Origin of the sequence: Arthrobacter sp. zg-Y179 (genome assembly GCF_020907345.1) — a bacterium.
Classification (GTDB): Bacteria; Actinomycetota; Actinomycetes; order Actinomycetales; family Micrococcaceae; genus Arthrobacter_B; species Arthrobacter_B jinronghuae.
In genome coordinates this window covers 338,010-395,304 of the sequence record NZ_JAJJOB010000008.1, presented here as the reverse complement: position 1 = coordinate 395,304, position 57,295 = coordinate 338,010, and the positions used below count along the sequence as shown (strand labels likewise).

Sequence of the window (57,295 nt, the reverse complement as noted above, 5' to 3'; positions counted from 1 at the left end):
CCCGGGCTTCTCTTCACCCTGCTCTACACCGTTGGGGCGGAGCTGAAGCTCTCGCTGGGTGCGGCCGTAGCCGCTGCAGCCGTGTTTTCAGTGGCCAACCTTCTCCAGCGGCGCCCGTTGATGCAGTCCCTCACGGGAGTGGCAGGCGTCGCCATCTGCGCCTTCGTGGCACTGCGCAGCGGTGACGGCGCCACGTACTTCGTCCCCGGGTTCTACCTGAACGGCGCCTACATCCTGGCGTTCCTGATCTCCATCGCCGTCAAATGGCCGGTGGCCGGGCTGTTGTTCGGGATGATCCGCGGCGAAAACCTGGACTGGCGCACCACACCGGTCCGGTTGAAGGCCTACACCTGGGCCAGCTGGATCATCGTGGCAGTCTTCGCCCTCCGGCTGGCCGTCCAGCTGCCCCTGTTCCTGGCGGACAATGTTGCCGCGCTGGGCACCATGCGCCTGGCTATGGGCGTGCCGCTTTATGCGCTGGGACTCTGGCTGGCATGGGTGGTTTCCCGGCCCTCGGCCGTCGTGCCCCCTGAAGCCTCGAGCGGGCCCGGCTCTGCTGCGGGCGACTCAGCTGCAGGGGGCTCCGCATCCTCCGACCCGGCGTCCAGGGATTCCTGACGGGCGTGTGCGGCTGCCGCAGCCGCGGCGGGGGACAGGACTGCCCGCAGTTCGTCTTCGGCCGCAATCGTGGTGATGAAGAACAGCTCGTCACCCGGCTCCACGACGTCGTCGTTGCTCGGCGTGATGGGTGCGTCGTCGCGCAGGATCGCAACCACGGTGGCATCCAGCGGCCAGTCGATTGATCCCAGGGTCCGGCCCGTGAGGTGCGAATCGGCGGGAACGGTGAACTCCACCATGGAGGACACCCCGGTCTGCAGGCTGAGCAGCCGGACCAGGTCGCCGATTTCCACGGCTTCTTCGACCAGGGCGGTCATGAGGCGGGGCGTGTTCACTGCCACGTCGACACCCCAGGAATCATCGAACATCCAGTCGTTCTTCGGGTTGTTCACGCGGCCCACGGTCCGCGCCACGCCGAATTCGCTCTTGGCCAGCAGCGAGACCACAAGGTTGACCTTGTCATCGCCGGTGGCGGAAACGACGACGTCGGCTTCCTCCAGCAGGGCATCCTTCAGCGTGGTCAACTCGCAGGCATCGCCGATCAGCCACCGGGCTCCGCGCAGGCCGCTGCGGCCCACACACTCAGGCTTCTCATCGATCAGCAGCACATCATGGCCGTGGGAGAGCAGCTCCTTGGCGATGGACGAGCCCACACTCCCGGCGCCGGCAATCACAACTTTCACAGGGACTCCTTGGCTGGTTCCTTGGACAGGATCTTGCTGATTTCCGCGGTCCGGTCGACTGACATCATGGCGTGCAGGACATCACCCTCCTGGTAACTGCTGTCCTGGCGCGGCAGGATCCCTTCCCCGAACCGGGTGACATAGGCAATCCGGACACCCGCGGCGGTCTCGATGCTGACCAGCGACCGGCCCAGCCAGCCCTCATGCAGGGACAGCTCACCCAGGATCAGCCGGCCGGAGGACTCCCGGAAGTCGCCGTTGATGCTCTGCTCGGGCAGGATCCTGCGCAGCACCTGGTCGGCGCTCCACCGAACGGCCGCGACCGTGGGGATGCCGAGGCGCTGGTAGATCTCCGCGCGTCCCGGATCATAGATGCGCGCGACGACGTGCCCTACATGGAAGGTCTCACGCGCCACGCGGGTGGCCAGGATGTTCGAGTTGTCGCCGCTGGAAACGGCGGCGAATGCATAGGCCTCTTCGATGCCCGCAGCTTTGAGCGTCTCGCGGTCAAAGCCGACGCCGGTGACCTTGCGTCCGGTGAAGGTCTGCCGCAGCCGGCGGAACGCCCGCTCGTCCTGGTCGATGATGGCGACCGAATGACCGGCATTGTCCAGGGTATGGGCGAGGCTGACGCCTACGCGCCCGCACCCCATGATCACGTAATGGGCCAACTGCCCTACCTCGGTTTCGGTTTATGGCGAACTGCCCGCCGCAGAAGGCTGCCGCGCAGCTGTCCGCGCAATAAAATCAATCAACGCCAGCTTAGTCCCGACGGCGGCCCAAATAGCACCGCGCTCGTCTCCCGTGATGAGATGGACTTTTAGGCTCCATGAAGGAAGTACAGCAACCCCATGTCTATTGAACTCACCATCGGCGCCCCGGCCCACGGCGGCCACTTCGTTGCCCGGCATGAAGGGCGGGTCGTTTTTGTCCGGCACGGCCTTCCGGGGGAGCGGGTCCGGGTCAGGCTCACGGAATCCGGCGAGGACGCCAAATTCTGGCGGGCCGACGTCGTCGAGGTCCTCGAGGCGGCAGAGGGACGCCGGGAGCATTTCTGGAAGGAAGCAGACGCCCTGCGCGCAGCGGCTCGGGGAAAGCTGCCCGTGGGCGGCGCGGAGTTCGGCCACATTGACCTGCCGGTCCAGCGCCGGCTGAAGGCCGAGGTCTTCGCCGAGCAGCTGCGCCGGCTCGGCGGCACCGACCTGGTCCCGGAAGTCGAACCCGCACTCGAGGAAAGCGCGGACGGCCTGGGCTGGCGTACCCGGGTCAGTTTCTCGGTGGCGCCCAGCGGCCGGCTGGCCATGCATGCGCACCGCTCAGATGAGCTCATTCCGGTCGAGGCCATGCCCCTGGCTTCCGAGTCCATCAACGCACTGCGGCTGTGGGAGACGGATTTCACGGGCATTGACCGCGTGGAGGTAGCCGCCCCGGCTGCCGGCGGACAGCCCCTGATCCTCCTGATCCCGGCGGCGGGAACCCACCCGCGGATCCCCGCGCGGATTGCCGGCAACCTGCCCGACGGCGTGTCCGTGGCCGCCTGGAATCCGGAGAGCCACGAACTCACCCGGCTGAAGGGACGTACCTGGGTGCAGGAAACGGTGCTGGGCCACGACTACCGGGTCACCGGGGCAGGGTTCTGGCAGATCCACCGTTCCGCGCCGCAGACGCTGGCGGCGGCCGTGCTTGAAGGCCTCCAGGTGCAGTCCGGGGAATCCGTGGCCGACCTCTATGCCGGTGCCGGACTGTTCACCGCTCCGCTGGCGGAGGCTGCCGGGGAATCCGGCCGGGTGCTCTCGGTGGAAGGATCCCCGGGTGCCAGCCGTGACGCCCGAAAGAACCTCTTCGCCGCACCCCAGGTGCAGATCAGCCAGGGCCGGGTGGACAAGATGCTCCACGATGCGGGGGACCTCGACGTCGTACTCCTGGACCCGCCGCGTGTCGGAGCCGGTAAAGCGGTGGTGCAGCAGATCGACGCCGCCGCGCCCCGGGTGGTCGGCTACGTGTCCTGCGACCCGGCGTCGTTCTCCCGGGACCTGGGCTATTTCCGGGCCGCCGGCTGGGAAATGGACAGCCTGCGGGTGTTTGACCTGTACCCGCACACCCACCACATGGAGTCCTTCGCCGTCCTGCGCAAGCGCTAGCGGTTCCGTCGCCGGCGCCGGAAAAGCCGCCGGCGACGCCGGTCACGACGCGTCGTGGCCCATATCTCCTCCGGGCGCCCCTGTAAAGGCTAGGATGGGAGGCAGTTGTCCAGTACTGCGCCTTTTATGGGGGAGTTCTCCGGAAGTTTCAGCTTTCGGGGAAGTCGTTGCCCAGGCAGGGGGCCTGTGTCGGCAGGAAATGAACCACCGGTTTCCGTGCCGCCCCCTTTGCCCGACTTTTTAGGGAAACCTAACTGGCGGGCAGTTGTGACCTGGACAAAGATAACAAGGTGGCGAGAGGAGTCCTGTTATGACTAATGTGGACAGCTTCGGATCCAAGGGCGTCTTAGACGTCAAAGGTTCCGAGTATGAAATTTTCCGGCTGAATTCCGTCGAAGGCGCCCAGAGCCTTCCGTTCAGCCTCAAGGTCCTGCTGGAGAACCTGCTCCGCACCGAAGACGGTGCAAACATCACGGCAGACCATGTACGTGCCCTGGCGCAGTGGGACGCAGACGCAGAGCCCAGCACCGAAATCCAGTTCACCCCTGCCCGGGTGATCATGCAGGACTTCACCGGCGTACCCTGCATCGTTGACCTGGCTACCATGCGCGAGGCAGTTGCCGACCTCGGCGGCGACCCCAAGCGCGTGAACCCGCTGGCACCTGCCGAAATGGTCATTGACCACTCCGTGCAGATCGATGCCTTCGGCAACTCCGGCGCCCTCGAGCGCAACATGGAGATCGAATACCAGCGCAACGGCGAGCGGTACCAGTTCCTCCGCTGGGGCCAGACGGCGTTCGATGACTTCAAGGTCGTTCCCCCGGGAATGGGCATTGTGCACCAGGTCAACATCGAATACCTGGCACGCACTGTCATGACCCGCGAAGTTGACGGCGTCCTGCGTGCCTACCCGGACACCTGTGTCGGCACCGACTCCCACACCACCATGGTCAACGGCCTGGGCGTGCTCGGCTGGGGCGTTGGCGGCATCGAGGCCGAAGCAGCAATGCTCGGCCAGCCCGTCTCCATGCTGATCCCGCGCGTCGTCGGCTTCAAGCTGACCGGCGAGATCCCCGCCGGCGCAACGGCCACCGACGTCGTCCTGACGATCACCGAAATGCTGCGCAAGCACGGTGTGGTCGGCAAGTTCGTAGAGTTCTACGGCGAAGGTGTAGGCGCTGTTCCGCTCGCCAACCGCGCCACCATCGGCAACATGAGCCCCGAATTCGGTTCCACTGCGGCGATCTTCCCGATCGACGACGTGACGCTGGAATACCTGCGCCTCACCGGCCGGTCCGAGGAGAACGTAGCCCTCGTTGAGGCCTACGCCAAGGAACAGGGCCTCTGGCACGACCCGTCCAAGGAAATCAAGTACTCCGAGTACCTGGAACTGGACCTGTCCACCGTGGTTTCCTCCATCGCCGGCCCGAAGCGTCCGCAGGACCGCGTGGAACTGACCAACGCCAAGACGCAGTTCCGCAACGACCTCAAGAACTACGTCCACGAGACCGTAGAGGCCGAGAACGGCACCGTCGACGAGACGCTGGAAGAGACCTTCCCGGCTTCCGACGCACCCTCGTTCAACGCCAACGCCACGACGGTTGAAGACCATGACCACGATCTGGTTGCCAAGGCGGACGCTCCCGCCGAGCGTGCCACCAACTCCGTGCCGGTCACCATGGCCGACGGCCGCAGCTTCGAGCTGGACCACGGTGCAGTAACGATCGCTTCGATCACCTCCTGCACCAACACGTCCAACCCCTCCGTGATGATGGCCGCCGCCGTGCTGGCCCGCAATGCGGTGGACAAGGGCCTGGCGTCCAAGCCGTGGGTCAAGACCTCCGTGGCCCCGGGCTCGAAGGTTGTCACGGACTACTACGAGAAGTCCGGCCTGATCCCTTACCTCGAGAAGCTCGGCTTCTTCGTGGTCGGTTACGGCTGCGCCACCTGCATCGGCAACTCCGGTCCCCTCGAAGAGGAAATCTCCGAGGCGATCAACGAAGCCGACCTGGCGGTCACCGCAGTGCTTTCGGGCAACCGCAACTTCGAAGGCCGCATCAACCCGGACGTAAAGATGAACTACCTGGCCTCTCCGCCGCTGGTAGTCGCCTACGCCCTGGCCGGCACCATGGACTTCGACTTCGAGAATGACCCGCTGGGCCAGGACGAAGCCGGCAACGACATTTACCTGAAGGACATCTGGCCGAACCCGGTCGAGGTCCAGCAGATCATCGATGCCTCCATCGACCAGAAGATGTTCAGCGACAGCTACAACACCATCTTCGAAGGCGACGAGCGCTGGAAGTCCCTGCCCACTCCCGAAGGCGCAACCTTCGAATGGGATGCGGAGTCCACGTACGTCCGGAAGCCCCCGTACTTCGAGGGCATGAAGGCAGAGCCGGAGCCCGTCTCCGACATCGAGGGCGCCCGCGTCCTGCTGAAGCTGGGCGATTCGGTCACCACCGACCACATCTCCCCGGCCGGTTCCTTCAAGTCCGACACCCCGGCAGGCAAGTACCTGCTGGAGCACGGTGTGGCCCGCAAGGACTTCAACTCCTACGGCTCGCGCCGTGGCAACCACGAAGTCATGATCCGCGGCACCTTCGCCAACATCCGCATCAAGAACCAGCTGCTCGACGGCGTTGAAGGCGGTTTCACCCGCGACTTCAGCCAGGCCGACGCACCGCAGGCTGCCGTTTACGATGCCGCGATGAACTACCAGGCCGCCGGCACCCCGCTGGTTGTCCTGGCCGGCAAGGAATACGGCTCCGGTTCCTCACGTGACTGGGCTGCCAAGGGCACCGCACTGCTGGGCGTCAAGGCAGTTGTTGCCGAGAGCTACGAGCGTATCCACCGCTCCAACCTCATCGGCATGGGCGTCCTTCCGCTGCAGTACCCGGCCGGCGTCAATGCCGAGTCCCTGGGCCTGACCGGTACGGAAACCTTCTCGGTTGTAGGCGTCACCGAACTGAACAACGGGACCACGCCCAAGACCGTAAAGGTCACGGCCACCCCCGAAAACGGCGAAACCATCACGTTCGACGCGGTCCTCCGCATCGATACTCCGGGTGAAGCCGACTACTACCGCAACGGCGGCATCCTGCAGTACGTACTGCGCCAGATCTCCGCTAAGTAGCAGTAAACGCACCACGTTCAGGGCCCCGTTTCCCCGATCCGTCCAGAGGGCGGAGAAGGGGAAACGGGGCCCTGAAGCGTTGGATAGGAACCGCGGAGCGCACGCCGCGCGTTAGAGTTAATCCATTGCGACGGCGTGCAGTGCCGCCGATACGACTCAAGGGAGGCACCCCTGTTGGGACTTCTGGAAACAATCCGGGATCCTCGGGACCTCAGCAGGCTTTCGCTGACACAGCTGAAGCGGCTTGCTGAAGAAATCCGTTCATTCCTGATCACGAACGTCGCGCAAACCGGCGGGCACCTCGGCCCGAACCTGGGCGTGGTGGAACTGACCATGGGCATCCACCGGGTCTTTGACTCCCCGCGGGACAGCATTGTCTTCGACACCGGGCACCAGTCCTACGTGCACAAGATCCTCACCGGCCGCCAGGACTTCGCCACGCTGCGCCAGCAGGGCGGCATGTCCGGCTATCCCTCGCGTGCCGAGTCGGTCCACGACATCGTGGAAAGCTCCCACGCCTCCTCCTCGCTCTCCTGGGCGGACGGCATCTCCCGCGCCCGGCAGCTCAGCGGCGAAGGCGACCGCTACACAGTGGTCATGGTGGGCGACGGCGCCCTGACCGGCGGCATGGCCTGGGAAGCCCTGAACAACATTGCCGCGGACCAGCGCCGCCGTGTAGTGATTGTGGTCAACGACAACGGCCGCTCCTACGCCCCGACCATCGGCGGCCTTGCCGACTACCTGGCGTCCCTGCGGCCCACCATTGACGCGGTGCGCACGCACCACGCCTATGAGAACACCCTCGGCTGGTGGCGCGACCGCCTGCAGGAGGGCGGTCCTGCAGGTCGGTTCGCCTACCGCAGCCTGCACGCCGCGAAGAAGGGCATCAAGGACTGGTGGACCCCGCAGGGCCTCTTCGAGGACCTCGGTATGAAGTACGTGGGACCCATTGACGGCCACGACCTTGACGCCGTCGAACGCGCCCTGCAGAAGGCCAAGAACTACGCCGGTCCGGTCATTGTGCACGCCATGACCGAGAAGGGGCGCGGCTACGCCCCGGCCCGCGCCCACGAGGCGGACCAGTTCCACGCGGTCGGGATCATCGACCCGGAAACCGGTGCCCCCGTGGAACCGGGCGGCAAGGAATCCTGGACCTCCGTATTCGCCACGGAGATCGCCGATATTGCCGACGAACGCACCGATATTGTCGGGATCACCGGTGCCATGCTTATCCCGGTGGGCCTGCACCGGTTTGCCGAGCGGCATCCGGACCGGGTGTTCGACGTCGGCATCGCCGAGCAGCACGCCCTCACCTCCGCCGCGGGCATGGCCTTCGGCGGCCTGCACCCGGTGGTGGCGCTGTACGCCACCTTCCTGAACCGTGCCTTCGACCAGCTGCTGATGGATGTTGCCCTGCACAAGGCCGGCGTGACCATCGTCCTGGACCGGGCCGGCGTCACCGGGCCGGACGGCGCCAGCCACCACGGCATGTGGGACATGTCCATGCTGCAGATTGTCCCCGGGCTGCACCTCGCTGCCCCGCGCGACGCCACCCGCCTGAAGGAGGAGCTGCGCGAAGCCGTTGCCATCTCCGATGCCCCCAGCGTGGTGCGCTTCTCCAAGGGCACCGTGGGAAGCGACATCGACGCCGTGGAGCGGACCTCCGACGGCGTGGACATCCTGGCCCGGCGCCCCACCGGGGACAGCTCCAATGACGTCCTGATCGTCAGCGTGGGCGCCATGGCGGACACGGCCCTCGACGTCGCCGACCGGCTCGGCGCGCAGGGCATCAGTTCCACCGTCGTGGATCCGCGCTGGGTGCTGCCCGTGCCGCGGTCCATCATCCGCATCGCCGCCGACCACCGGATTGTCATTGTGATCGAAGACGGCGTCCGGGCCGGCGGGGTGGGCTCGCGGATCCGGCAGGAAATGCGGGCCGCAGGCGTGGACACCGCGTTGAACGAGGTCGGACTGCCGGCCGAGTTCCTGGACCACGGCAGCCGCAGCGAGGTGCTGGAGCGGGTCGGTCTGACCGCCCGGCAGATTGCCAACGACGTCGTCGCCCAGGTCCTCGGCACGAAGGTGCCGTTTGCCCGGCCGCTGCCGGGCTCCGACATGCCGACGGGGCAGGTACCGAAAATCCAGTAGCCGCGCAGGGTCCGGGCGGCCGGACGACTCTGAAGGGGTGTAAGCCATGGCGGATAATGTTCCTGCCCTCGCCGTTACAGGAGCCACCGGCGCCCTGGGCGGTGCGGTTGCCCGAATGCTCGCCGAGGCCGGGGTCCGGCAGCGGCTGCTCGCGCGGCGCACCGCCCGGCTGCCTGACCTGCCGGACACCCCCGTCTTCGCGGCGTCCTACCTGGACCGTCCGCAGGCGGTGAGTGCCCTGCGCGGCGTGCACACCCTGTTCATGGTGTCGGCCGCTGAGAGCCCGCACCGGGTCGAGGACCACTGCACGTTTGTGGATGCGGCCGTCGATGCCGGTGTGCAGCACATTGTCTACACGTCCTTCATGGGTGCGGCGCCCGACGCCGTCTTCACGCTGGCCCGTGACCATGCCGCCACGGAGGAGTACATCGCGTCCCGGCAGGGCCTGGAGCACACGTTCCTGCGCGACTGCCTGTACCAGGACGCGCTTCCGACCTTTGTCCAGCCCGACGGCGTCATCCGCGGTCCGGCGGGGGAGGGGCGTTTCGCCCCGGTGGCGCGGAGGGACGTTGCCCGCACCGCCGTGAAGATCCTGCTGTCGCCGGAGCAGCACCGGAACCGCGCCTACACCCTGACCGGCCCCGTAGAGCTGACCATGGAAGAGGTTGCCGGCATCCTGGCCCGGGTGACCGGAACCCCCGTGAGCTACCAGGCGGAAACCTACGACGAGGCCATGGCCTCATGGATGAAGAGCGGTGCCGCCCGATGGCAGGCAGAAGCGTGGGCCAGCAGCTACCTGGCCATTGCTGCGGGCCAGCTGGCACCGGCCAGCCCGGACATTGAACGGCTCACCGGTATCGCCCCGCTGGGGTTCGAAGATTACCTGCAGCAAACCCGTAACTGATCGCCGTCCGGGCGTGCACGACGGCGCAGGTAGGGGATAGGGTCGAATGTATGGAACACCACATGCCGTCGGACATTCCCCGCTTTCTTGCTGAGTGCACGGTGGGCGACATGGATGATGAAGCAACACCAGTAGCGGACCTGTACGGTATGTACATTATTTGGAGCGAGCAGCAGGGGACCGAGCCGCTGGCCGTGCAGGCGTTCTCCGCAGCCGTCCGTGACGAGGGTATCGAAGCCGAGCGCCGGCGCAGCGAGCAGGTCTATACCGGACTGCTTCCCACCGGAGCCATTCCCATCCAGTACATCCTGGAAACGGACAAGGCGCCGGGCCCCAACAACAGCCTGGACACGTTCCTGGGCTAGCGCATTCTGCTGCCGGTCCGGGAGTTTGCTGCCGGTTTGGGAAAAGCCTCCGCTGCGCAGCGGCAGGAATTTCCCAAACCGGCAGGGTTTTTCCCAAACCGCAGGGATTCGAGGGATTTCCCGTCAGCTTGCCGGCGGTGTGGGTTCCAACTGGAGCAGGAATCCCTGCATATCGTCCGAATCCCTACGGCTTGTCCGGATCCCCGCGCCGCGCGGAGCCGGGATCCGGACAAACCGCAGGGTTTTCCCAAACCGCAGCGATTCGAGGGGCTAGCCGTGACTTCATGGAAGCGGCGGACGCACAAGGAGAGCGGTTCACGGGAGTACCGTAGCTTGCATGACTTCTTACAACAGACTCGGAAATTCCGGCCTGACCGTCTCCACGGTCGGACTGGGCTGCAACAACCTGAGCCGCCCGGGGACGCCCACCGAATCGCAGGAGGGCACCGACGCCGTCGTCAACGCCGCCGTCGACGCCGGCATCACCCTGTTCGACGTTGCGGATGCCTACGGGCGTACCCCGGGGCTCAGCGAGGAAATGCTGGGCAAAGCGCTGGGCAACCGCCGCGACGACGTAGTGGTGGCCACCAAATTCGGTATGGACATGAAGGGCGTCAACGGCGCTGACTTCGGTGCCCGGGGATCCCGCCGGTACATCGTCAAGGCTGCTGAGGCTTCCCTGCGCCGCCTGAACACGGACTGGATTGACCTCTACCAGTTCCACACTCCGGACCCGCTGACGCCCATCGAGGAAACCCTTGCGGCCCTCGATGACCTGGTGACCAGCGGCAAGGTCCGGTACATCGGACACTCCAACCGAGCGGGATGGCAGATCGCCGAAGCGGAGTTTGTGGCCCGGATGGGCGGCTTCACACCGTTCATCTCCTCGCAGAACCATTACAACCTGCTCGACCGCCGGGCCGAGCTGGAGGTCACTCCGGCCGCCGAAGCCTACGGGCTGGGCGTGCTGCCCTACTTCCCGCTGGCCAACGGCCTGCTCACGGGCAAGTACAGCAGCGGCAAGGCTCCCGAGGGCAGCCGGCTGACGCACTCCCGAACCAACCTCCTTGAGAACGCGGACTTCGAGCAGCTTGGCGAGTTTGGCCGGTTCGCTGCAGAGCGGGGCCTCACCGAGGTGCAGGTGGCCTTCTCGTGGCTTGCCGCCCAGCCGTCGGTGGCCTCAGTGATTGCCGGAGCCACCAAGGTGGAGCAGGTGCAGCAGAATGCCGACGCCGTGTGCTGGGAGCCGTCAGAGAAGGACCTGGAAGAACTGGACCGGATCTTCCCGAAGACGCCGAAGGTTGCTTTGTTCTAAGCGTGTTCGTCAGCGTCACCTTGGGTGGTCCGGCGGGTCCGGAACGGCGGCAACGAAAATTCCTGCTCGCAGAGCTCGCAGAAATTATTAAAGCCGCCTAACCCGGACCCTCCAGATCCTCCGGACCCTCCGCCGCCTAACCCGGGCCCTCAGAGGTAGCGGGAGGCTCAGGCGGGCTTGGTTGCTTTGCCGTCAAGCCAGAGGGTTTCGGAATCGTCCCGGTGCGTTCCCGTGGTGCCGACATGTTTCTGATCTATTTGGGCACCATTCTTAATGACGTGGACGAGCGCCATCCCGTGACCGCGTCCGATTCCGTAATCGGTCTTGAGCCATTCGAGGATCTCCCCGGCCTTGACGTTTCCGCCGCTGAACCCTTTCGTTGCGGCGATATCCACGAGCTCGCGGGGCGTTAGTCCTGTTTTTTCTTCAACGGCGTCGAGGTAGGCCTGGAAAGACATCTAGTTCTCCTTTTCCCGTTCATGCCAATACTCCTCCCGCCTCCGGCGGACGAGCTGTGCCAGCATCCTGAGGGAAGCTGCAGTAAGCGCAAGGACAAGGCACACCATCAGCCAGTTCCAGGGCTCATCGAACGGCAACAGGAGGAGCAGCCAGAGAGTAACGAACGTACTCAGCATTACGGCGACCATTTGCCGAACATGGTCGCGCTCCCAACCTGCTTCCATGCGGAAAAGGCTAGTGCCGGAGCTGCACCCTGACCAGACCGGACTGGAAAGGTAGGCACGGTACGCAAAAGCGCCGGACGGACCGGGTTAGGCGGCTTTAATAATCCTTGCGAGCTGAAGCGAGCAAAGGATTTTCGTTGCCGCCGTTCCGGTCCGCCCGGCGCGGGCGAAACTAACGGCCTAGCTAGGCGGGAGCAGCCACAGCCGCCCCATGGAACTTCTTACCGTTCACGCGCTCGGACGCACCGACACGGTCCAGGTACGGCGTGATGCCGCCCAGGTGCATCGGCCAGCCGGCACCGAGGATCATGCACAGGTCGATGTCCTCCGGAGCTGCGACAACGCCCTCTTCGAGCATGAGCCCGATTTCCTCGGCCAGGGCATCCTGCGTGCGGCGCAGGACTTCCTCGGAGGTGGAAGGTGTGGTGCCGAAGTCCAGCATCGCCAGGGTTTCCTCGGGGATGTAGGCGTTGCCGTCCTCGTCCTTCTGCCACAGGGACTTGATGCCGGCGTCGATGAGCTTCTGCGAGTTCTTCGAGAGCCAGAAGCGCTCACCGAAGGCCGAGTGCAGCGATTCCTGCACATGCTGTCCCACCGGCAGGCCCACGAGTGCGAGCAGGGTGAACGGCGACATCGGCAGGCCCATCGGGCGGAGCGCGTTGTCCGCGGTGGCGGCGTCGGTGCCCTCGTCGAAGACCATGGTGATCTCGCCGAACATACGGCCGAGGATGCGGTTCACCACGAAGGCGGCGGCATCCTTGACCAGCACGGCGGTCTTCTTCAGCTGCTTGGCCAGCACAAAGGCGGTGGCCAGCACGGCGTCGTCGGTCTTGGGTGCGCGCACGATTTCCAGCAGCGGCATGACGGCGACCGGGTTGAAGAAGTGGAAGCCCACTACCCGCTCCGGGTGCTGCAGGTCCGCGGCCATTTCCGTCACGGAGAGCGAGGAGGTGTTGGTGGCCAGGATGCACTCGGGGGAGACCACGGCCTCCACCTCGGCGAACACCTGCTTCTTCACGGAGAGTTCCTCGAAGACGGCCTCGATGACGAAGTCGGCGTCGGAGAACGCCTCCTTCGAGACCGAACCGGTGACCAGGCCCTTGGTGCGGTTGGCGGCGTCCGGGGAGATGCGCTTCTTGGCCAGGAGCTTGTCCACCTCGGCATGCACGTAGCCCACGCCCTTGTCCACGCGTGCCTGGTCGATGTCCGTCATCACCACGGGCACCTTCAGCTGCCGGGCGAAGAGCAGGGCGAGCTGGCTGGCCATCAGGCCGGCGCCGACCACGCCGACCTTGGTGACCGGGCGGGCCAGCTTCTTGTCCGGTGCACCGGCGGGACGCTTGCCGCGCTTCTGGACCAGGTCCAGGAACGCGTAGACGGTGGAGCGGAACTGCGGGGTCTGCATCAGCTCGGCCAGGGCATTGCACTCGGCCTCGCGGGATTCCTCCCGCGTCCAGGTCTTGCCGGCTTCGAGCAGATCCAGGACCAGGGCCGGTGCGGGGGCTGCGTTGGAGGTCTTGGCCTCCACAAACGCACGTCCCTTGGCAACGGCGGCATCCCACGCGTCGCCGGCGTCGGCGGGTTCGACGGCGTTGGGCCGGGACACCTGCTCCTCGCCGCTGATCACGCGGGAGGCCCAGGCCAGCGACTGCTCGAGGAAGTCCGCCGGCTCAAACAGGGCGTCGGCAATGCCCAGCTTGTAGGCGGCAGCCCCGGAGAGGGTGCGGTTGTTGCTGAGCGGGTTCTCGATCATCACCTTCACGGCGTTCTCGGGTCCGATCAGGCGCGGCAGCAGGTACACGCCGCCCCAGCCCGGAACCAGGCCGATGAAGGCCTCCGGCAGCGACAATGCGCCGGCGCCCGTGGAGACCGTACGGTAATCGGACTGCAGGGCGATTTCCAGGCCGCCGCCGAGGGCCACGCCGTTGATGAAGGCGAAGCTGGGCACGCCCAGGTTGCCGAGCTTGGCGTAGACGTCGTGGCCCAGGTGGGCCATGGCCGCGCCGTCTTCATATTCGGAGATGGACTTCACGGCCGACAGGTCGGCACCTGCCACGAGGTAGAACGGCTTGCCGGTGACGCCGACGCCGACAATCTCGCCCTTGTCCGCACGAGCCTTCAGCTCGTCGAGCTTCGCGCCCAGCTCAAGCAGGGTGTTCGGGCCGAGCGTGGTGGGACGTGAATGGTCGACGTCGTTGTCCAGGGTGATCAGGGCGAAGGTGCCCTGGTTGCCCGGCAGCTGGATGTCGGAGACGTAGGAGTGGGTGACAACCTCGGTGGGGAAGAGTCCCGCGAGGCGCTGGTAGTCAGGAGCAGACATTACTTCGTGGCCTCCGTGGAATCGGTGTTGTAGTCGGGGTGGTTCGGGTTTTCCCAGATCACGGTGGCGCCCATGCCCAGGCCGATGCACATGGTCGTCATGCCGTAACGCACGCTCGGGTCTTCCTCGAACTGGCGGGCCAGCTGGTTCATCAGGCGCACGCCCGAGGAGGCCAGCGGGTGGCCGACGGCGATGGCGCCGCCGTAGCGGTTCACGCGGGGATCGTCGTCGGCGATGCCGAAGTGGTCCAGGAAGGCCAGCACCTGGATGGCGAAAGCCTCGTTGATCTCGAACAGGCCGATGTCCTCGATGGACAGTCCGGTCTGCTCCAGCACCTTTTCGGTGGCGGGGACCGGACCGTAGCCCATGACCTCGGGCTCGACGCCGGCGAAGGCGTAGCCGACCAGGCGCATCTTGACGCCCAAGCCAAGTTCCTCGGCAGCTTCGGCGGAGGCCAGCAGGGCGGTGGTGGCGCCGTCGTTCAGGCCTGCGGCGTTGCCGGCGGTGACCCGGCCGTGGGCACGGAACGGGGTGCGCAGGGCGGCGAGGTCTTCAACGGTGGTGCCCGGGCGCGGCGGTTCGTCCACGGTATTCAGGGTCCAGCCGGTGCCGGGCTTCTTGGTGGCGACGGGGACCAGGTCCGGCTGGATGGAGTTGCCGGCGTACGCCTTGGCAAGCTTCTCCTGGCTGGCGGCGGCGTACGCGTCGGTGCGGTCCTTGGTGATGTGCGGGAAGCGGTCATGCAGGTTCTCCGCGGTGTTGCCCATGTTCAGGGCAGCCGGGTCCACCAGCCGCTCGGTCATGAAGCGCGGGTTCGGATCGGCGTCCTTGCCCATCGGGTGGTTGCCCATGTGCTCAACGCCGCCGGCGATGACGACGTCGTAGGCGCCGAAGCCGATGCCGGACGCGGTGGTGGTCACGGCCGTCATGGCGCCGGCGCACATGCGGTCAATGGCGAAGCCCGGGACGGTGCGCGGCAGGCCGGCCAGGAGCGCGGCGGTGCGCCCGATGGTCATGCCCTGGTCGCCGGACTGGGTGGTGGCTGCAATGGCAACCTCGTCAATGCGTTCCGGAGGAAGGGAGGGGTTGCGGCGCATCAGTTCGCGGATGCACTTGACCACCAGGTCATCAGCACGCATGCCGGCGTAGATGCCCTTTTCGCCTGCTTTGCCGAACGGGGTCCGCACTCCGTCTACGAAAACTACGTCCCTGATCTGCCGTGATCGGCTTTGTGGGCTCACGTACTTACTCCTCTTTGAGATATGAAACGGAACAACGTCCGAGCCTATGTTACTCATGAGTAACATAGGCTGCAAGGATGCTGACGGATAGCCGTGGACTGATCCGTTATGGCGTGGATCACGCCGGTCCCGAATCGACCCTACCCACATACCGCCGTTCAACAAACCCGTGGTCCGTGCCGGGATTCCGGCGCACCGGGCAGTAACGGAACAGATCAGGCGGGGAGCAGGACTATGCGCGTCCGGCAGCCTGGCCCGGGGTGCCCCTGCGACGCGAGGCCAAGACCTGGGGAACCGCCGATCCGGCCGCTGATGCGACCCAGAGGATGAGAGCCGAAAGGATCCAGTTGCCAATCCCGGTGTTGCTTACTCCAGCCGGGAAAGTACTGGCTATAACCAACGCCAACAGGGCAGCGACGAGCCCCGTCCCGCAATTATCTGCAGCAGGCACGTCATCAGCAGGTTCTTCATCAGGCCGGGATCAGGCGGAAAGCGCCATGGACTTCAGCCGGTCATACTCGGTGGTGCTCCCGTCGGAAAGGAGGCTGCGCGCGGACTCAATCTGCTGGGCGGGGGAAGCTGTTCCGGCGACCCGCCGCACATAGCTGTCGGTTGGCCTCCGCCTGGTCCCGGAAAAGGTCCGCCAGGATCTGGAACAGCGCGTGGAGTCCGCTGGTGTCCTCATTTTCCTCCCGGCGTTCGCCTGTTGGAAGATGTCCCGTAAACGGCGCTGGTAGGTTGGGCGCATGGAGTCCATAGCTGATCCAGCGTTGGCTGCCTGGCTGGATGGGATACGTACCGGCGAAAGCGTGGAGCCCTCGCTCGAAACCATCCGTTTGTTGAGGAAGGACCGCGCCCGGCCACCCGGCCCGGAGCTTGCCAGCGTCACAGACGTCACCATCCCTGGAAGGCCTGCGCTGCGGGCCCGGCTGTACCGTTCCGGTGCGGCGGCCCAGCCACTGACGGTCTTTGTCCATGGCGGCGGGTTCGTGTTCGGGGGACTCGAATCGCATGACCGCCTGTGCCGGCGACTGGCGCTGTTGGCCAACACTGCGGTACTGGCGGTGGACTACCGGCTGGCGCCCGAGCATCCGGCCCCGGCGGCGGTGGACGACATTGTGTGTGCCCTGGCGTGGGCAGCCGGGGGACGGGCGGGGCGGGTTCCGGAGGAGCTCGGACCTGTACTGCCCGGCGTCGGACTGGCAGGGGACAGTGCGGGCGGGCTTATCGCGTTCCTCGCAGCCCGCAGGCTGGCCGGCACGCCAGCCGGGCCGGCCGTCCTCTTCCTGGCCTATCCGAATGCGGACCTGACTCTCAGCGCTCCCAGTATCCGGGGGAAGGGAGAAGGATGGGGCCTGCCGGTCCGGGACCTGGCTTTCTACATTTCGCAGTGGGTTCCGAACGCTTCGCCCGGGACCCTTGCGGAATTCAGTCCCGTCCATGGTTTCCCCCTCCCCGGACCGGGCATGCGGGTGCGCACCATCCTGGCCACCGCTGAGCATGATCCGCTGCGGGACGAAGGGGAGCTGCTGGCCGGGAGGCTCACGGCGGAAGGAATCGAGGTCGAGCATGTGCCGCATGCCGGACTCGTTCACGGGTTCCTGACGCTGGATACGGTGTCGCCGGCAGCACGGCTTGCCGGCGACGAACTGCTTGGCCACTACGGCAGGGTTTTGACGGCGGCCGGGAATTGCCCGCCGGACGCAAGGTGCTGACTGGATCCTTCCTGCGAAGGCACAGGGGACAGCTCACGCTCTAGGCGGAAAGCAGGCTTAGGGTTTAGTTCCGGGGGAGAAGCCTCGGTAACCTAAAGACGATGAGTAGCGCGAAAACTTCCCCGGAATCTGCCCAGAATATGCATGCCAGCGGCATGGTGCGTGTGCGCGGTGCGCAGGAAAACAACCTCCGCAATGTCGACGTCGACATCCCCCGCGACGCGATTGTCGCCTTCACCGGCGTTTCAGGTTCAGGTAAGTCCTCCCTGGCCTTCGGCACCATCTACGCCGAGGCGCAGCGGCGCTACTTCGAGTCGGTGGCCCCCTACGCGCGCCGCCTGCTCTCCCAGGGGCACAACCCCAAGGTGGAGGAAATCGCCGGGCTGCCGCCCGCCGTCGCCCTGCAGCAGCGCCGCGGAGCGCCCAGCTCGCGTTCGACCGTGGGCACCCTCACCACGCTCTCCAACTCGATGCGCATGCTGTTCTCCCGCGGCGGCACGTATCCGGCAAACGCGGAACCCGGCAGCCTCGACTCCGACGCCTTCTCGCCCAACACGGCGGCCGGTGCCTGCCGGGAGTGCTCCGGACTGGGCATTGCGCACACCGTCACCGAGGACTCCCTGGTTCCGGACCCCAGCCTCAGCATCCGGGACGGCGCGATAGCCGCCTGGCCCGGCGCCTGGCAGGGCAAGAACCTGCGGGACATCCTCATCCAGCTCGGTTACGACGTCGACGTGCCCTGGAATCGGTTGCCGAAGAAGGACCGCGACTGGATCCTGTTCACCGAAGAACAGCCGGTAGTTATGATCACCCCGCAGCGCGACCGTGTGGCAAAACCGTACAAGGGGCGGTTCTGGAGCGCCAAGAGCTACGTTATGCACACCCTGGCGGATTCCGGCAGCGCCCAGATGCGCGAACGGGTCCTGGCCTACATGGTGTCCGGTCCCTGCCCGGTCTGCGGCGGAGCAGGCCTGCGTCCCGAGGCGCTCGCCGTCACGTTCGCCGGCCGGAACATTGCCGAGTTGAACGGCGCCACGCTGGCGGAGCTGGCCGAAATCATCCGGCCGACGGCGGAACTGAAGTCCGCGGGCACCGCCTCCCGTGCGGCGGCTTCCAATGAAGACACCGAGGTTGCCGTGACCATCACACGGGACCTGCTGGGCCGGTTGGAGGTGCTGATCGGGCTGGGCCTCGGCTATCTCAGCCTTTCCCGCGCCACTCCCACACTTTCGCCCGGCGAAATGCAGCGACTGCGGATCGCCACCCAGCTGCGCTCGGGCCTCTTCGGGGTCATCTACGTCCTGGACGAGCCCTCCGCGGGACTGCACCCTGCCGACGCAGAGCCGCTGCTGACCGTACTGCAGGAACTCAAGGACGCCGGCAACTCGGTGTTCGTCGTCGAGCACAACATGGACGTGGTGCGCAGCGCCGAATGGATTGTGGACGTAGGTCCGCAGGCCGGCGACGGCGGCGGAACCGTGCTCTACAGCGGCCCCGTGGACGGACTGGCGGAAGTTGAGGAGAGCGCCACCCGTCCGTTCCTGTTCGGGGAGGCCGAAACCGCAAAGCCGGCCCGCCGCACGCCGGACCGGTGGCTGAGCCTGAAGGGGATCACGCGGCACAACCTGCGCGGATTGGACGCCGAGATTCCGCTCGGCGTGTTCACCGCGGTTACCGGGGTCTCCGGCTCCGGCAAATCCACCCTGGTCAGCCAGGTCCTGGCCGAAACGGTGGGCCGCCAGGTAAACGGCGTGCCGACCGAACCCGAGGACCCGGAAGCGGCTGAAGAACATGATCCGGGTGCGCACGTGCGCAGCATCGCCGGACTGGAGCATCTGGACCGGCTGGTACGGGTGGACCAGCGGCCCATCGGCCGCACTCCGCGCTCGAACCTGGCCACCTACACCGGACTCTTCGACGCGGTGCGGAAACTTTACGCCGGCACCGAGGAAGCCCGTGCCCGCGGCTACAACGCCGGACGCTTCTCCTTCAACGTAGCGGGCGGACGCTGCGAGACGTGCCAGGGCGAAGGCTTCCTCGCCGTCGAACTGCTGTTCCTGCCCGGCACCTACGGTCCCTGCCCGGTCTGCCACGGCGCCCGCTACAACGAGGAAACCCTGCAGGTCACCTACCGCGGCAAGAGCATCGCCGACGTGCTGGCGATGCGGGTGGAAACCGCCGCCGAGTTCCTGGCTGACGTCCCCGCGGCAGCCCGGAGCCTGCGGACGCTGCTCGACGTCGGGCTGGGCTACCTGCGCCTTGGCCAGCCCGCCACCGAACTCTCCGGCGGCGAAGCGCAGCGGATCAAGCTCGCCACCGAACTGCAGCGCGCCCGCCGCGGTCACACGCTGTTCCTGCTCGACGAGCCGACCACCGGCCTGCACCCGCAGGATGTGCAGCTGCTGCTGCGCCAGTTGAACCGGCTGGTGGACGCCGGCAACACCGTGGTGGTGGTGGAGCACTCCATGAATGTGGTGGCATCCGCGGACTGGGTCATCGACATGGGCCCCTCCGGCGGCGAGGAAGGCGGCCGGATCATCTGCGCCGGCACCGCCGACGACGTCGCGGCGTGCGACGCCAGCCGGACGGCACCCTACCTGTCGGCCGCTCTCAAGCTGCTCCCGTGAGTTGCCCGTGCAAGCCTTAGGTCCGTATGGAACGCGGGCCTAAGGCGCGGTGCGGAAACGTTCCCATGCGGATTGGCGGGACATCCCCAGCGACGTGCCGATGACGGCCCAGCTGATGTTCCTGTCCCGGGCCGCTGCCACCCAGCGCCGAAGATGCTCCTCCACCTGGTCCCGTGCCTGCGCCACCCGGGGGAGCCGTTCCAGCAACTCGTCATTGCTCAGCGCCTCCCAAGGAGTGGCCGGAAGCGGATCGGGATCCGCACGGCGGGGGGCCTCCAGCAGTTTCAGGGCCCCTTCCGCGCAGTCCCGGCAGATGGCGGCAGTGGGGGCCGCCGCCAATACTCCGGTTTCCTGCCGCGGCCGCAGACAGAACGAACACATGAAGGGCTCGTTTCCCCGGTGATCACGGTCCGTGCCGCTCAGCTCAGAAGGCATGGCCCCAGTCTAGCCAGCCATCCGTCGAACCCGTCCTCTTGTGCTGTCAGGTAACCCCTGACAGGATGTCAGGCATTACCTGACGTTAACGAGGGGGAGCCGCGTGGCAACTGAACAACTTCCGGAATCGGCGACGATCCGGGTCCGGGGCGGACGTTCCTTCCGCTTCCTCGGGTCCACCGCCGCGGCGGAGGGGTTCGCGGACGCCCTGACCCGCACGGTCCTGCCCATCCTTGCGGTTGCGGTGCTGGGTCTGGGACCCGGATTCGTGGGTATTCTCAACGCCACCGGAATTGCGGCCTTCCTGCTGCTGGGTGTGGGTGCCGGAGTGGCCGTGGACCGCATCGGCAAACCGCTGCTTGCGATGGGTGCAGCTTCCCTGCTGCGGTGCGGAGTCCTGCTGTTCCTCGCCGGCGGTGTCTGGCAGGGGTGGCTCTCAGGAATCGGGTTGTTCGCCGCGGCCGTGCTGATCGGCATTTCGGACCTCCTGTTCACTACCGCCCATTCCACCGTTGTGCCGGTGGTGTCGGGACCGCAGGGAATGAAGCGCGCCTACTCTCGGCTGGCCATGGTCAACCAGACGACGACGGCCGGCGGGGCTGCTGCCGCGGGCACCGTTCTGGGCATGATGGGGATGCCGGTGCTGCTCCTCACCGGCGCTGCGGCCTACGCCTCGTCCTGGCTGCTTCAACACGGAATCCGGTTGCCTGCGGCTGCACCGGTTCCCGGGCGCCCTGCACGGGTGCTGGCCCGCCGTGGATTCGCCACGCTGAGGCGCACCCCTGCGCTGCGGGCGCTGACCCTGTCGGCCTGCCTGACGAATGCCGGTGCCATGGTCGGCAACACTGTCCTGCCGGTCTATCTGCTGCGCGACCTGGCTGTTGCGCCGTCGGCCTTTGCGGCACTGGGTGTGCTGTCCGCTCTCGGAGCCGTTTCCGGTGCCGCGGCCGCGCCGTACCTCAGCGGCCGGTTGGGTCTGAGAGCGCTCAGGGTAGGTGCCGCCCTGCTCTCGGTGCCCGCCGTCCTGCTGGCAGTCTTCTGTTCGGTCCTTCCCGGACCGGATCTGGTGTGGATGGCAGGTTCAACCCTGGCCTGGGGCTTCCTGGTGGCCCTGTCCGGTGTCGCGGGGGCGGAAGTGCTGCCCCGGACGGTCCCGCAGACTGAGCTGGCTACGGTGGGCGCTGCACAACGGACGCTGACCCTCGGGGTGATGCCCGTGGCTGCACTGCTTGCCGGGACGGCGGCAGCGGCAGCGGGCACCGGGCCGGTGCTCTGGCTGTGGGCACTGCTGGCCGGGCTGGCCGCGCTCCCGGTCGCCTTTGCCAAGTCCCTGGACCGGTTCCGCTGAACGGGGGTGCCCCCGGCCTCGAGGGCCTACTTACGGGATGACCCCGAATGGCGGAAGCGCACATAGCTGTAAACAATCAGGGCCAGGCCTATGACGCCCGACGCAATCAGGGTTCCACCTGTCACCCACCCGCCGGGCAGCCACCAGGAATCCTGCAGCGGCCACCAGTGCGGCACCTGCCGCCAGAGCCCCCAGATGACGCCGGCGGCCATGACTGCCAGTCCACCGCTGACAGCAACGGCAATCCGCGGGGTGGTCTGCACCCCCTGTGCGGCCGCACGGAAAGCACGCTCTTTCACCGGGTGCAGCCAGCGGTGGGCCCACGCATAACGCAGGGACAGGACGGCGAGACCGGCCACCACCATGAGCAGCCCCGGCCCGGGGAGCACCAGGGCAGCCACGCCCAGAATCACCAGAGACCATCCGGCCACCTCAATGCCGGTGCGGCGCAGCCATGCTGGAATCCGTTCCGTCCTGTTCATGGGGCCAGCCTTCCACACCAACCTGCGAGTTGGCCGCGTGGGAAACTGTTGCCACTCCCGTGGACGGAGGCTGGCGTCCGCTAGCATTCCCCCATGGTGAACATCGTCTGGTGGGAAGTCGAGACCGAGGTCCCCGAGAAGTTCATGTCGTTCCATTGCGATCTCCAAGGTTGGACGTTCGCCCCCGCGTTCGAGGATTCAGAGCTCGACGCGAGCTACTGGATCATCAGAAGCGGCGAGTCGGGAATCGGCGGTCTTCAGCGCGCAACCGAAGGAACAGCGCCTACGGCCGGAACAAGGGTCTATTTCGAAACTGATGACCTTGAAGGCTTCCTCTCACGAGTCCGAGAGCTCGGCGGCCAAGTCGAACGAAGCAGAACTGACCTCGGCGGCGATGACCGCTGGTTCGCAACGTTCCAAGATTCATGCGGGGTGTCCTTCGGCGTATGGACTGATAGAGCCAAACAGGTAATCACCTCGCCTACGCCGGGCTGCTGACGGAAGTCCTGGCCTCGGGACTCCGGAACCTGGGCACTGCGTCCGGGTAGTCCTGGCGTTGCGCCTGCCGGAGGTCCAGAGGCGACTCGCGGCGGTATGCGCTTTACGCAGTGACCAGGAACACGGGAGCTACGCTGAAGTGTGCTTAGCGACCAGTTCCCCGCCACGCAGCTGCTGCACGGCGTCCGGCTTCAGATTGCGGACCTAACCGACGCCGAAGCGCTCGCCGCCGCCTATCAGCGGAACCGGAGTTATCTGGCGCCCTTTGAACCGCTCCGGGAAGACTCGTTCTTCACCCCGGCCGGCCAACGCTCGGTCATCCGGTCGAAGCTGGTCCAGCATGCAGCGGGTACGGAGGTTCCCTGGGTCCTGGTCCATCAGGAGCGGATCATCGGAACCATCACCCTCACCGGGATCGTCGGCGGTCCCTTCCAATCGGCCAACCTCGGCTACTGGGTTGACGGCGACTACGCCGGACGGGGGATCGGCACCGCAGCGGTGGCGTCAGTCATCGAACTGGGCCGAAGCCAGCTGGGGCTGCACCGGATCCAGGCAGCAACCCTGCAGGACAACGCTGCGTCGCAGAAAGTCCTGGCCCGCTCCGGGTTTGAGCGGATCGGCATGGCACCTGACTACCTTCGAATTGCCGGAGAGTGGCGGGACCACCTGCTCTTCCAGCGGATCCTTTAGGCGGGAGCGATGACGGGTATCCTCCGGGCCGAGCTGATCACCACTGACCGCTTCACGCTGGAACCTTTGGGAGTGCACCACGCTGCGGAAATGACGAAGGTGCTGGCCGGCACAGCCATCTACAAATACATCGGCGGTCAAGCACCGACAGCGCAGGAGCTGGCGAACCGGTATGCCGCCCAATCGGTTGGATCATCTCGGGACGGCCGCCAGATCTGGCTCAACTGGATTATCCGTGAACAGGGCAGAAGCATCGGATTTGTCCAGGCCACAGTGGAGGCGGACGGACCGACGTCGGACGTTGCGTGGGTGGTGGGCGAGGCGTTCCAGGGGAGGGGCGCTGCCACCGAGGCCGCCCATGCAATGGTCACCTGGCTGCGGCACCAACAACCACGGATCCGAATCACGGCATCCATCCATCCGGAAAACACTGCCTCATCCTCCGTCGCCCGCCACCTGGGCCTCACCCCAACCGGCGATCTCGACGCCGATGGCGAAGAATTCTGGGACGACTCCCCACCAACTGGGGCATAACGATTAGGGACGACGGCAACAAGGAAAAGGCAGGGCCTCGAATGTACCGAGGCCCTGCCTTTTCGATCGTGCGGTGACGCTGGGAGTCCCGCCGTAGGGGTCTGGCGGAGGCGGCTTTAATATTCCAAGCGAGCTCTGCGAGCTCTGGAATTTCGTTGCCGCCGGAGCCAGGCCCGTAGGCGGGCCAAGCCGCTGGAACCAGCCAGGGGTGAACTAATTCACCCGCACCGTCATCATGCCCTTCGGATTACTGTTCACCACGGTGATCTTCGTGCCCGTTCCTGCCACCACCACGCTCGCCTGCGGGTTCGCGGGATCGTAGTAGGCATTCGGATTGGTGTCATCGAATACCGGTACGCCGGGACGGGACGGTGCCTGCAGGGTGGTCATCCCGGTTGCGGTTTCCCGGTGCAGGAGAATCGGATCCGTGGCTTCCTTGCCGAATGTGGCATCGAAGCTCTGGATGCGGTTGCGGGCGATGGTGCCGTCGGAGAACCTGAGGGTCTGCGGATGCGAGTCAACCGGAAGGATCAGGCCCGAACCCGGGTGCTGACGGGTGTTGTTGTTCCGCTGTCCCGCGTTCCAGTACGTGACCAGCAGGCCGTCCTGGTACGGATAGTGTTCCACCCGGTCCGGGGCGCTGACCGCCCAGCCGAAGTTGTACGGGCCGGTCCGCAGTGTGTCGTCATAACCCATGTACTGCCGGTTTTCGGCAATGTAGTAACGGCCGTTTCCGGCGGCATCCCGGGGCAGCGTGACCACCAGGGCCTGCTGTTTCTTGGTCGCGTGGAAGGCCGGGCCGAGCTTGTGGGTGGACTTTGTGCCGGCGGCCGCGGTGTCGTAGTCCAGCCAGCCGAGCTGCAGCTTTTCCCAGGCGCCCATGTGGTTCGGTGTGGTGCCGATTGTTCCGTTGCCGTGGCCCAGCCAGGAACCGGAGCTCATGAGCGTCCAGAATCCGGTGCTGTTTTCGCCGCCGCTGGTGTCGTAGAGATCCGGAAGTCCGAGGTCATGGGCGTACTCGTGTGCAAACACACCGAGCCCGCCGTTTTCCGGTTCCGTGGTGTAGTCGCGGATCCAGACCTTTGAATCGCCGATCCGGATACCGCCGAACGGGTTGGTCGCGGGTCCCTGCGTGCCGGCGCCGGCCTGGCCCACTGACCAGCGGTGTGACCAGATGGTCGACGTCGGAGCGCCGGCCTCCTCGCCCTCGCCTGCATGGATGGCCTGGAAGTGGTCGATGTAGCCGTCGGGCTCATCGAAGTTGCCGTTGTTGTTGTAGTCGTAGCGGTCCCACTGATCGAACCCTGCCAGGTAGGCGTCGATATCCGCGGGGCTCTTTCCGGCAGCAATCTGCGCGTCGTACCAGGCATCGGCGGCGTCCTGCACGAAGCGGGTCATGTCCTGCTGGCTCTCCGTCTCCCCGTAGCTGGCGGAGTTGTAGGGGACCGTAACCCAGTCGCTGACATCGCCGTCGACCGTGTAGCGGCCGCTGGACATCTCCTCATAGAGGGTTTTCAAGGATTCTTCCTGCGGATGGAAGAACATATCGAGATAGTGCTGCCGGTCGAAGTCCGGCTCCCAGTACGTCGAGTTGTCCACCGCGCGGTTCGGTTCCGGAATCTGGTTGTGCTGCGGGCCGGCGGGCGCGGCCTGGAAACGCGGATCCACTTGGTCGCCGAAGTCGATCAGGAAGGACAGGATCTGGTCGCTGTCCTCCAACCCGTACTCTGCCCACTGGCCGGGGGCCACCTGCACGGCTTTTGACCCGCCGCGCGTCTGCACGGGCGCTTCTGAGCGGAGGACTTTTTCAATGGCCTGCTGGTTCAGTTGGCGGCGTTCGTCGGCTGCCGGATCGGAACGGTCGTCGGCTTTGGCGGCGTTCCCGTCCGAACCCGGCGCGGCGGAGAATCCACTGGGCGCCGGCGCCGGTTTGGCCGGGGCGGCTACGTCCGCCACCGGGGAGAGAACAACGGCACTGCCGATGGCCAACACCAATGCGCACCGGAAACTCCGGTGCCTGTTTTCGTTATTCAAGGCTTCCCCTTAGTGCAGCGTGTGAGTGAGGTCTGATTACGTTACGTTTTGAATGTCGCCTGTTGGGCAAGACTGACCGGTGTTTTTCTATTTGGTGAGAAGTGGAAGCAAAAGAACGCCCGGGTCTTCCGGAATGGAACTTTTACCTGTAAGGGCTCCTAAGGGGACATTTACACGCACTATGAGGAGTTGTTTAGATTGATGCATTCATCCGCCCGTCGCCGGGGTGCTGCCACCGCAGTCACCGCGGCCGTGGCAGTTACACTCGTGTCGATGACACCCGCAGCAGCCGCGCCGCCTGAGCATGCCGGCAAGGACCAGAAAACCAGTGTCACGGTTATGGGAACCTCCGACATGCATGGCTATGTCGAGAACTGGGACTATTTCAAGGACGGCGAATACGACGACGACGCCCACAACGACGTCGGATTGGCTAAGGTCTCCACGCTGGTGGACTCCGTACGCGCAGACCGCGGTGTGGAATCCACCATGCTGATAGATGCCGGCGACACCATCCAGGGCACCTCCCTGACGGACTATTTCGCCAACACGGAACCGATTACCGAAACCGGGGAAATCCATCCCATGGCTGCGGCAATGAATTCGATGGACTATGACGCCGCGGCGCTGGGCAACCATGAATTCAACTACGGCCTCGAATTGCTGCGCGAGTTTGAAGGCCAGCTGGACTTCCCGCTGCTCGGCGCAAACGCAGTCGACGCAGCAACGGACAAACCCGCCTTCACCCCGTACATCATCAAGACAGTCAAGACCAAGGGCAACAAGCCCGTGAAGGTCGGGATTCTGGGACTCACCAATCCGGGGGTTGCCATTTGGGACAAGAACAACGTTGACGGGAAGCTCGAATTCCCCGGCATCGTGGAGCAGGCACAGAAATACGTTCCGGAAATGAAGGCCCGAGGCGCCGACGTGGTGGTGGTCAGCTCCCACTCGGGAACCTCCGGCACCTCCTCCTACGGCGACGATCTGCCGCTGGAAAACGCCTCCACCCAGCTGGCGGAAACCGTGCCCGGCATCGACGCCATCCTGGTGGGGCATGCCCATCAGGAAATCCCGGAACGCTTCGTGGCCAACAAGACCACCGGCGAGAAGGTCCTTCTGACCGAGCCGCTGAACTGGGGCATGCGCCTGTCCGTAATGGACTTCGAACTGACGAAGGTGCGCGGGCAGTGGGACGTGACCTCGGCGTCAGCGTCCCTGTTGAACGCCAACACCGTCGAGGCGGACCCCGTGGTCTCCAAGCTGGTGGCCGAACAGCATCAGCGCGTGATCGACTACGTGAACACGCCCGTCGGCAACGCCACCGAGTCGATGCCCGCGGAGGAGTCCCGGTACCGCGACACGGTCGTGATGGACTTCGTGAATTCCGTCCAGGCCCAGGCGGTGGACCGGGCGCTCGACGGCGGCCCCAACGCCGACCTGCCGGTGCTCTCGTTGGTGGCACCCTTCAGCCGCACCGCGGAAATCCCCGCCGGTCCGGTCACCATCCGGGACCTTGCCGGTTTGTACGTCTTCCCGAACACCCTGTTCGGCGTGGAAATGACCGGCGCCCAGGTCAAGGAGTACCTGGAGTACTCGGCGAAGTACTTCGCCCAGACCGCCCCCGGCGCCCCGGTGGAACCCGCCACCCTGACCAACGCCGGCGGCACCCCCGACTACAACTACGACATGATGTCCGGCGTCGACTACGACATCGATATCAGCCGCCCGGTGGGGGAGCGCATCGTCAACCTGAGCTTCAACGGGACTCCGGTGGATCCGGCCCAACGGTTTGCCGTGGCAACCAACAACTACCGGCAGTCCGGCGGCGGGAACTTCCCGCACATTTCCACGGCTCCGGTGCTGGTGAACCAGCAGACGGAAATCCGCCAGCTGCTCATCGACTATGTGGTGGCCCAGGGGACGGTGGATCCGGCTGATTTCGCGGAGAACAACTGGCGACTGGTACGCAACGGGGTGCCTGTCTTCGAATAGCCGGACGCCGGGCGGAAATAGACAGTACGCTTAGGAAATCCTGTGGGTCTTGTCTAAGATTGATGGCAGAACGGATTTGCGGGAGTTCCCGCCTCCGTTGCATGTACCGCTACGAAGGGACCAGAACCATGATCGGATTCATCATTGCAGGGCTTGTTATCGGAGCCCTCGCGCGGCTGATCAAGCCGGGCCGGCAGAACCTGGGAATTGTTGCGACCCTCCTTCTCGGCCTCGTCGGCTCCGTCGTCGGCGGAGTCATCGCCAGCCTGCTGGGCACCGGCGACATTTGGGAGCTCAACATCCTTGGCTTCATCGTGTCCGTTGTCGCCGCCGTCCTGCTGATCGGCGTCGCCGAGGGTGTTGCCGGCCGCGGCAAGGGCAACCAGGTACGCCGCTAGGCCCGCGCCATTAACTAAGCCGTCCCGGCACTCGACGCATACGCGTTGGGTGCCGGGACGTTTTGTGTTCAGAGGCTGCTGTTACAGCCGGAAAACCATGCCCGGGGAAGGCTGGGGGGGCGGTCTAGACCGAAACCGGCTGCGGGGTGCTCTGCTGCTGCGCCGGGAGCTCCGGCCCTGGGCCGGTATCGGCCTCTCGATCTTGAATCTCCGCCTGGAGCGACAAGTAGAAAGCTAGCAGCCCCTCAACGACTGGGCCGTCTTCAAGTTGGATAAACGCCTGATCACACAAGGATTCGAGCGTGCTGTCCGTCATAGCGGAAAAATCCGGGAAAAGGTCAATCGAAACAATGGGACGTTGGGTCATTGAGTGTCCTAAACAGAGGAACCCAGGCCCGTGTCTAAACCAAGGAAGTACTACGGTAACCTGTTCGGCCCCCTATGTAAATACGGCCGGTCCGGGGAGAGCTCGATTAGATTGTGCCTATGGAAAATGACACGCGCGTGGAACCGCTCGAGACAGCAGGTGAACGCGAGACCCTGATCGGTTTCCTGGACTACTTCCGGGCCACGGTGCATCTCAAGGCGGCAGGACTTAGCGACGCCGACGGCGCCAAGCAGCTGCTGCCCTCGCTCACGACGGTTTCCGGACTGGTACAGCACTTGACCGACGTCGAGCGGCTCTGGTTCCAGGACCGCATCGACGGGCAGCAGGGGGTGCCGCTCCGTTGGTCGGCAGAGGATCCCGACGGTGAGTTCCGCGTCTCCGAGTCAGACAGCCTGGTCCGGCTCCTTGCCGATTATGAGGCGGCCTGCGGCCAGTCGCGGGAGGTGCTGGCGCGGTATGGCCTGGAGGACCGGTGCCGGGGCGGAGACAAAGGACAGAGCGTGCGCTGGGTCCTGGTCCATATGATTGAGGAAACCAGCAGGCACTGCGGGCACCTGGACATATTGCGCGAGCTGCTGGACGGCTCGACCGGCGACTAGTCCGACAGGGGCGTGCTGTTCGAAGCTGACCTGGTCCAGTAGTGCATCTTGACCAGCGCACCGCGCTGGCGTTGCTGCTCGGTCCGTACCGGATGGAAGCCGGCCCGGCGCGCAACCGCCTCGCTCAGGCTGTTTCCGTAAATAGTGCGCAGGGCGACCTCGGGGATGCCGCTGGCCAGTGCCCAGTCGCTGAGTCCGCGGGTGGCAGCAGTGGCGGCGCCCCGGCCGCGTCCGGAGGGCAACAGCGCATACATTAGCTCCGGCGTGCCGTCCATGGTGGAGGAGATTCCCGCTGTGCCCAGCACCTCCTCACCCTGCCGCAGCGAATACCGCGCCAAGAGGCTCTCGCCGCGTGCTTCCGCTGCCCGGTTCATCCGGTAGCGGGCTCGATCATCGCTGAGGTCCGGCGGGAAGAGGGTCCAGCGGATGACGTCGTCGTCCCTGGACAAGGCCTGCTCGAGGCGCCAGTCCGCAGCCGTAAGGATGTGGAGGGTGAACCTCCCCACCTGGAGCATGTCCGGGGTCGGTGTGAGAAGCGGCATCCGTCATTATTGCGCTCCGAGATGCGGCTACCCAACCCCTACACAGGTTCGGTGTGTCCGGCCACGGGAATTGCTTCCAACAGAGTCTTCAGCCCGGCGTAAATGCCCGGTGTGTCGTGTTCCACGGAGGTGGCAGAGGCGCCGTGCAGCCCGGTGATGCGGACAGTCAGGTCGCATCCGTCTCCGGCTTGTTGCAAGGTGTATTCGAGGACGCCGGGGGCTTCGCGTGCCACCGTTCCATCCCACTGCGGGTTGAAAGTAAGTGACAGGCGTACGGGCGCCTCGACTACCAGGACTGACCCCGTGATCAGGTCCTCGCCGTCGTAATGGAAGGCATAGGAACTGCCCTCGGCCAACGATCCGATCAGGACAGAGTCCCACATCCAGGCCCTCGGGATATCGGTGGCAGTCAATTCCGCCCAGACCCGCCCGGGAGGGGCGGCAACGTGCGTGCGGTAAATTGTCTCGTCCATAGTGGATCCGCTTTCCTGTGGGGCGGCACTTCCAGACGCCGTAGCGGTTGACAATAATCCATACATGCCCGAACCGCTATCCCTCCGCCGACGTACCGTGGATGACCTGGAAACCATCCTCAGCTGGATTCCCGACGACGCCGCCCTTTTGATGTTCACCGGTCCCCGGATGGTCTGGCCGCCAACCGGTGCGCAGTTCGCGGACCTGGCTGCCGTGCCGGGACTCACGGCGTGGGTTCTGTGTGCCGGGCGGACACCACCGCTGGGTCAGGCCGAACTTCGGGTAGAGAACGGCAACGCGCATATTGCGCGGGTCATCATTGACCCGTTGCTCCGCGGGCGGGGCCTCTCGCAGCAGTTGATGGGGCTGGTGCTGGAGCAGGCGTGCGCACAGGGTGCCCGGAGCGCGCGGCTGAAGGTCACCAAGGGGAACGCGGTCGCCCTGCGTGCCTACCGGCGGCTGGGGTTCGTGATCGACCCGCGCGCGGAAACCGCGCAGGCTTGGGTGCTTGAACTGGACCTACGTTCTCCAGCCGCACCAGCCCCTCCTGGATCGGTTCGTCCCACGTCACATGGGAGGTCGGCGCCCGGTCCGCCGCGCGCCCGGTGATGTTCACCCGATGCAAATAGGGGATGACCACGGCGCTTTTCCACCGGCCCGAGAGCCCTGCGCCGCCGCCGGGTACTTCCCGCAGCAGGCAGGCGAACTCACCGCGTTCCCGGAAACGTGCCTCCCAGGGCCGGGTGCCGAAGCGTCGCAGCCACACCTGAAACAGGAACAGCGACGGAACGAACCAGTGCCTTTCAGTGAGGAAAGGGAGGCCGGGTTCTACGAATGCTGCGAACAGCACGGCAAAAGCCGGCGCATGGTCACCGCCGCATCCGTCGTCGCGACTCTCTGCGCCAGCCATTTCTTCGGTGCCCCGTACACGGGCCTGGACGAAAAGGGACTAAAGGGCTCGGCATTTGGCTCGGAGGTTGTTTTCAACCAGGACGAGTCGCTGTCCGGGCGTCTCCCTAAGGCGGTAGAGAAGCTCGAGGCCATGGCCGTTCCAGGCAGGCAGCCGTTTATCTATGTGGGGCACGATGCCGGCACTGATCCGCTGCTGATGGCGCAGTGGTCGCTGACGCTGCAGGGTATCTGGTCAGAAGGCGTTCAGCCGGCAATTTCCATGCTGAAGCCCTTGTACAAGGGTCCTCAGCGGGTTCCCGATGCCATCAAGCCGATTCTGGAGTCCTCGATGGACCTTGACGTGGTTGTGGACCCGGAACTGGTGGCCCCCCTGCAGCAGTGGCTGCCGGAGCAGGCCCACCGGATTACCACCTGGAAGCAGTAGGGAAGCCGGCCCGGGGCAGTACCCGCTAGCGGCCGCGCTGACCGGCGGCTTTGTCCTCAGCCGGCCTTTCCTCCAGCGGGTCCGGATCGAGGAAGGCCACGGTGAGGACGGCAGCGGTCTGCTCGATCTGCCACTCCCGGGCACCGAGTGCGCGCAGGGCAGCGCCCACGGTCTCCAGATCGATCTCGGCAGGCGGCCGCCAGGCCAGACGCCGCAGATGGTCCGGCGTGAGCAGGTTCTCCAGCGGCAGGTTCAGCTTCTCCGCCAGAGCGGAGAGCCGCGGTTTGGCGGTCTGCAGTCGGGCAGCGGCAGCCGGATCATTCTTGGCCCAGACGCGGGGAGGCGGCGGGGCATGGGTCGGGATATGCAGCGGGGGCAGGTCCGCGGTAGAGCGCGCCGCAGAGATGCAGCGCAGCCAGCGCGGTGCCTCCTTCTGTGCGGCACGGCCGTGGAAACCGGGGGTCTTGAGCAGCTGCGGCACCGTCGTCGGCATGGCCCGGGCGGCAGCGACGATGGCCGAATCCGGAATCAGCCGGCCGGGTGCGGTGTCCCGCAGTTCGGCCAGGTGCTCGCGTTCGGTCCAGAGTTCGCGGACGGCGGCCAGCTGGCGGCGGTCCCGGAGCTGGTGCATGCCGGAAGTGCGGCGCCAGGGGTCCACCCTCGGGGGTGCCGGCGGAGCGGTACGGATGGCTTCGAATTCCTCTTCGGCCAGTTCCAGCTTGCCGGCTTCCTTCAGCACCCGGATCAGTTCCACGCGCAGCTCGGCGAGGACCTCGACGTCGAGCGCGGCGTAGCGCAGCCACGGTTCGGGCAGCGGACGGGTGGACCAGTCGGCAGCCGAATGTTCCTTGGCCAGCGAGAAGCCGAGCAGGGCTTCGATGACGGCGGCCAGGCCCACGCGGGGAAGTCCGGCGAGGCGGGCCGCAAGTTCGGTGTCGAAGAGCTTGTCGGGCCACATCCCCAGTGCCGAAAGGCAGGGCAGGTCCTGGGTCGCGGCATGCAGGATCCATTCGACGCCGCTCAGGGCCTCGTTGATGATGCGCAGGTCGTCGAAGGCTTCCGGATCGATCAGCCAGGTACCTGCGCCTTCGCGGCGGATCTGGACCAGGAACGCTCGCTGGCCGTAGCGGAATCCGGAGGCGCGTTCGGCGTCGACTCCGGCCGGTCCGGTGCCCGCGGCCAGGGCGGCTGCGGCCCGTTCGAGGCCGCGCTGGGAATCAATGACCAGCGGCACGCCGTCCCGCGGCATTTCCAGCACCGGAATCGGCTGCGGCTCCGGCTGCTCCCCGGCTGGGTCGGGTGTGGTGCTGGACTGATTTTCGGTCTTGCCGGGTATGTGCGCGGTCATAAGGATTCCATTCTACCGAGGAAGGCAGCGGCTGCGGACAGCAGGGACAGCCGTCGGGTCCGCCGCCGCGGCAGGTGCCGCTCAGCTCCGGCGTCGGCCGGGAAGGGGCGTGACGCCGTCGGGCAGCGGGGGCAGGCCGGCGAAGGTGCACACCATGTCTGACCAGGCCTCCAGATGGGACTGCACGTCGGCGTCGGCCGGGGTCCAGGAGGCGCGGAGTTCTATGTCGATCGAATCGTCCCGGCGCTCGAGGGTGCCGTAACTCTCCGACAGCACCCGGGTGGCCGTTCCGCCGGCCATGGAATACCGGGCGTTGTGCTGCTCCAGCGCTTCCACCAGCCAGGTCCAGGCGACGGAGCCGAGCAGTTGGTCATTGCCCATGTCCGGTTCCAGCTCGGCGCGGATATAGGTGACGATGCGGAAGGTGCCGTTCCAGACCGGGGAGCCGGCGGGATCGTGGAGCAGTATGAAGCGTCCGGTGGCCAGCTCAAGTTGGTCGGGGACCGGCGGGGCTGCAGGTCCGTGCAGGCTGCCGGGACCGACGGGTCCGGGAGCCAGCACCTCGGCGCCGAGGGAAACCGCATACGGGGCCAGCCGCGTGGGTGCCGGGATTTCTTCCAGCTTCAGCTCCGCCCGGCAGGCCGCCCGGCGCAGGGCGCCGAGCGCGGTCAGGAAATCCGGGGGCACCTGGGACAGGTCACCTATTGCACTCACCTCCGCAGACTACGGGCTGTGCAGCACCGGGGGCGGGGCAGGCTCGCCGCTGTGGCCGTTTCGTTACCTGCCGTCCGCTCCGCGGCAGCGGCCGGACGGCAGGTAACGAAAGGCTTAGCGTGCGGCCAGCGGTGCCGGATCCGCAGCGACTTCGCGGGCAATGGCCGCAGCGAAGGCATCAACATCATCCTCGGAGGTATCGAAGGTGCACATCCAGCGGACCTCGCCGGTGGACTGGTCCCAGTCGTAGAACCGGAAGTCTCCGCGCAGCCGGTCGGCGACCCCGGCGGGCAGCTTGGCGAAGACAGCGTTGACCTGGCTGGGCTGGGTGATTTCCACCCCGTCGATCTGCTCGACGGCGGCCCGGAGCCGACTCGCCATGGCATTCGCGTGCGAGGCTGAGCGGTGCCACAGATCCGTACCGTACAGGGTGATGAACTGGGCGGAGATGAACCGCATCTTGGAGGCCAGCTGCATGTTCATCTTGCGCAGGTAGTCCAGCCCGGGGGAGGCCTCCGGGTCGAACGTGATGATGCACTCGCCGTACATCATCCCGTTCTTGGTGCCGCCCAGGGAGAGGATGTCCACGCCGGCATCTGCAGTCATTTCCTTAAAGGACACGCCCAGCGCTGCGGCTGCGTTGCCCAGCCGGGCACCGTCCATGTGCAGCTTCATGCCGCGTGCGTGGATGTGGTCCGCTATGGCGGCGATTTCCTCCACCGTGTACAGCGTGCCGAGCTCGGTGGACTGGGTGATGGAAACAGCCAGCGGCTGCGCGCGGTGCTCGTCTCCCCAGCCCCACGCCTCGCGGTCGATCAGCTCGGGCGTGAGCTTGCCGTCGTCGGTCGGGATGCCCAGCAGCTTCATGCCGCCGATCCGCTCCGGTGCGCCGTTCTCGTCCACGTTGATGTGCGCCGTCGTCGGGCAGATGACCGCGCCCCAGCGGGGCAGCAGGGACTGCAGGGCAATGACGTTCGCGCCGGTGCCGTTGAAGACCGGGAACGCGCGGATATGGTTGCCGAACTGGTCGGTCAAAACCTCGCGCAGCTTCGTTGTGTAGACATCTTCGCCGTAGGCCACCTGGTGGCCTTGGTTCGCGGCGGTCAGTGCGGCGAGGATTTCCGGATGGACGCCGGAGTAGTTGTCGGAAGCAAAAGCCTTAATTGCGGTGTCGTGCAGGGGGAGTATGTCAGTCACGGTTCCTAGTATCTCTTACGTTGATGTAGTTCAGGTCACGTGGACGGTACGAGGCGAATCCGCTGCCCGTTGACCTCTGCGGCATCCTGCTGGAAGAGCCGGACGACGGCGGCGGCCAGGTCCGCGACGTCGGTGTAGCCGGGGAACCTGCGGTCCGGGGCGGCGGCGCGCTCAGTGGAGTCCACCAGTGCCTTGACCACGAAGACGACGGCTGCGGAGCGCTGGGGTTCCGGGTCTTCCTTCCGGCCGGACTGGGCGCTGCGGAAACCCGCGGCGATGGCCCGGACCCATGCTTCGGCCGCAGCTTTGGCAGCCGAATATCCTGCGCCTGCGGCCGTGGGGGACTCCACCGCCGTGGAGGAAACGATCGCCAGCCGTCCGTCCGGGGAAGCCTCGAGCTGGTCGTAGAAGCTGCGGCTGACGTTGCGCAGGGTGCGCAGGATGTTTGTTTCCAGGAAGTCCCAGTCCTGCTCGCTCTGGGAGCCGATGCCGGTACCGGCCCGCCAGCCCCCCACGAGGTGGATCAGTCCGTCGATCCCGCCGTAGGTTTCCTGCATGTCGGCCGCCAGGGCCGCCACCTCGCCGGCGTCGCTGAGGTCGCAGGTGCGCAGGTCGGCGTCATACAGGCGGAACAGCGTGTTCTCCAGCCGTGCCGCATCGCGGCCTACCGCAACCACCTTGGCACCCGCCGCCTCCAGGGCTTCACAGACGGCGGTGCCCGAGGCACTCCCGGCACCGGCCACCAGGACGGTCCGGCCCTTCAGCGGGGCCGCGCCGGTCTCTGCTGCCGTGCCGGGTTCAGTGCTCATTCGCGGGTGTCTCCCGTGCTGTAGCCGGTAATCCCGGCCGTGGACTCGATGACCGGGGCCATCTTTTTGGACAGGGCTTCGTAGAACATGGAGAGCGGGAACTCGTCGTCGAGCACCTGGTCGGTAAGGCCGCGCGGTGGTCCGTCCAGCGGCAGGGCCTGCGGGCCCTGCGCCCAGACCGAGGCCGGGTTCGGCGTCAGGGTTCCTGCCACCAGATCGTACGCCGCAAGCCAGTGCGCCGTCTTGGGGCGGTCGATGGAACGCCAGTAGAGTTCCTCGATTTCCGCGCCGAGCCGGACGACGACGTCGGCCGTTTCCTCCCAGTCGATGCTTAGCTTTCCGTCGGTCCAGTGGAGTACGTGGTTCTGGTGCATCCAGGCGAAGAGCAGCTGGCCGCCGAGTCCGTCGTAGTTGCGCACCCGGCTGCCGGTGATCGCGAAGCGGAAGATGCGGTCGAAGATCACCGCGTACTGGACCAGCCGGGCGTGCCGGCGGGTTTCCTCGGGGGCGTCCTCGTCGTGCTGGATCTTCACGGCCTCGCGGAAGGCGGTGAGGTCGCAGCGCAGTTCCTCCAGGGAGTAGAGGAAGTAGGGCATGCGCTGTTTGATCATGAACGGATCGAACGGCAAGTCCCCGCGCATGTGGGTGCGGTCGTGGATGAGGTCCCACATGATGAAGGTTTCCTCGGTGAGCTGCTGGTTATGCAGCAGCTCGGCGGCCTCGGCGGGCAGCTGCAGCGAGGTGATATCCGCTGCGGCAGCCAGGACCTTGCGGAAGCGGGCAGCCTCGCGGTCCGCGAAGATGGCGCCCCAGGTGAAGGCGGGGGTTTCGCGCACGGCCACGGTTTCCGGGAAGAGCACCGCGGAGTTGGTGTCGTAGCCGGGGGTGAAGTCCAGGAAACGGATCGGGACGAAGAGCCCGTTGGAGTACTCGCCGGCCTCGAGCCCGGCGACGAACTCAGGCCAGATGACCTCGATCAGGACGGCTTCCACGAGGCGGTTGGTGCTGCCGTTCTGCGTGTACATGGGGAAAACCACCAGGTGGGCAAGCCCGTTCACACGGTCCCGCTGCGGGGCGAAAGCCATCAGCGAATCGAGGAAATCGGGTTCCTTTTCCAGTCCGCCGGCCACCCAGCGGTCAAAGTCCTCCACGACCAGGTGCAGGTATTCTGCGTCGTGCGGGAAAGCCGGCGCGAGGGCCGTGACGGCAGCGGCAATGGTTCCAATCAGTTCGGCTGCCTGCCCGTGGTGTTCCGGGTCCACCGAGCCGTTCTTGTTCTGGAGCGGCTGAAGGGCCGTGGCCGCCTGTTTCAGCGCCGTCCAGGCTTCGGATTCCTCGGGCCGGACGTCCCCGGGAACGGCGGCAAAAACCGGGCGGGAGAGGGAGGGGAACACTGAGGAGGACATGGTGCTGTGCCTTCCGGGAAGGGCCTTCCCGTGAGACCGGGGGCGGCAGATGGAGTAGTTGCGGCCAGCATACTCACAAATTCCTAACGCTTACCTGAAAACCGCTCAATGGTAAGGAATACTTATGGTCGTGCCGATGTGGCCGGGGTCACTCCAGTGGTTTTGCTTCGGTTTGGGGTCAGGCTGTTGCCCGGGTGCTAGCTGTCCACAGTGGGCATCTCGGGGATGGCGCTTTCCATGCGTTCGGGAGTCCAGTACCCCGCCTCGTCGAGCGGTGCCGTGTCGGCGCTGGACAGGCCGCACGGATCGGGGTCAGTGGGCGTTGCCTCCGGGGCCGCCTCATCCGGCGGGACAGATTGGACCGCCGGTGCAGGTTCTACGGGGGTGGCCTGATCGGTCGGCACAGCGTCCGCGCCGCTCGGACATCCTGTCTGCGGGGCAGGTTGCACCGCAGTCTGGCCCGGCAGTGCGGGGTCCATGGTCCCGGCTGGTTGAGCCGGCACCGCGTCCGCGCCACCCCCGCATCCCGTCGTCAGCAGTGAGGCAGCCAGGAGTGCACAGCAGGCAACTATCCCGTTACGCATCATTCGGGCAGGCTAGCGCACAAAGGAACCGAACGGTGCGCCCCGGGGATCTTTTCGTGGATGCCGACGGCGGCGAGCAGCAGCGCCTAGTAGCCGCGGCTGCTGTTCGGGGACTCGGTGCCGATCACTGTCAGGCTGATGTCCGGATGGTTCTTCTCCACGCGGCGCAGCGCCCAGACGTCGTTGAACACGGCCACGAACGCGCCGTCCGTACGCACCAGCACTTCGGCGCCGTGCACGTTGCTGAGCTTCTCCGCGGCGTCGGCCGTGGTGAGCCGGGCCAGCGAGTAGGAGAGCTGCTCGTAGCGCATGGGCGCGTTGAAGTCCTGCGTCATGCGGTCCTCGACCACTTCGAACTGCATCGGGCCGACGGCGGCCAGCACCGGAGCCTGATCGCCGCGCCGGTCCGAGCGCAGCACCTGGATGATGCCCTCGTGCTCGAGCTGGTCGATGCCGCGCCGGAACTGCTTGTAGCGGCTGGGGTCCTGGGACCGGGCCACGCGGAAGTGTTCGGGGGAGAAGAACGGAATGGGCGGGTATTCCACCGGTTCCTCGACGTAGAGGCTGTCACCCACCCGCAGGGCGGACGCGTTGACCAGCCCGACGACGTCGCCCGGGTAGGCCTGGTCGATCACTTCGCGTTCGCGGCCGAACAGGTGCTGGGCGTACTTGGTGGCGAAGGTCTTGCCGGTGTTGGAGTGCGTGACCACCATGCCGCGTTCGAAGATGCCGGAGCAAACACGGATGAATGCCACGTGGTCGCGGTGGGCCTTGTTCATGCCGGCCTGCACCTTGAACACGAAGCCGGAGAACGGCGCCTCGACGGGGCGGAGCCCGCCGTCCTTGTCCTCGCGGGCGGAGGCCGACGGCGCCAGGTCCACCAGGGCGTCCAGGATCTGCTTCACGCCGAAGTTCAGGGCTGCGGAGGAGAAGAGGATGGGGGTGGCCTTGGCGTCCAGGAACTTGTTGCGGTCGAACCCGCGGCCGTCGATGACCAGCTCGGCTTCGTCCAGCGAATCGGTCCAGACATCGCCTTCGCGGGCCAGGGCGTCTTCGGGGCTGAAGTGTTCTTCCTTCGCGAGGGAGGCGCCGGAGTTCTGCCGCTCGAAGTGGACGTATTCGTCCTTCTGCAGGTCCCACACGCCGCGGAAGTCGCCGGCGATGCCCACGGCCCAGGTCAGCGGCATCGGCTCGAGGCCGGTGCGTTCGGTGATTTCGTCCATGAGGGCCAGCGGGTCCAGACCGGGCCGGTCCCACTTGTTGATCACGGTGATGATGGGCAGGTTCCGGGCGCGGCAGACCTCGAAGAGCTTCATGGTCTGGGTTTCCAGGCCCTTGGCGGCGTCCACCAGCATCACTGCGCAGTCCACGGCTGCGAGGACACGGTAGGTGTCCTCGGAGAAGTCGGCGTGGCCGGGGGTGTCCAGCAGGTTGATCACGGTGTCGCGGTAGGCGAACTGCAGGGCCGTGGAGCTGATGGAAATGCCGCGGTCCTTTTCCATCTGCATCCAGTCGGAGACCGTTTCGCGGCGGTTTTCCTTACCGTTGGTGGCACCGGCAGTGCCGATCACCCGGGCGTGCAGGGCCAGCGCTTCGGTGAGCGTGGACTTACCGGCGTCGGGGTGCGAGATCACGGCAAAGGTACGCCGGCGGGCGGATTCCTTGACGATCTCTTTGGTGGCGGTGGCGCTGACGGGGGTGGAAACCTGTTGGGACACTCCGCTGCTTTCAGACTCTGGTGGGTGGGACTGCCGGCGGGGGAACTGCTTGCTGCCGGGCAGTCGGCTGCTCAGAACACAGCTTTTTCATTCTACCCGCCCTCCGTGGGGCACCCGGACGCGTGTGTGGGTGCCGCCGTCGTCGCCGTCGTCGCCGTCACCAGCGTCTCCGACCGACCGCGCGTGCCGGGAGAGCAGGGGGACAACCGCGAGCAGGCAGCCGACGGCCATGGCCGTCACCAGCATCTGGTAGGGCAGGATCCCGATCAGCACCGCCGCAAGCAACGAGGCTCCGACCTGGGGGAGGTTGGTCATTACCTGCGTGACGGCGGCGGTCCGACCCTGCATGCCGGGCGGTGTCTCTTCCTGCCGCAGCGTGACAAAGGCGATGATCATCCACGAAGCGCCCGTGCCGACCGCCGCAGCGCCGACCAGCACCAGGGGCAGAAAGGTAAGCGCGGTGGTGAGTACGCCGCCGGCGAGCAGGGCGACGCCGAAGATCATGCACCGACGGACCCCGAAACGCCGGATCACCAGACTTGCCGTGAGCCCGCCCAGAACGGCCATGACTCCCTGCGCGCCCAGCAGCACGCTGAGGAATTCCGGAGGACTGCGCAGGCCCTGCTCCACCGTGGCGAAGATGGTCACGTTCAGGATTCCGGTGGCACCCATGGCGATACCCAGGGTCAGCAGGGCGCGGCCGAGCAGGCGGTGCCGGGCCATGAAACGGACACCCGCCGTCGTGCTCCGCCAGAACGTCTCGCCGACATCCTTGGCGTGAACCGTTTCGGCCAGTTTCAGGGTGGCCAGGATCAGTGCGGCCGCAAGGAAGCAGGCGCTGGCGAGCAGTACAACGGTGTGCATTCCCCAGAGGGCGAGCATTCCGGCTCCCGCCAGCGGCGAGACGATGCGCAGTCCCTGGTCGATGCTGCTCAGGATGCCGTTTGCCGGGGTGAGGAGGCGGGTGTCCAACAGGTCGCGGAGCAGTCCGGATTGGGCAGCTGCGGTGATGTAGGAGGAAATGGCGTAAACGAAGATGACCGCATAAACCAGCCACACGGTGTCAACGCCGCGGACAGCCAGGAGAGCCAGGATCACGACGCCGGCGCCCAGGTTGTTGAAGATAAGCAGCGGTCGACGCCGGTAACGGTCTGCCAGCCGGCCGGTGAAGGGTGCCAGCAGCGCGGGCAGACCGAGGGCCGCGAAGACGAGGCCTGCGGCGGCGTCGCTGCCGGTGAGCTGCTTGACCCAGATGGCGGCGGTCAGGAACAAGACGGAGTCGCCGAAGTTGGAGAACACCCACGCAAACGCCAGTCTCCGGAAGCCGGGAACGCGCAGGGCGTCACGGTTGGTGCCCACAGCCGGCGGCGTCGTTGTCATTCCTGCCCCGGATCAACATTGAGGACGGAGAACAGCCGGACGGGGACAGCTCCTTCGGGGCGTTGGTCCGGGTTCTCCCAGCGGCCTTCGAAACGTCGGGCCAGCTGCCACAGGTCCTGGCGCAGCTGCAGGATTTCCTCGTGGGTCGCGTAGGCACGGGCCTCGTGCACCGTGGACACCTCGAGGTCCTCCGGGGGAAGCGCGGGGGAGCGGCGGAGCCAGGACTGGATCCGTCTCAGCTGGCGGTCCACCTCTATGGCGGCCACGGCGGAAACCGCGTGCACAGAGCCGGGCGCCTCCGGATCGATGACGTGCGACCGGTGCAGCGCGACCGTCTTCCATGGCTTTTCCCGCCCCGGCTGCTGGACCTGTTCGATGTAGCCGTGTCTGGCCAGGATGCGCAGGTGGTAGGAGCAGCTGGCTACGGATTCGCCGATGGCTGCGGCGCACTCGGTTGCCGTGGCCGTTCCGACGTCGTCCAGGTGCCCGAGTAGTTCCAGACGGACCGGATGGGCCAGGGCGCGGATCTGCACCGGATCGGCGAACATCTGCTCACCGGACGCTCCCGGGGTTGCCGCATGCTGTCGAGGGCCGGGTTCCGCCGGGTCCGGGGTCTGGGTCATGGGTTGAGGCTAGATGCTAAAGAACTCTTTAGCAATGGTTCTTTAGATAGAAGTTGGGGTCGGGGGTCAGCGGAGGACTGGGACTGTGTGCGGGTCGGCGGGGTCGCGGGGATGAGGCGGACCGTGTTGGTGCTGGGCGGGTCGGGAATCCCTGCGATCTGTCGTAATTCCTGCGGAATGTCGCAATCCCTGCGCCGCGCCGCGCAGGGATCCGGACAAACCGGAGGGAATCGGACAAACCGGAGTGAATCGGGCCGGGCGAGCCGTGGGCAAACCGCAGGGATCCGGACAACCGCAGGGAAACCGAGAAACCGGAGGATGCAGGTCCGGAGAATTGCCCAGCCCAGCCAGCGGCACAGCCGTACATACCGCTGGTCTGGTTACCGGCCCAGCAGAATCGCCTATTGTGGTGCACGGCACATGCCTTCCGCATCGAGTGCCGCACCCGGGTTCGAAAGACTTGGGACCCATCTGCCTTACAACGACGAAAGGCCCTCGACTATGGCTGAAGCGTTCATCATCGACGCCGTCCGCACCCCCGTCGGCAAGCGCAACGGGGGTCTGAGCAAGATCCACCCGGCGGACCTGGCCGCGCACGTGATTGCCGAAACGGTCCGCCGCACGGGGATCGACTCCGAAGAGTATGACGAGGTCATCCTCGGCGCCATTGACCAGGTGGGACCGCAGGCCATGGACATTGCCCGCACCTCCTGGCTGGCAGCGGGTCTGTCCGAACGCGTTCCCGGCACCACCGTTGAGCGCCAGTGCGGCTCCGGTCAGCAGGCCGTGTCCTACGCGGCGCAGGCCGTCATGAGCGGCACCAGTGATCTCGTGATTGCCGGCGGCGTGCAGAGCATGTCCTCCGTCCCGTTGTCCTTCGCCAACTCCGCAGCCAAGGAGCTGGGCTTCCCGAACCCGTTCGCCGGCTCCGTGGGATGGGAAAAGCGCTACGGGAACCAGCAGATCTCACAGTTCATCGGCGCGGAGATGATGGTGAAGCAGTGGGGGCTGACCCGCGAGGAGATGGAGGACTTCGCCGTCGAATCCCACGTCCGCGCCATCGCTGCGCAGGCCGAGGGCCGCTTTGACCGGGAAATCCTGCCGATGAACGGCGTCACCGCGGACGAAGGTCCCCGGGATCCGGACCGCGCCAAGATCGCCACGCTTGCACCCCTGGCCGAGGGCGGACACCTCACCGCTGCGACCTCCTCGCAGATTTCCGACGCCGCCGCCGTGCTGCTGGTCGCGTCCGAAGATGCGGTGCGCCGCTACGGGCTGAAGCCCCGCGCCCGGATCCACTCCATTTCCGCCCGCGGGGATGATCCGGTCATGATGCTCAGCGCCCCCATTGAAGCGACCCGCCATGCACTGAAGCGCACCGGCATGAGCATCGAGGACATGGACCTGCTGGAAATCAACGAGGCATTCGCCTCCGTGGTGCTGGCCTGGCAGCGGGAGCTCGGCGTGGATATGGCCAAGGTCAATGTCAACGGCGGCGGCATCGCCCTGGGCCACCCGATCGGGGCCACCGGCGCGCGGATCATGACGACCCTGCTGCATGAACTTGAGCGCACTGGCGGCCGCTACGGGCTACAGACCATGTGCGAGGGCGGCGGCCAGGCGAACGTCACCATCATCGAGCGGCTGGACGAGGGCTTCCGGCTGTAAGACGCGGGGAGTTCGCATCGAGTCTGCAACATTTACCGATATTCGACCCCAAAACGGTAAATGTTGCAGACTCGATTGCTGAAACGGTAAATGTTGCAGAATCGATCCGGGAACCGGCCCGTCAACGGACCCGGAACCGCAGCGTCACCAGCTCGAAAGGCCGCAGCGACAACTGGACCCCGCCGTCCCCGGCATCGCCCACGGCCACAGAGTCCACCGGACGTTCCAGCAGGTCCGTCGCGGCAACTGAGGAGTAGTCGAAACCGGCCGTGACCCGCGCCGTCGCCCGCCCGCCGAACGCTTCATAAAGCCGGACGACGACGTCGCCGCTGCGGTCCTCTGCGAGCTTCACCGCCTCGATCACCACCGCGGGATGCTCTACCGCCAGCAGCGGGACGGTATCGGCGGCAGCAGCGCCGGATACCGTGCGCAGCGGCAGGTTCAGCCGGTAGCCCTCCGACACGGCCTCGGGAATCCCTGCAGCCGGCCGGAGCGAGAACCGGAACCGGTGCGGGCCCTGGTCCGTGGCCGGATCCGGGAACACCGGAGCGCGGAGCAGCGACAGCCGGACCGTAGTGCAGGTCCGCCCGTCCACCTCGTCCCGGATCGTATCGTGCCCGTAGGTCCGGTCATTGGCCACGGCGACGCCGAATCCGGGCTCCCCGACGTGGATCCAGCGGTGCGCCACTGTTTCAAAGCGCGCCGCGTCCCAGGAGGTGTTGGCATGGGTGGGGCGGTACAGGTGGCCAAACTGGATTTCCGACGCCGCGCGGTCCGCATGCACGTCCAGCGGAAAGGCGAGTTTGAGCAGCTTCTGCCGCTCGTGCCAGTCCACATCGACAGTGAGGTCCACCGCCGTACCGTCCGGGCTGAGCCTAATGCGCTGCACCAGGGTGGAAGCGCCGAAAGACCGCTCGATGCTCAAGACCCGGCCATCATCTTCGAGCTTTATGGCGTCGGGCTGCATCAGCTCGGTGCTGCTGAACCGGTAGTGTGCGTCCAGGTCCCACGCGTCCCACTGGTTGGGGGTGTCGCGGAAGAGCTGGAAGTGGTTTCCGGGCCGGCCGGGCAGGAACACTTCCCGGCCGTCGGCAACGAGGGAGGTAAACAGTCCTGCGTCGTTCACGGTCAACCGTAGACGGGGACCGGACAGCTGCCAGCCGGAGTCGGTGCGTTCCCAGCTGCCGGAGCTTTCCGCAAAAGCCGACGCCGCTGCCGCACCTCCCGCGGGCACGCCCTGCTGCGGATACGGACCCGCATTCAGCACCGCCATGGTGTCGCCGCTGCCCAACAGGGTCCCGGCGGCGTCCTCGATCACCGCCTCAAGTGTTGCCGCCACCCGGGCGTAGTTACGCTCGGCTTCCTGATGCACCCAGGCGATGGAGGTGCCGGGCAGGATGTCGTGGAACTGCTGGAGCAGGACCGTGTGCCAAGCCTGTTCCAGCACGTCGTAGGGGTACGCGGCGCCGGTGCGCACCGCGGCAGTCGCCGCCCACAACTCGGCTTCCCGCAGGAGGTGCTCGCTGCGCCGGTTGCCCTTTTTGGTGTTGGCCTGGCTCGTGTAGGTGCCGCGGTGAAATTCCAGGTAGAGCTCCCCGGACCATACCGGAGGCTCGGCCAGTTCCTCCTCGGCTGCGGCGAAAAACCGTTCCGGGCTGGAAAGCCGCACCTGCGGGGACCCTTCCAGGTCCGCGGTGCGCTCCGCCGCGGCGAGCATTTCCCGCGTGGGGCCGCCGCCGCCGTCGCCCCACCCGAACGGAACCAGGGACGTATTCCCGAAGCCCTTCTCGGCGTACTGGCGCTGTGCACGGGCCAGTTCCTGGCCGGAGAGCTCGGAGTTGTAGGTGTCCACGGGCGGAAAGTGCGTGAACAGGCGGGTGCCGTCGATGCCCTCCCAGAGGAAAGTGGAGTGCGGCATGGTGTTGGTTTCGTTCCAGGAGATTTTCTGCGTAAGGAACCACCGGGCGCCTGCGGCCCGGGCGATCTGCGGCAGCGCTGCGGAGTACCCGAATGAGTCGGGCAGCCAGACCACCTCGGGGTCCACACCGAACTCCTCCCGGAAGAAGCGCTTTCCGGCCACGAACTGCCGCGCCAGCGCTTCACCGCCGGGCAGGTTAGTGTCCGATTCCACCCACATCCCGCCGGTGGGCACGAACTGTCCGCTGCGTACCTTTTTTGCGACCCGGCCAAACAGGTCCGGATAGTGCTCCTTCAGCCAGGCGTACTGCTGGGCTGAGGAGGCAGTGAAAACGAAATCGGGTTCGTGCTCCATCAGCTCCAGCACATTGGCGAAGGTCCGGGCAACCTTGCGGACGGTTTCCCGCACGGGCCACAGCCAGGCGGTGTCGATATGTGCGTGCCCCACCGCGGAGATCCGGTGCGCGCTCGCATACGACGGGCTGGCCAGCACCGCGGCCAGCGCTGCCCGGCCGGCGCCGGCGGTGCCCGGGATGTCGGAGGGATCAACCGCATCGACCGCGCGTTCCATTGCGCGCAGGATTTCGTGCCGGCGGGGCAGGTCCATGGGCAGCTCATGCATTAGCCCGTTGAGGGTCCAGAAGTCCCTCGCCAGTTTCCAGGCCGGGACATCCAGCAGGGCGAGGTCCGCGGCGCGGAACACGTACAGCGGGGCGCTGCCCGCCGTCGTCCGGTCGCCCATGGGAGTGGGCGCGTAAGTGAAGCCCGCGATGACGTTGGGATTGGACGCGGCCTCGATGTAGTAGGTGAAGGTTTCGCCCGGCCGGTGGGGGAGCGGAACATACAGGTTCCGCGGTTCCACCGCCTTTACTATCGCTCCCTGCTCCGTGTAGACCAGCGCCTCGGCCTGGAAACCCGGGCCGTCGCCGTTGAACCCCAGATCGATGACCAGTTCCGGCCGGACGCCGTCCGCTTCGGCCCAGCCATCGGGTACCGTTCCGCTGACCCGAAACCATGTGGTGTCCCACGGGGCGCCCCAGGCCTGGCCCGCACTGAAGGGGAGGAATTCCCGGCCTGCTGCTTCCCCGAAGGACACCGGTTCGCCCGGTTCCGTCCATGCAGCAATGTCCAGCGGCCGCCGGTCTCGCCACCGCGCAGGTTCGAGCCGTTCCCTCAGGAACCGGCTGATGCGGGCTTCAACAAGTTCGCGGTTCGCGTGCACCGGCCACCCTAGCCTTTCATTGCCCCGCTGAGGGCAAATGAGCCGCCCAATGCGCGGGAAACGATGTAGAGAACGATCACGGGAAGCGAATACAGGATGGAGAAGGCAGCCAACTCGCCGTAGGCCACGCCGCCGTACTCGTCGAAGAAGCGGAAGATGCTCACTGCCGCAGGCTGGCTGTCGGGCGAGAAGAGGAGGATGAACGGGACGAAGAAGTTTCCCCACGCCTCCAGGAACACGAAGATGAACACCACTGCCAAACCCGGCCGCATCAGCGGGAGCACCACGTAGAACAGCGCCTTCATGGAGGAAGCCCCGTCAATCCAGGCGGCCTCCTCGAGCGACACAGGCACGGAGTCCATGAAGTTCTTGGTCATCCAGATCGCGATCGGCAGGAAGGTGGCGCCCATAAAGAAGATGGTGCCGGCCAGAGAATCCAGCAGGTTCAGCTGCACGAACAGGCTGTACACCGGCACCATGATCGCGGTGATCGGCAGGCAGGTGCCGAAGAGGATGGTGTACATAAACGGGCGCTTGAAGCGCATCTGGTAGCGGGAAAGCGGGTAGGCAGCGAGCACCGCGGCCGTGACGGTGACCAACGCGGAACCGACGGCGAGGATGAAGCTGTTCAACAGGGGGATGAACGTCTGCTGCGCCGTCATGATGGCGGCGAAGTTCTCCAGGGTGAGGGTTGTCGGTATCGCCAGCTCGTAGGTGGCGTCTGCGTTCACCGAGGCGGCCAGCAGCCAGCTGAGCGGCAGCAGGAAGCAGGCTGCCAGCAGCACCAGAACGATATTGGCGGTGCGGACGCTGCGGGTTTTGCCGGACCCCCGGGCAGGGGCTGCGGGGGCGGCGGTAACGACGGCGGCCATGGACTAGTCCTTCCTTTCCCGCAGCATGCGGATATAGGCAATGGAGAACACCGCTCCGATAAGCAGCATCACAACGGCAATGGCGGTGCCGTAGCCGATGTCTCCGTATTGGAAGGCCTGCTCGTAAGCCATGATCGGCAGCGTGGTGCTGGCATTGAGCGGCCCGCCGCTGGTAACTACGTAGATGAGGGTGAACGTGCCCAGGGTCAGCAGGGTGATCAGCATCAGGTTGGTGGCGATGCTGTTCTTGATCATGGGCAGCGTGATGAACCGCAGCCGCTGCATTCCGCCGGCTCCGTCGATGGTTGCTGATTCGGTGATCTCCGGCGGAACGTCGTTCAATGCGGCCTGGTAGTTCATCATCGAGAAGGCGGTGCCCCGCCAGATGTTCGCCAGTACCAGGGCGAGCATGGGGTATTCGTAGAGCCAGTCCACAACGGGCAGCCCTGCCAGCGCGGTGAGCTGGTTCAGCATTCCGTCCCGGAAGAAGAACGCGTAGGCAATAAATGCGGCGACAATTTCGGGCAGCACCCACGCGGCCACCACGCAGGTGCCCACGACGCCGGCCACTACCCGGTTGGCGCGCTGCATAACCAGGGCCAGCGCCAGCCCCAGGCAGTTCTGGCCGATGACGGCGGATCCGAGGACGAACAGGAACGTCAGCCACAGGGAGCGCGGAAACTGCGGATCGGTGAGCAGGGTGGCGTAGTTGTCCAGCCCGATCCATTCCGGGTTCCGGGCACTGGCGCCGGTGAGGCCTGCATCGGTGAAGGAACCGTAGAAGGCCCACAGGATGGGTCCCCCGAGGAACACCAGCAGCAGCGCGACGGCGGGCAGCAGCGGCAGGAGGCGGACGGTCTGCCGCAGCCGCACGGTCGACGGCGGTGTCCGCGGCCGGGGAGCCTGCCGGACCGGCCGGTCCCGGGCCGCGGTTGTGCCGGCGGCCCGGGCGGGGGACGTGCTTGACAGGTCCGGACTACTTTTCAATGACGTTGTCTTCGCCGACGATCCGTTTCAGGGCCTCGTCATAGTCGGCTGCTGCCTCCTCCGGGGTCTTGCCTCCGGCCACTACTTCCTGGGTGGCCGTGAGCACCGCGGTGTCGATTTCGGCGAAGTCGGCTGTTGCCGGGCGGTAGCGGCTCACTTCCAGCACCTCGGTGACCTCCCCGGCGAAGGGGTTCATGCCCTGGTATTCGGACGTTTCAGCGACGTCGTTGCGCACGGCTATCTTCGAGGCGTCCACCGTGTAGGCCAGCGAGTTGTCGAAGTTCATGGCCATCTTCACGAAGTCCACGGCCAGCTCGGGGTTTTCGCTTCCGGCACCCACGGCGAGGGTCCAGCCGCCGGACATGCTCACGGCGCCGGGCTCCTGTCCGTTCTGGGTGGGGAACGGTGACGTCGCCATCACTTCGCCGTATTCCGGCCATTCGTAATCCGCCCCTTCCTGCCAGAACTGCGGGGCGTAGGAGCCTTCGACGGTGGCGCCCATGCGGTCCTGCGGCAGCATGTCGCCCACAATCTCCTGCCAGATGTTCGGATCCAGCGCCTGGGCCGGAGTGACCGCCAGCCCTTCGTCGTAGATGGTCTTCAGGAAGTCCAATGAATCGATGAACCCCTGGGAGCCGACTACCCACTTCTGTTCGTCCTCGTCGTACAGGGCGCCGTCTTCGGTGCCGTACAGCAGTTCGTAGAAGCTCTGCATGGTGCCTGCATACATGCTGAACGGCACCACGTCGGGGTTGGCTGCCTTGACGGTGCGGGCCATCTCCAGCAGGTCGTCCCAGTTTTCAGGCTGCCACGGCAGCTCGATACCGGCGGCGCCCAGGACATTCTGGTTGTACCAAATGACCCGGGTGTCCGCTTCCAGCGGGACCGCGTAGATGCTGCCGTCGTCGCCCGTTCCGGCTTCCTTCGCGGTTTCGTTGAACGCGTCCCAGTCCTCCCAGTCGGCGAGGTACTCGTCCAGCGCGAGGACGTAGCCGGCGTCGACGTCGGCCCTCAGCTTGAACGAATCCTCCACGAAGACGTCCGGAGCGGTGTCGGGGGAGCGCTGTGAGAGAGCCAGCTTGGTCGCGTAATCGTCGTCGTTGCCCTCAATCGGGCTCAGTTCCACGGTGACGCCCTCATTGGCAGCCTCAAACTGCTCTTTGGTGTCTTCCATCAGGGATTCGAGGACCGGGTCGGCCTTCTTGTACGCAATCAGCAGGGTCTGGGAGTCCTCCCCGCTGGAATCGCCGGAGCAGCCGGTAAGGGCCAGGCCCGTGACTGTCAATGCAATAAAGGTCTTCTTTATGCCGCGCATGGTTCTCCTTTGATCCATGACTTCCCCCAGCCGCTAACGGGCCTGTTGGTGGCGAGGCTAGTACATCGATGGGATTTAGGCCATGCTCCGGCTCGGCGGGTGCTCCGGCCCAGCAGACGGTCCGCCAGACACGCGGTCGCTGCACCCACCAGGCAGTGGCCCCGTTCGCCGGTTACATCGGGCGGAACCTCCCCGTTTGACACGTGACCCGGCTCACTTCAGACTGGAGCAAGTTTTCTAATACGCACCACTTGTTTCCAAGGTGTGCGTTTCGCAGTAGACTCCATCCGCTCACGCTGTGCGCAGCCCGTTCCGAAAGGCTGGCCATGGATACCCCCACTCCGGCCCGGTCCCTGTCCGAAAACGATGTCCTCGAAGCCGCGGCACGCCTGGTCGGCGCGTTCTCCCGCACGGACACCGAGGAGTACTTCGCGGCGTTCGCTCCGGACGCAACCTTTGTCTTCCACACGGAGCCGGCCAGGCTCGAAAGCCGCGCCGAATACGAGGCGCTCTGGGCGTTCTGGCTGACTGAAGGCTGGTCCGTCTCGGCGTGCGAGAGTACCGATGCACATGTGCAGGTGTACGGTGCCAGCGCCGTATTCAGCCACACCGTGCTGACAACGGCGGGTACGCCGGGGGCAACGGCGACAACCAGGGAGCGGGAAACGATTGTCTTCGTCCGGTCCGGTGGCCGGATCCTGGCTGTCCACGAGCATCTTTCCCCGGTGCCGGACCCCGGCTTCAGCCTTGAGCCGGCGGATGCGGGTGCCGCAGAAGGCGCCGACGCCGCCGGCACGCCCGTCGTCGTTGTTGCCTAAGGGGAATCCGATGTCAGCAACCGCGCAGCCGTCCGCCTGGGCCCGTCTTTCCCACCGCCTCGACAAGGACGCCGAGGGCTACGGTCCGCTCCGCGGCACCCTCGGCGTCGGACGCATCGGCATGATCTGGCTGGCCGCCAACCTGGTGGTCACCACGCTGCTCACCGGCACCCTGTTCGTTCCCGGCGTCAGCTGGCCCATGGCACTGGGCATGATCGTCCTGGGCACCCTGATCGGGGGAGCAGTACTGGTACTGGTGGGCAACATGGGCACCCGCACCGGGCTGCCCACCATGTCCCTGACCAAGGGGTCGTTCGGACTGCGCGGCTCGTTCCTGCCCGTGGCCGCGAACGTGGTCATCCTGATGGGCTGGAGCTGGGTCCAGGCCATGCTTGCCGGGGTCACGGTGAACTTCCTGGTGGAACGCGCCACCGGTTTCTCCAGCCCCGTCCTCTTCTCCGTGCTCTGCCAGCTGCTGGTGGTGGCCCTGGCCATCTTCGGCCACAAGGGCATTGCCCGGGTGGAGCCGTGGCTGGCACTGGTGATCCTGGCCATCATGGCTTACGTCTTCACCGTCGCGTTCCGGGAATTCCCCGTGGCTGACTTCGCTGCCATTCCCCGGGACGCCGACGCCGGGATGTCCGCGATCTCGGTGCTCGACATCGTCATTGCCACGGCCATCTCCTGGACCGTCCTTTCCGCCGAGTTCAACCGGCTGGCAAAGTCCCAGACCGCCGGCGTGGCCGGCTCCGCCGTCGGCTACGTGGTCTCGACGGTTCTGGCCATGGCGCTGGGCGCCACCGCCATCGGCTATGTTGTGCTCGACGGCGGCGAGGCGGTGGGCTTCGACCCGGCCCTGATCGTGGGGATCTTCGGTGCACCGCTGGCCGTGGTGATTTTCCTGTCCGTGATGGCCACCAACACCATGGTGGTGTACGGCATGGTCTCCTCCGTGGTGAACATGGTGCCGTCCCGGCGGATCCGCTTCCTTCCCACGGCCGTCGTGCTGGGTGCCGTGTCCGTCCTCGGTTCCACCTGGCTGGGACTGCTGGACAGTTTCACGTCCTTCCTGACCGTTATCGGCTCGCTGTTCATTCCGGTGTTCGCGGTGATGATCGCGGACTATTACGTAGTGCAGAAACGTTCGTACGGCGCGGACATCCTGCTTGGCAGCGGGGGACGGTACTGGTTCCGGCGCGGCATCAACGCGGCCGCGCTGGTGGCCTGGCTGGTGGGCGCGGGTGCCTCACTGCTGCTGACCTATGTGCTGCCCAGTCCGCTCGGAGCCACCATCCCCACCTTCGCGGTCACCTTTGTCCTCTACCTCGGCTGGTGTGCCGCAACCGGGCAGGTGGTCCCCGGCAAGCCTCGTTCCCTGCACCTGAGCGAACCTGCCCCGGTTCCCGGCGGAACAACCTAACGCCGTGCAGGCAATCGACCTCAGCCATCCGGTCCGGACCGGAATGCAGGTTTTCCCGGGTGACCCCACCGTAGAGCTCCGCAGCGCCGCCACCGTGGCGGTGGACGGCTTCGCCGTCGCTGAGCTGCACCTGGGCAGCCATACCGGAACGCATCTGGACGCGCCGCTGCATACCGTGCAGGACGGCGTTGCCGTGGACGCGATGCCGCTTCAGACCCTGATGGGACCGGCGCGGATTGTTTCCGTGCCCGAGCCCGCCGCCAATGCCGTCCTCCGCTGGCAAGACGTGAGCGGGCAGCTGGAGAAACTGCTGCCCGGAACCATCGTGCTGTTTTCCACGGGCTGGTCCCGGCACTTCAACACGAGCACTTACCTGGAGCACCCGACCTTCGACGCCGAGATCGCCGAGCGTCTTGTGGCGGCCGGGGTGCGGCTGGTCGGCGTCGATACCCTCAACCCCGATCCAACTCCCGGCCCGGCGGAATCCGGGCACGCCGAGGGCGGAACGTTCCTGCCGTTCCACGATGTGTTCCTGGGCTCAGGAGGCGGGATCGTCGAGAACCTGACAAACCTGGGCGCCGTGCCGTGGCCGGATCCGTGGTTCTCCGCGCTGCCCCTGCGGCTGGCGGGACTGGACGGGTCGCCCGTGCGCGCCGTGGCGTTTAGATCCTGACCCGCCTGCGGTTCCGGTGGTCCAGCACCCGGCCGAGCAGCCGGTCCGCCGGGCAGTAAGCACCCTGCCCGGCACCAACCCGATAGGCTGAGGCCCCGGCCCCCCGACCAAAGCCCATCTGGAGGAACCAATGAAGACTGTGCCCTTCGGCAGTACCGACCTTTTGGTGCCCAACGTCGTTGCGGGAATGATGCGCATCGCCGGCGACACCGATGAGCAGATCCGTGCCCTGTATACGGCGTCCCGCGAGGCGGGGATTGACTTCTTCGACCACGCCGACCTGTACGGGTTCAACCACCCAGGCGGTGGCTACCACCTGTGCGAGCGCCGTTTCGCCGAGGCGCTGCAGCTGTCCTCCTCAGAGCGCGGGCAGATCAACCTGCAGACCAAGACGGGCATCGTCGACGACCCATGGGGCTACGACCAGTCGTACGAACACATCGTCTCCTCGGCAGAGGAATCGCTGAAGGCGCTGCGCACCGACTACCTCGATGTTCTGCTGCTGCACCGGCCTGACGCCCTGGTCGAACCCGAGGAAGTTGCCCGTGCCTTCGACCATCTGGAGTCCAGCGGGAAGGTCCGCTCCTTCGGAGTCTCCAACCACACCCCGCGCCAGATCGACCTCCTGAAGACAGCGGTGCGGCAGCCGATCGTGGCTAACCAGGTGCAGCTCTCGATCACGCACTCGACGATTATCGCCCAGGGCCTGTCATCGAACATGACCAGCCATGACGACTCGATCACCCGCGACGGCGGCGGCCTGGTCGACTATGCGCGCATCAACAAGATCACGCTCCAGGCCTGGTCGCCGTTCCAGAGAGGCTTCCAGGGCGGCGTCTTCTTCGGCTCGCCCGACTACCCGGAGTTGAACGCCAAACTCGACAGGCTCGCGGTGAAGTACGGGGTGACGCCTACCGCGATCGCCGTCGCCTGGATCGCCCGGCATCCGGCCGGGATGCAGGTGGTCCTCGGGACGACCACGCCGCAGCGCGTCACCGATGCCGCACAGGGATCGGACATTCCGCTGACCAGGGGCGAGTGGTACGGACTCCTTCAGGCAGCGGGCCACAACGTGCCCTGAGCGGGTCCTTGTCCAGCTGAGGGCCGTCACCGCCTCACATCAGCCCGGCGGCCCAGCGCAGCCGCAGGCTCTCCTCCAGTTCCTGCTCGGCGATCCGGCGTTCAATGGCCGCCAGTTGTTCCTCCAGCCGGGGGATCCACCGGTTCTCCACTGCCCGCTGCCGCGTGCGGGTGGCAGCGAGTTCCTCCGACACCAGCAGCAGCGCCCGCTGCCCGGCCGCCGCAGCCACGGCCGCTTCCAAGGCGGCCCGGTGCGCCGACGTCGCAAAGGCCAGGGCGGAACTGCCGCCGGCCGGCGGAGACGCCGGGACCGTGCAGGATGCGGACTCGGGATACGAGATGCCCATCGCTCCGCCCCACTGCACGACGGCGACTGCGGGGTCCGGCGGCGATGCCTCCAGCAGCCGGTCCGCACCGTCCAGCCCGGTACTGCGCTGCAGCCACACCCCCGCCGTCCGGGCGCTGGTTTCCCAGGCACGGGTCCCCGCATCAGCGCGTTCCTGCAGCCCGTCGATGGCAGCCTGCAGGATGCGCTGCTTCCGGTCCAGCAGCTCGGCTCCGCGCCGGGCCGTGGCCAGCCGCCGCTGCACCTCGGAGCGCTCGGCGCGGCTGCCGCCGGACCGGAACCCGCTCACAACCGGTCTCCGCTCACGGTGCCGCGCCGCCCGCCCCGGGCAGGTACCGGTCCAGGAACTCGGCGGACAGCATGGTCAGTTCCCGCCGCGGCAGCAGGGACAGTGCCTGCCAGGCCAGATCGAGTGTCTGCTCCAGGGTGCGCAGCTCGTCCCGCCCCTGGTTGAGCAGCTCCTTCTCCACCACGGTGCGGAACTCGATGTAGGCCTTGTCGGTTTCGCTCAGCGCGGCGGCTCCCACCAGTTCGGCCAGTTCCGAGGCGGACCGGGCGCGGGCCATGGCGGACAGGATCTGGGCAGCGACGTCGAGGTGGTCCTCGCGGGTGCGTCCACGCCCGGCGCCGCTGCGCATCAGCCGTGACAGCGAAGAGAGCACATCCACCGGGGGATAGATGCCGCGGGCGTCGATGTCGCCGTCGAGCACCACCTGCCCCTCGGTGATGTAGCCGGTCAGGTCCGGCACCGGGTGGGTGATGTCCCCGGCGGGCATGGTCAGCACCGGGACAATGGTCACCGACCCCTCCCGGCCGCGGACCCGTCCGCAGCGTTCGTACAGGGTTGCCAGGTCGCTGTAGAGATAACCCGGGTAGCCGCGGCGGGCGGGGATTTCCCGGCGTGCGGCGGACACTTCGCGCACTGCCTCGGCGTAGCTGGTCATATCCGACATCACCACCAGCACATCGGAACCGTCATCGTAGGCCAGGGACTCCGCGATGGTCAGGGCGATGCGCGGGGTCAGGATGCGTTCAATCACCGGATCATCCGCCGCGTTCAGCAGCAGGACCAGTTCACCGGCGGCGGAGCGTTCCTCCAGCCGGTCGCGGACATAGGCAATATCGGCATGCGTCATCCCCATGGCGGCGAACACCACCCGGAAGGCCCGCCCGGAGGACGCGGTCGCCTGCGCGGCGATCTGCGTGGCCAGGGTGAGGTGCGGCAGCCCGGGGATGGAGAAGATGGGCAGCTTCTGTCCGCGGACCAGGGTGGTGAGGGCATCCACCACGGAGATGCCGGTGATCACCGGGTCCTGCGGCGGCTCCCGGAAGACGGGGTTCAGCGGCCAGCCGCCCACCGGGGAGGTGTCGTCCGCGGTGACCGGGGGGCCGCCGTCGAGCGGCTCCCCCCGCCCGTTGCATACCCGGCCGAGCCAGCCGGTGCCCACCGGGACCGCCAGCGGCCGGCCCTGGAACCGGACCTCCACCCCGCCCAGTGCCATGCCCTCGGTGCCTTCGAGTACCTGCAGGGTGGTTTCGTCGCCGTCAATCTCCAGCACCAGCCCGTGCCGCTGGGGGCCGCCGTCGACGTCGACGGTCGCGAACTCGTCCCAGCCCACGCCCTCCGTGTCGCCGAGAACCAGCAGCGGTCCGCGCAGTTCACGCACATCGCTGTGGCCCACCCGTGCCCGGTTGCCGCTAGCCATGGGCTTCTCCCGTCGATGGCTGGTCCAGTGTCTCGGTAAGCCGCCGCACGAAGGCTCGACCGCGCTCCTGCACGCCGGCGGCGTCCGTGGGCCCGGTGTCCTCGCGCAGGCGCAGGATGGGGGAGAAGTCATAGCGGTCGACGTCGGCCGGCGGCACTCCGCGCGCCACCAGGGTCTGGCAGGTCTCCACCACGTCCAGCACCGCCTGCAGCAGGGCGGCACCCTTTTCCTCGGAGCTGTAGCCGTCATTGGGGCTGAGCGCGTTCTGCAGCAGCACCCCGTCGCGGATCAGCCGCCCGCCGAGGAGGACCATCTGTTCATGTCCGGGGAGGGAGGAAGCACCGATAATTTCCGCCAGGGCAGTCAGCCGGTCAGCTTCCGAGAGGAGCAGGGAAGCCTGCGCCCGGCGCTGCGCCCACTGCGGATCCCCGTGGGCGGAGTACCAGCGGCCCAGCGACTCGGCATCCCGGGAGAAGGAGCCGCGCCAGCTTACGGCTGGGTAGTGCCGGGAGTAGGCGAGGTCCCGGTCCAGCAGCCACAGCGTGCGGACAAAGCGCTGGGTGCCGGTGGTCACCGGTTCACTCATGTCCCCGCCCGGAGGGGAGACCGCTCCGATCACGGTGACCGACGCCGTCGCCCCGCCCAACGTGCGTACCCGCGCGGCACGCTCGTAGAACGCCGCGAGTTCGCTGGCAAGGGAAGCCGGATACCCTTCCTCCGCGGGGAGGTCGCCGTTGCGGTTGGCGAACTCGCGCAGCGCCTCGGCCCAGCGGGAGGTGGAATCGGCAATCACGACGGCGTCGTAACCCATGTCCCGGAAGAATTCGGCCACGGTGACACCGGTGGCAATGGATGCTTCCCGGGCCATCATGGGCATGTTGGAGGTATTGGCAATGATGACGGTCCGGTCAATCAGCTTCCCGCCGGTACGGGGATCGTCCAGCCCGGAGAGGCCGTCCAGCACGTCGGCCATCTCGTTGCCGCGCTCGCCGCAGCCCACATAGACAATCACATCCGCGTCCGACCACTTGGCTATCTGCTGCAGGGTGAGGGTCTTGCCGGTGCCGAAGCCCCCGGGTACCGCGGCTGCCGCACCGCGGGGAACCGGGAAGAGCAGGTCCAGCACCCGCTGCCCGGTCTGCAGCGGAACCACATCGGTGATGCGCTCGCCGAAAGGCCGGGGGCTGTGCACCGGCCAGCGCTGCGCCAGCGGCACCTCCACGCCGCCGATCCTGGCCACGGGATCCAACGGCCGGACCTTTCCTTCGGCCAGCCAGGTCACCTCACCGGAAACCGACGGCGGCGCCAGCACCCGAAACTCGATCGTCCCCACTCCGGGCACGGTGCCCAGGACCTGGCCGGCCCGCACCGTCTCGCCGAGGGCTACCGACGGCGCGAACTCCCACCGGGTTTCCAGCACCGCCGGGTCTTCCGCGGAACTCTGCCGCTCCTGCGTCAGCCACAGGGGTGCCGAGGACAAGGGCCGCAGCAGCCCGTCGAAGACCGTGCCCAGCAGCCCCGGCCCCAGCAGCCCGGCCAGCTGATGGCCGGTCCGTTCGGCACGGTCGCCGGCCTTCAACCCGCCGGTGTATTCATATGCCTGCAGGGTGGCTTCGTCGCCGTTGATGGCGATCGCCTGCGCGGCAATGCCGTCCGGGCCGATATTGACCACCTCGAGCATGGACAACCCCGGCAGTCCGCTGATTTCCACCAGCGGTCCGCTCACCCGGGTGATCCGGCCGTCGCCTGCTGATTCAGCCGGGTCCGGAGTCCTCACGCGTCGTCCCATAACCGCCGCACCTCCCCGGCGTGGTCCTCCAGTGCCTGGTCGGCCAGGGTGGGC

51 protein-coding genes and 1 pseudogene (2 of these 52 only partly in view) are annotated in these 57,295 nt (G+C 66.3%); 23 read left to right on the top strand and 29 right to left on the bottom strand.

Going from position 1 to position 57,295, the window contains the following annotated elements; genetic code table 11:
* Positions 1-453: pseudogene (locus LOC56_RS10565) on the top strand (DUF3159 domain-containing protein); its annotated part reaches 156 nt to the left of the window's first position; the annotation flags it as partial.
* A gap of 17 nt (positions 454-470) precedes the next feature.
* Here LOC56_RS10565 and LOC56_RS10560 read toward each other — a convergent pair.
* Both LOC56_RS10560 and LOC56_RS10555 read right to left on the bottom strand, forming a co-directional pair.
* A complete protein-coding gene (locus LOC56_RS10560) occupies positions 471-1,301 on the bottom strand; it encodes a potassium channel family protein (RefSeq protein ID WP_229952212.1) in 831 nt (276 codons plus the stop codon).
* On the bottom strand, positions 1,298-1,972 hold the full coding sequence (locus LOC56_RS10555; protein ID WP_229952211.1) for a potassium channel family protein: 675 nt from the start codon (positions 1,970-1,972) through the stop codon (positions 1,298-1,300). The genes LOC56_RS10560 and LOC56_RS10555 overlap by 4 nt, the downstream gene beginning before the upstream one ends.
* Positions 1,973-2,152: 180 nt before the next feature.
* Here LOC56_RS10555 and LOC56_RS10550 point away from each other — a divergent pair, with 180 nt between their 5' ends.
* From LOC56_RS10550 to LOC56_RS10525, 6 genes are all read left to right on the top strand, one after another.
* A complete protein-coding gene (locus tag LOC56_RS10550) occupies positions 2,153-3,442 on the top strand; it encodes a class I SAM-dependent RNA methyltransferase (protein ID WP_229952210.1) in 1,290 nt (429 codons plus the stop codon).
* A gap of 310 nt (positions 3,443-3,752) precedes the next feature.
* A complete protein-coding gene (locus LOC56_RS10545; RefSeq protein ID WP_229952209.1) occupies positions 3,753-6,578 on the top strand; it encodes an aconitate hydratase in 2,826 nt (941 codons plus the stop codon).
* Positions 6,579-6,752: 174 nt separating this feature from the next.
* Positions 6,753-8,726 (top strand): 1-deoxy-D-xylulose-5-phosphate synthase, encoded by a 1,974-nt coding sequence (gene dxs / locus LOC56_RS10540; RefSeq protein ID WP_229952208.1) that lies wholly within the window; start codon positions 6,753-6,755, stop codon positions 8,724-8,726.
* A 46-nt stretch (positions 8,727-8,772) separates the two neighbouring features.
* Positions 8,773-9,630 carry an SDR family oxidoreductase gene (locus tag LOC56_RS10535; protein ID WP_229952207.1) on the top strand — a complete coding sequence of 286 codons (858 nt, stop codon included), beginning with the start codon at positions 8,773-8,775 and terminating at the stop codon, positions 9,628-9,630.
* A gap of 50 nt (positions 9,631-9,680) precedes the next feature.
* On the top strand, positions 9,681-9,995 hold the full coding sequence (locus LOC56_RS10530; protein ID WP_229952206.1) for a hypothetical protein: 315 nt from the start codon (positions 9,681-9,683) through the stop codon (positions 9,993-9,995).
* A gap of 337 nt (positions 9,996-10,332) precedes the next feature.
* Entirely contained in the window at positions 10,333-11,310 is a 978-nt protein-coding gene (locus LOC56_RS10525; RefSeq protein ID WP_229952205.1) for an aldo/keto reductase, read from the top strand.
* A 167-nt stretch (positions 11,311-11,477) separates the two neighbouring features.
* Here LOC56_RS10525 and LOC56_RS10520 read toward each other — a convergent pair whose 3' ends face one another.
* The 4 genes from LOC56_RS10520 to LOC56_RS10505 form a co-directional block, all read right to left on the bottom strand.
* A complete protein-coding gene (locus tag LOC56_RS10520; protein ID WP_229952204.1) occupies positions 11,478-11,768 on the bottom strand; it encodes a DUF4287 domain-containing protein in 291 nt (96 codons plus the stop codon).
* The gene (locus tag LOC56_RS10515) at positions 11,769-11,993 is read right to left on the bottom strand and encodes a hypothetical protein (RefSeq protein WP_229952203.1); all 225 of its coding nucleotides are present in this window, start codon (positions 11,991-11,993) and stop codon (positions 11,769-11,771) included.
* Between the two features lie 184 nt (positions 11,994-12,177).
* Entirely contained in the window at positions 12,178-14,313 is a 2,136-nt protein-coding gene (locus LOC56_RS10510; protein ID WP_229952202.1) for a 3-hydroxyacyl-CoA dehydrogenase NAD-binding domain-containing protein, read from the bottom strand.
* Positions 14,313-15,554: a thiolase family protein gene (locus LOC56_RS10505; protein ID WP_229952201.1), complete on the bottom strand. Its 1,242-nt coding sequence runs from the start codon at positions 15,552-15,554 to the stop codon at positions 14,313-14,315. Before LOC56_RS10505 ends, LOC56_RS10510 begins: the two co-directional genes overlap by 1 nt.
* 746 nt (positions 15,555-16,300) lie before the next feature.
* Between LOC56_RS10505 and LOC56_RS10500 the strand changes: the two genes are divergently transcribed.
* Both LOC56_RS10500 and uvrA read left to right on the top strand, forming a co-directional pair.
* Complete coding sequence (locus LOC56_RS10500) at positions 16,301-17,269, top strand: alpha/beta hydrolase fold domain-containing protein (RefSeq protein ID WP_229952200.1); 969 nt, start codon at positions 16,301-16,303, stop codon at positions 17,267-17,269.
* A gap of 101 nt (positions 17,270-17,370) precedes the next feature.
* Complete coding sequence (gene uvrA, locus LOC56_RS10495; protein ID WP_229952199.1) at positions 17,371-19,896, top strand: excinuclease ABC subunit UvrA; 2,526 nt, start codon at positions 17,371-17,373, stop codon at positions 19,894-19,896.
* Between the two features lie 39 nt (positions 19,897-19,935).
* Here uvrA and LOC56_RS10490 read toward each other — a convergent pair whose 3' ends face one another.
* Entirely contained in the window at positions 19,936-20,331 is a 396-nt protein-coding gene (locus tag LOC56_RS10490; protein ID WP_229952198.1) for a ClpX C4-type zinc finger protein, read from the bottom strand.
* Between the two features lie 103 nt (positions 20,332-20,434).
* Between LOC56_RS10490 and LOC56_RS10485 the strand changes: the two genes are divergently transcribed.
* Positions 20,435-21,679, top strand: coding sequence for an MFS transporter (locus tag LOC56_RS10485; protein WP_229952197.1), 1,245 nt, complete (start codon positions 20,435-20,437; stop codon positions 21,677-21,679).
* Positions 21,680-21,705: 26 nt separating this feature from the next.
* Here the strand turns inward: LOC56_RS10485 and LOC56_RS10480 are convergent, their stop codons facing one another.
* Positions 21,706-22,161 (bottom strand): PGPGW domain-containing protein, encoded by a 456-nt coding sequence (locus LOC56_RS10480; RefSeq protein ID WP_229952196.1) that lies wholly within the window; start codon positions 22,159-22,161, stop codon positions 21,706-21,708.
* 93 nt (positions 22,162-22,254) lie between these two features.
* Between LOC56_RS10480 and LOC56_RS10475 the strand changes: the two genes are divergently transcribed.
* From LOC56_RS10475 to LOC56_RS10465, 3 genes are all read left to right on the top strand, one after another.
* The gene (locus LOC56_RS10475; protein WP_229952195.1) at positions 22,255-22,659 is read left to right on the top strand and encodes a VOC family protein; all 405 of its coding nucleotides are present in this window, start codon (positions 22,255-22,257) and stop codon (positions 22,657-22,659) included.
* A gap of 141 nt (positions 22,660-22,800) precedes the next feature.
* Positions 22,801-23,349 carry a GNAT family N-acetyltransferase gene (locus LOC56_RS10470; protein ID WP_229952194.1) on the top strand — a complete coding sequence of 183 codons (549 nt, stop codon included), beginning with the start codon at positions 22,801-22,803 and terminating at the stop codon, positions 23,347-23,349.
* Positions 23,350-23,358: 9 nt separating this feature from the next.
* Entirely contained in the window at positions 23,359-23,883 is a 525-nt protein-coding gene (locus tag LOC56_RS10465; protein WP_229952193.1) for a GNAT family N-acetyltransferase, read from the top strand.
* A 213-nt stretch (positions 23,884-24,096) separates the two neighbouring features.
* Here the strand turns inward: LOC56_RS10465 and LOC56_RS10460 are convergent, their stop codons facing one another.
* Positions 24,097-25,917, bottom strand: coding sequence for an immune inhibitor A domain-containing protein (locus LOC56_RS10460; protein ID WP_229952192.1), 1,821 nt, complete (start codon positions 25,915-25,917; stop codon positions 24,097-24,099).
* A 273-nt stretch (positions 25,918-26,190) separates the two neighbouring features.
* Here LOC56_RS10460 and LOC56_RS10455 point away from each other — a divergent pair, with 273 nt between their 5' ends.
* Together LOC56_RS10455 and LOC56_RS10450 are read left to right on the top strand one after the other, a co-directional pair.
* A complete protein-coding gene (locus LOC56_RS10455) occupies positions 26,191-27,912 on the top strand; it encodes a bifunctional metallophosphatase/5'-nucleotidase (RefSeq protein WP_229952191.1) in 1,722 nt (573 codons plus the stop codon).
* Positions 27,913-28,040: 128 nt separating this feature from the next.
* The gene (locus LOC56_RS10450) at positions 28,041-28,310 is read left to right on the top strand and encodes a GlsB/YeaQ/YmgE family stress response membrane protein (protein WP_229952190.1); all 270 of its coding nucleotides are present in this window, start codon (positions 28,041-28,043) and stop codon (positions 28,308-28,310) included.
* A 124-nt stretch (positions 28,311-28,434) separates the two neighbouring features.
* On the opposite strand, the gene LOC56_RS10445 is transcribed toward LOC56_RS10450, so the two are convergent.
* Complete coding sequence (locus LOC56_RS10445; RefSeq protein ID WP_229952189.1) at positions 28,435-28,677, bottom strand: hypothetical protein; 243 nt, start codon at positions 28,675-28,677, stop codon at positions 28,435-28,437.
* Positions 28,678-28,796: 119 nt separating this feature from the next.
* Between LOC56_RS10445 and LOC56_RS10440 the strand changes: the two genes are divergently transcribed.
* A complete protein-coding gene (locus LOC56_RS10440; protein WP_229952188.1) occupies positions 28,797-29,297 on the top strand; it encodes a DinB family protein in 501 nt (166 codons plus the stop codon).
* Here LOC56_RS10440 and LOC56_RS10435 read toward each other — a convergent pair.
* Together LOC56_RS10435 and LOC56_RS10430 are read right to left on the bottom strand one after the other, a co-directional pair.
* The gene (locus LOC56_RS10435; RefSeq protein ID WP_229952187.1) at positions 29,294-29,839 is read right to left on the bottom strand and encodes a GNAT family N-acetyltransferase; all 546 of its coding nucleotides are present in this window, start codon (positions 29,837-29,839) and stop codon (positions 29,294-29,296) included. The genes LOC56_RS10440 and LOC56_RS10435 overlap by 4 nt on opposite strands.
* Before the next feature lie 38 nt (positions 29,840-29,877).
* A complete protein-coding gene (locus LOC56_RS10430; RefSeq protein WP_229952186.1) occupies positions 29,878-30,312 on the bottom strand; it encodes an SRPBCC domain-containing protein in 435 nt (144 codons plus the stop codon).
* Between the two features lie 64 nt (positions 30,313-30,376).
* Between LOC56_RS10430 and LOC56_RS10425 the strand changes: the two genes are divergently transcribed.
* On the top strand, positions 30,377-30,922 hold the full coding sequence (locus tag LOC56_RS10425) for a GNAT family N-acetyltransferase (RefSeq protein WP_229952185.1): 546 nt from the start codon (positions 30,377-30,379) through the stop codon (positions 30,920-30,922).
* A gap of 187 nt (positions 30,923-31,109) precedes the next feature.
* Positions 31,110-31,649, top strand: a complete 540-nt coding sequence (locus tag LOC56_RS10420) for a hypothetical protein (RefSeq protein ID WP_229952184.1) — start codon at positions 31,110-31,112, stop codon at positions 31,647-31,649.
* Positions 31,650-31,674: 25 nt separating this feature from the next.
* Here the strand turns inward: LOC56_RS10420 and LOC56_RS10415 are convergent, their stop codons facing one another.
* The 9 genes from LOC56_RS10415 to LOC56_RS10375 form a co-directional block, all read right to left on the bottom strand.
* Positions 31,675-32,997, bottom strand: a complete 1,323-nt coding sequence (locus tag LOC56_RS10415; RefSeq protein WP_229952183.1) for an HRDC domain-containing protein — start codon at positions 32,995-32,997, stop codon at positions 31,675-31,677.
* Positions 32,998-33,078: 81 nt separating this feature from the next.
* On the bottom strand, positions 33,079-33,702 hold the full coding sequence (locus tag LOC56_RS10410; RefSeq protein ID WP_227922807.1) for a DUF3000 domain-containing protein: 624 nt from the start codon (positions 33,700-33,702) through the stop codon (positions 33,079-33,081).
* 123 nt (positions 33,703-33,825) lie between these two features.
* Positions 33,826-34,908, bottom strand: a complete 1,083-nt coding sequence (locus LOC56_RS10405) for a threonine aldolase family protein (protein ID WP_229952182.1) — start codon at positions 34,906-34,908, stop codon at positions 33,826-33,828.
* Between the two features lie 35 nt (positions 34,909-34,943).
* The gene (locus tag LOC56_RS10400; protein ID WP_229952181.1) at positions 34,944-35,717 is read right to left on the bottom strand and encodes an SDR family oxidoreductase; all 774 of its coding nucleotides are present in this window, start codon (positions 35,715-35,717) and stop codon (positions 34,944-34,946) included.
* Positions 35,714-37,123, bottom strand: a complete 1,410-nt coding sequence (locus LOC56_RS10395; protein WP_229952180.1) for a DUF6421 family protein — start codon at positions 37,121-37,123, stop codon at positions 35,714-35,716. Before LOC56_RS10395 ends, LOC56_RS10400 begins: the two co-directional genes overlap by 4 nt.
* A 197-nt stretch (positions 37,124-37,320) precedes the next feature.
* Positions 37,321-37,527: a hypothetical protein gene (locus tag LOC56_RS10390; protein ID WP_229952179.1), complete on the bottom strand. Its 207-nt coding sequence runs from the start codon at positions 37,525-37,527 to the stop codon at positions 37,321-37,323.
* Between the two features lie 266 nt (positions 37,528-37,793).
* On the bottom strand, positions 37,794-39,425 hold the full coding sequence (locus tag LOC56_RS10385; protein WP_229952178.1) for a peptide chain release factor 3: 1,632 nt from the start codon (positions 39,423-39,425) through the stop codon (positions 37,794-37,796).
* 87 nt (positions 39,426-39,512) lie between these two features.
* Complete coding sequence (locus LOC56_RS10380; protein WP_229952177.1) at positions 39,513-40,805, bottom strand: MFS transporter; 1,293 nt, start codon at positions 40,803-40,805, stop codon at positions 39,513-39,515.
* Positions 40,802-41,428 carry a winged helix-turn-helix domain-containing protein gene (locus LOC56_RS10375; protein ID WP_229952176.1) on the bottom strand — a complete coding sequence of 209 codons (627 nt, stop codon included), beginning with the start codon at positions 41,426-41,428 and terminating at the stop codon, positions 40,802-40,804. Before LOC56_RS10375 ends, LOC56_RS10380 begins: the two co-directional genes overlap by 4 nt.
* A gap of 501 nt (positions 41,429-41,929) precedes the next feature.
* Here LOC56_RS10375 and LOC56_RS10370 point away from each other — a divergent pair.
* Positions 41,930-43,096 carry an acetyl-CoA C-acetyltransferase gene (locus LOC56_RS10370; RefSeq protein ID WP_229952175.1) on the top strand — a complete coding sequence of 389 codons (1,167 nt, stop codon included), beginning with the start codon at positions 41,930-41,932 and terminating at the stop codon, positions 43,094-43,096.
* Positions 43,097-43,217: 121 nt separating this feature from the next.
* Here the strand turns inward: LOC56_RS10370 and LOC56_RS10365 are convergent, their stop codons facing one another.
* The 4 genes from LOC56_RS10365 to LOC56_RS10350 all read right to left on the bottom strand — a co-directional run bounded on the left by LOC56_RS10365 (position 43,218) and on the right by LOC56_RS10350 (position 49,409).
* The gene (locus tag LOC56_RS10365) at positions 43,218-46,235 is read right to left on the bottom strand and encodes an alpha-mannosidase (protein ID WP_229952174.1); all 3,018 of its coding nucleotides are present in this window, start codon (positions 46,233-46,235) and stop codon (positions 43,218-43,220) included.
* 8 nt (positions 46,236-46,243) lie between these two features.
* The gene (locus LOC56_RS10360) at positions 46,244-47,107 is read right to left on the bottom strand and encodes a carbohydrate ABC transporter permease (protein WP_229952173.1); all 864 of its coding nucleotides are present in this window, start codon (positions 47,105-47,107) and stop codon (positions 46,244-46,246) included.
* A 3-nt stretch (positions 47,108-47,110) separates the two neighbouring features.
* The gene (locus LOC56_RS10355) at positions 47,111-47,980 is read right to left on the bottom strand and encodes a carbohydrate ABC transporter permease (protein WP_229952266.1); all 870 of its coding nucleotides are present in this window, start codon (positions 47,978-47,980) and stop codon (positions 47,111-47,113) included.
* Between the two features lie 103 nt (positions 47,981-48,083).
* Complete coding sequence (locus tag LOC56_RS10350; RefSeq protein WP_229952172.1) at positions 48,084-49,409, bottom strand: extracellular solute-binding protein; 1,326 nt, start codon at positions 49,407-49,409, stop codon at positions 48,084-48,086.
* Positions 49,410-49,735: 326 nt separating this feature from the next.
* On the opposite strand from LOC56_RS10350, the gene LOC56_RS10345 reads away from it, so the two are divergent.
* The 4 genes from LOC56_RS10345 (at position 49,736) to LOC56_RS10330 (ending at position 53,401) form a co-directional block, all read left to right on the top strand.
* The gene (locus LOC56_RS10345; RefSeq protein WP_229952171.1) at positions 49,736-50,227 is read left to right on the top strand and encodes a YybH family protein; all 492 of its coding nucleotides are present in this window, start codon (positions 49,736-49,738) and stop codon (positions 50,225-50,227) included.
* A 10-nt stretch (positions 50,228-50,237) separates the two neighbouring features.
* A complete protein-coding gene (locus tag LOC56_RS10340) occupies positions 50,238-51,647 on the top strand; it encodes a purine-cytosine permease family protein (protein WP_229952170.1) in 1,410 nt (469 codons plus the stop codon).
* Positions 51,648-51,651: 4 nt separating this feature from the next.
* On the top strand, positions 51,652-52,320 hold the full coding sequence (locus tag LOC56_RS10335) for a cyclase family protein (RefSeq protein ID WP_229952169.1): 669 nt from the start codon (positions 51,652-51,654) through the stop codon (positions 52,318-52,320).
* Between the two features lie 130 nt (positions 52,321-52,450).
* The gene (locus LOC56_RS10330; protein ID WP_229952168.1) at positions 52,451-53,401 is read left to right on the top strand and encodes an aldo/keto reductase; all 951 of its coding nucleotides are present in this window, start codon (positions 52,451-52,453) and stop codon (positions 53,399-53,401) included.
* Between the two features lie 34 nt (positions 53,402-53,435).
* On the opposite strand, the gene LOC56_RS10325 is transcribed toward LOC56_RS10330, so the two are convergent.
* The 4 genes in view from LOC56_RS10325 to LOC56_RS10310 are tightly spaced (at most 13 nt apart) and all read right to left on the bottom strand, a layout consistent with a single transcriptional unit that may run on beyond the window.
* Entirely contained in the window at positions 53,436-54,035 is a 600-nt protein-coding gene (locus tag LOC56_RS10325) for a V-type ATP synthase subunit D (protein WP_229952167.1), read from the bottom strand.
* Positions 54,036-54,048: 13 nt separating this feature from the next.
* Complete coding sequence (locus LOC56_RS10320) at positions 54,049-55,452, bottom strand: V-type ATP synthase subunit B (protein ID WP_229952166.1); 1,404 nt, start codon at positions 55,450-55,452, stop codon at positions 54,049-54,051.
* Positions 55,445-57,229, bottom strand: coding sequence for a V-type ATP synthase subunit A (locus LOC56_RS10315; protein WP_229952165.1), 1,785 nt, complete (start codon positions 57,227-57,229; stop codon positions 55,445-55,447). The genes LOC56_RS10320 and LOC56_RS10315 overlap by 8 nt, the downstream gene beginning before the upstream one ends.
* Positions 57,226-57,295, bottom strand: partial view of a V-type ATP synthase subunit E family protein gene (locus tag LOC56_RS10310; protein WP_229952164.1) — the final stretch only. 458 nt of this gene lie beyond the right edge of the window; 70 of the gene's 528 nt are visible here — the last part of the coding sequence; the start codon falls outside the window, past its right edge; its stop codon occupies positions 57,226-57,228. The genes LOC56_RS10315 and LOC56_RS10310 overlap by 4 nt, the downstream gene beginning before the upstream one ends.

Excerpts from the sequence above, each read along its gene's own strand:
- LOC56_RS10445 (WP_229952189.1), bottom strand. The coding sequence starts at position 28,677 with ATGACCCAACGTCCCATTGTTTCGATTGACCTTTTCCCGGATTTTTCC.
- LOC56_RS10430 (WP_229952186.1), bottom strand. The coding sequence starts at position 30,312 with ATGGACGAGACAATTTACCGCACGCACGTTGCCGCCCCTCCCGGGCGG.
- LOC56_RS10545 (WP_229952209.1), top strand. The coding sequence starts at position 3,753 with ATGACTAATGTGGACAGCTTCGGATCCAAGGGCGTCTTAGACGTCAAA.
- LOC56_RS10425 (WP_229952185.1), top strand. The coding sequence starts at position 30,377 with ATGCCCGAACCGCTATCCCTCCGCCGACGTACCGTGGATGACCTGGAA.
- LOC56_RS10350 (WP_229952172.1), bottom strand. The coding sequence starts at position 49,409 with ATGCGCGGCATAAAGAAGACCTTTATTGCATTGACAGTCACGGGCCTG.
- LOC56_RS10525 (WP_229952205.1), top strand. The coding sequence starts at position 10,333 with ATGACTTCTTACAACAGACTCGGAAATTCCGGCCTGACCGTCTCCACG.
- LOC56_RS10440 (WP_229952188.1), top strand. The coding sequence starts at position 28,797 with ATGGAAAATGACACGCGCGTGGAACCGCTCGAGACAGCAGGTGAACGC.
- LOC56_RS10480 (WP_229952196.1), bottom strand. The coding sequence starts at position 22,161 with ATGAACAGGACGGAACGGATTCCAGCATGGCTGCGCCGCACCGGCATT.
- LOC56_RS10535 (WP_229952207.1), top strand. The coding sequence starts at position 8,773 with ATGGCGGATAATGTTCCTGCCCTCGCCGTTACAGGAGCCACCGGCGCC.
- LOC56_RS10400 (WP_229952181.1), bottom strand. The coding sequence starts at position 35,717 with ATGAGCACTGAACCCGGCACGGCAGCAGAGACCGGCGCGGCCCCGCTG.
- LOC56_RS10320 (WP_229952166.1), bottom strand. The coding sequence starts at position 55,452 with ATGGCTAGCGGCAACCGGGCACGGGTGGGCCACAGCGATGTGCGTGAA.
- LOC56_RS10330 (WP_229952168.1), top strand. The coding sequence starts at position 52,451 with ATGAAGACTGTGCCCTTCGGCAGTACCGACCTTTTGGTGCCCAACGTC.
- LOC56_RS10550 (WP_229952210.1), top strand. The coding sequence starts at position 2,153 with ATGTCTATTGAACTCACCATCGGCGCCCCGGCCCACGGCGGCCACTTC.
- uvrA (WP_229952199.1), top strand. The coding sequence starts at position 17,371 with ATGAGTAGCGCGAAAACTTCCCCGGAATCTGCCCAGAATATGCATGCC.
- LOC56_RS10510 (WP_229952202.1), bottom strand. The coding sequence starts at position 14,313 with ATGTCTGCTCCTGACTACCAGCGCCTCGCGGGACTCTTCCCCACCGAG.
- LOC56_RS10490 (WP_229952198.1), bottom strand. The coding sequence starts at position 20,331 with ATGCCTTCTGAGCTGAGCGGCACGGACCGTGATCACCGGGGAAACGAG.
- LOC56_RS10465 (WP_229952193.1), top strand. The coding sequence starts at position 23,359 with ATGACGGGTATCCTCCGGGCCGAGCTGATCACCACTGACCGCTTCACG.
- LOC56_RS10340 (WP_229952170.1), top strand. The coding sequence starts at position 50,238 with ATGTCAGCAACCGCGCAGCCGTCCGCCTGGGCCCGTCTTTCCCACCGC.
- LOC56_RS10435 (WP_229952187.1), bottom strand. The coding sequence starts at position 29,839 with ATGCCGCTTCTCACACCGACCCCGGACATGCTCCAGGTGGGGAGGTTC.
- LOC56_RS10515 (WP_229952203.1), bottom strand. The coding sequence starts at position 11,993 with ATGGAAGCAGGTTGGGAGCGCGACCATGTTCGGCAAATGGTCGCCGTA.
- LOC56_RS10415 (WP_229952183.1), bottom strand. The coding sequence starts at position 32,997 with ATGACCGCGCACATACCCGGCAAGACCGAAAATCAGTCCAGCACCACA.
- LOC56_RS10380 (WP_229952177.1), bottom strand. The coding sequence starts at position 40,805 with ATGACAACGACGCCGCCGGCTGTGGGCACCAACCGTGACGCCCTGCGC.
- LOC56_RS10475 (WP_229952195.1), top strand. The coding sequence starts at position 22,255 with ATGGTGAACATCGTCTGGTGGGAAGTCGAGACCGAGGTCCCCGAGAAG.
- LOC56_RS10450 (WP_229952190.1), top strand. The coding sequence starts at position 28,041 with ATGATCGGATTCATCATTGCAGGGCTTGTTATCGGAGCCCTCGCGCGG.
- LOC56_RS10500 (WP_229952200.1), top strand. The coding sequence starts at position 16,301 with ATGGAGTCCATAGCTGATCCAGCGTTGGCTGCCTGGCTGGATGGGATA.
- LOC56_RS10455 (WP_229952191.1), top strand. The coding sequence starts at position 26,191 with ATGACACCCGCAGCAGCCGCGCCGCCTGAGCATGCCGGCAAGGACCAG.
- LOC56_RS10520 (WP_229952204.1), bottom strand. The coding sequence starts at position 11,768 with ATGTCTTTCCAGGCCTACCTCGACGCCGTTGAAGAAAAAACAGGACTA.
- LOC56_RS10530 (WP_229952206.1), top strand. The coding sequence starts at position 9,681 with ATGGAACACCACATGCCGTCGGACATTCCCCGCTTTCTTGCTGAGTGC.
- LOC56_RS10375 (WP_229952176.1), bottom strand. The coding sequence starts at position 41,428 with ATGACCCAGACCCCGGACCCGGCGGAACCCGGCCCTCGACAGCATGCG.
- LOC56_RS10395 (WP_229952180.1), bottom strand. The coding sequence starts at position 37,123 with ATGTCCTCCTCAGTGTTCCCCTCCCTCTCCCGCCCGGTTTTTGCCGCC.
- LOC56_RS10370 (WP_229952175.1), top strand. The coding sequence starts at position 41,930 with ATGGCTGAAGCGTTCATCATCGACGCCGTCCGCACCCCCGTCGGCAAG.
- LOC56_RS10345 (WP_229952171.1), top strand. The coding sequence starts at position 49,736 with ATGGATACCCCCACTCCGGCCCGGTCCCTGTCCGAAAACGATGTCCTC.
- LOC56_RS10360 (WP_229952173.1), bottom strand. The coding sequence starts at position 47,107 with ATGGCCGCCGTCGTTACCGCCGCCCCCGCAGCCCCTGCCCGGGGGTCC.